The sequence below is a fragment of the Pelagibius sp. genome, assembly GCF_028289705.1.
GTDB lineage: Bacteria > Pseudomonadota > Alphaproteobacteria > Kiloniellales > Kiloniellaceae > Pelagibius.
This window is the reverse complement of record NZ_JANQOI010000074.1, coordinates 1-57,533: the sequence shown is the minus strand read 5'-3', so window position 1 is coordinate 57,533 and position 57,533 is coordinate 1. Positions and strand designations below refer to the sequence as shown.

Below are 57,533 nucleotides of genomic sequence, written 5' to 3'. Positions count from 1 at the left end.
GGGCAGGCGGCAATTGTCGAAGCTGAGAATGCAGTTGTGATAGCCGCGGTGGCTGACCGAGGCGTAGCCCGGGCGGATCTCGAAGCCCGGGGTGCCGCGGTCGACCAGGAAACAGGTGATGCGCTTCTTGGGGCCGCGGGCGGTCTCCTCCTCGCCGGTGGCGATGAAGACGATGACGAAGTCGGCGATGTCGGCGTGGCTGATGAAGTGTTTGGAGCCGTTCACCACCCAGTCGCCGCCGTCTTCGCGCGCCGCGCACTTCATGCCCCGCACGTCGGAGCCGGCATCGGGTTCGGTCATGGCCAGGGCGTCGAACTTCTCGCCGCGTGCCGCCGGCAGCAGGTAGCGCTCCCGCTGCTCGCCTTCGCAGGCCATGAGGATGCCCGACGGCCGGCCGAAGAACACGGTGAGCGCCTGGGAGCCGCGGCCGAGTTCGCGCTCCAGCAGGGTAAAGTCCAGATGGCCGAGCCCGCCGCCGCCCACCTCTTCGGGCAGGTTGGCGGCGAAGAAGCCCAGCTCCAGGCACTTGCGCTTGATTTCCTGGCCCAGTTCCGCGGGGACCTGGCCGCTCTTCTCCACCGCCGCCTCGTGGGGATAGATCTCCGTTTCGACAAAGCGGCGCACAGTGTCGACGATCATCTGCTGCGTCTCGGACAGGCCGAAGTGCATGGCGCTGCGCTGCCTCCCTCGGGTTTGATCGTGGGCCCTCGCAGCCGGCTGCGGCCGGTGCGTGAACCGCCGATAATGCCAAGACGGCCCAAGAGTGTTTGACAGAAATCGCAGGTAATTTGATTATTTCGGCAAATGACCTTGCTTCAGCCGTCCGACCGCCCGCTCGCAGTCACCTATCTGATCCTGCCCGAGTCCTCTCTGATGTCGGTGGCCTCGGCTCTCGATCCGCTGCGGGCCGCCAACCGCATGGCCAAGCGCGCGCTCTTCGGGTGGCAGATTGCCAGCTTCGACGGCGGCCCCCTGCGCACCACCTGCGGCGTGGAAGTTCCGGCCGACCTTCGGCTGTCGGCCGCCACCGGCGGAGACCTCCTCGTCGTGGTCGGCGGCTTCAACCATGACCGTCACGTCGGAAAGCCGGAGCGGCTGATGCTGCGCCGCTGTGCCCGCCGCTACGGCGCGCTGGCGGCGGTGGAAACGGGAAGCTGGGTGCTGGCCCGCGCCGGCCTGCTGGACAACAGGGCGGCGACCATCCATTGGGAAACCCTGGAGGACTTTCAGGCAGAGTTTCCCTTTGTCGAGGTGAAGCCGGATCGCTTCGTCGTCGACGGCGAGATCCTCACCGCCGGCGGAGCGTCTCCCACCTTCGATCTGATGCTGCACATCATCCGGGAGCGTTACGGCTACCCTCTGGCCCTGGAGGTGGCCAGCGCCTTCATCTACGAGGGCACCAAGACCGCGGCCGAGGCGCAGCATCTGGTCGCGCTCGGTCGCCTCAGCGGCGACGAGCCGCGGGTAGCCGAAGCGATCCGCCTGATGGAAAGCCATCTGGACGAGCCCCTGACCGTCGCCGCCATCGCGCGGCGGCTGGGGATGTCGGCGCGGACGCTGGACACCCTGTTTCAACGGGCTCTGGGCAGCACGCCGGGCCGCTTCTATCTGCGCCTCAGGCTGCAGGCGGCGCGGCGGCTGGTTCTGGATACCCGTTTGCCCATGCAGGAGATCGCCCTGCGCGCCGGCTTCGGCTCGCTGGCGGCCTTCTCCCGCAGCTTCAAGGCCAGCTTCCGGGTCAGCCCGCGGCACTATCGGCAAGCCGCTCTCGGCGAGAGCCCGGGCGCAGCAGGAACAGCGAGCAGCTAGGTCGTGGCTCCTTCGACGAACTCGAAGCCGGCGTCGGTCACTCGGGGTGTCTTCTTGCCGTTCAGGCGGTCGAGAATCCGTTTGGCGCTGAGCCGGCCCATGCGGTAGCGCGGGGAGCGCACGGTGGTGAGCGGCAGGGGCATCGACTGGCCCAGCTCCAGGCCGCTGAAACTGGCGATGGCCACCGACTGTGGGACCGCTATGCCCTTGGCCAGGCAGTACATCAGGGCGCCGCTGGCCACGGCGTCGTTTGAGGTATAGACGGCTTCGATCTGTGAGGACTGGGCCAGCAGATCGGCCATGTGCTTGCGGCCGAGGCCGACGCTGGAGGCTTCGTCGACGGTGAGCTTGGCGATCATCGCGCCGCCGCCCTGGCGGACGGTCTCGACGAAGCCCTTGAAGCGCTTGCTGGCCGCCAGGTCGGTTTCCAGATCGCAGCCCAGATAGGCGAAGCGGCGATAGCCCTTGTCCAGGAGCCGTGTTGCCGTCACCGCCCCGGCCTTGCGGTGGTTGAGACCGACGCACATGTCGATGGGATTCCGGGTCAACTCCATGACCTCGACCACCGGCGCCGGCGTGGCGGTGAGCAGGCTGACGACATCGGGGTGGTGGTAGGCGTTGGTGATGACGATGCCTGCCGGCCGCCAGGAAATCATCGCCGTCACCAGTTTGGCCTCGCGCTCCAGGTCGTATTCCGATACGCCGATCACCGCCTGATAGCCGGCGGAGTCCAGGGCGTCGGTGACTCCGGCCAGCAGTTCAGGGAAGACGATGTTGCGCAGCGAGGGAATGACCACGGCGAGCTGCATCGACTTGGCCGAAGCCAGGGCCCCGGCGAGCCGGTTGGGCACATAGCCCAGGGTCTTCACCGCGTCCAGCACGCGGGTGCGTGTCTTCTGCGAGACGTTGGTCTTGCCGCGCAGCACCCGCGAGACGGTCATCTCGCTGACACTGGCGGTCTTGGCCACCTCACTCAGCGTACCGGTGCCGCTGGAGAGCCGCTTGCCGGTCCGCGCCTCTGCCTGCCGTCTAGCCATCTTTCCCCGTGGCCTTGGCCGAAAATGTTAGCGTATGACATTTTTGCGTTGCTGTGCTACAAGAAAGCTTGTTAGCTTGAAGGAAAGGGGCCGCGGCAAGCCGGTTCCGCAACTGGGAGGAACGCTGACCATGTCCGGAGTGATGCTGCGGCAGGTGGTCAAAGCCTACGGCCCCATCGTGGTCATCCCCGAGTTGGATCTGAGCATCGCCGAGGGCGAGTTCGTGGTCATCGTCGGCCCTTCGGGCTGCGGCAAGTCGACGACCCTGCGGATGATCGCAGGGCTGGAGACCGTCTCCGGCGGCAGCATCTTCATCGCCGACAAGGACGTGACCTACGCGCCGCCCAAGGCGCGCGACATCGCCATGGTCTTCCAGTCCTACGCGCTCTATCCCCACATGAACGTGGCCGGGAACATGTCCTTCGCCTTGCGCCTGGCGGGAACGCCGAAGGCGGAGATCGAGGAGCGGGTGCGCCGCGCCGCCGACATGCTGGAGCTGACGCCCTACCTCGACCGCAAGCCGAAAGACCTCTCCGGCGGCCAGCGCCAGCGCGTCGCCATGGGGCGGTCCATCGTCCGCGACGCCTATTGCTTCCTCTTCGACGAGCCGCTGTCCAACCTGGACGCCAAGCTGCGCGCGACCATGCGCACCGAACTGGCGCTGCTGCACAAGCGCCTGGAGCGCACCATGGTCTATGTGACCCACGATCAGATCGAGGCCATGACCATGGCCGACCGCATCGTGATCATGGACAAGGGCATCATCCAGCAGGTCGGCACGCCGCGGGAGGTCTACACCGCGCCGGAGAATCTCTTCGTCGCCGGCTTCATCGGCTCGCCGTCGATGAACCTCCTGCAGGGCGAGATCGCCGATCAGGCCGGCGACCTGCGGGTGCGCGGCGCCGGTTTCGACCTGCCGATTCCTCAGCGCATGAAGACTCGCGCCACCGGTGCCCGGAGCCGCGACGTGGTGGTCGGCCTGCGCCCCGAGCACTTCTCGGCCAGCGACTCCGGCGACGGGGACCTGGCGCCGATCCGCCTGGAGGTGGACGTGGCCGAGTACATCGGCTCGAGCCAGTTCCTGGCGGCCATGGTGGGTGAGGAGCATGTCACCGCCTCGGTGGATGTCGGCCCCGATGCCGCGCCGCTGGCCTCCGGCGACTATTTCTTCGATGCCGACCGGCTTTACCTCTTCGACCGCGCCAGCGGTCAGGCCCTGTGACACAAGTGCCCGGCGGATGGCGGGCTGGAACAAGAACCTTGGATGGGAGGATGCAATGAAGACATGGATCGCTTTGGCGGCCGCACCCCTTGCCGCCGCGGCACTGGGGACCGCTCTCTTGGCTGGGCCCGCCGCGGCCAATCCCTATGAGAAGTACGAGGGCACGACCATCGTCGTTTCCTGGCCGGCCCTCAGCCACTTCCAGAAGGCCGAGACCCTGGTCGAGGAGTTCATGGAGGAGACCGGCATCGAGGTGGAGATCGACGCGCTGCAGTATCTCAAGCTGCGCGACCGACAGATCCTGGAGATGTCCAAGGAAGAGGGCGAATACGACGTCGTCTCCTGGGTCGTGATGTGGAAGGGCGAGTACGTCTCCAAGGGCCTCTTGACGCCCCTTAGCCAGATGTTCACCAACGGCGCGCTGGTCGACCCGCAGTACGACATCGACGATATTGCCGATGCCTACCTGCAGAACGGCGGCGTGGTCGGCGGCAAGAAGGGCTACATGCCCGGCAAGTCGGGCGGCCTCTACGGCATTCCCTTCGGCGCCGAGACCTCGATCCTGGCCTACCGCAAGGACCTGCTGGAGCAGGCCGGCATCGAGCCGCCGCAGACCTATGACGAACTGCGCGCGGCTCTTCCGATGATCAAGGAAAAGACCGGCGTCGGCGCCCTCACCTCCCGCGGCAAGACCGGCCATCAGGTGACCGCCGGCTGGCTGCTGCACCTGGCGCCCCTGGGCGGCAAGATCTTCGACGACGAATGGAACCCGGTGTTCAACAACGCCGCCGGCGTGGAAGCGGCGCAGATCATGCGCGAGATCGCCCAGACCGGCCCTACGGGCATCTCCTCCTACGGCTTCTCCGAAGCCTCGGCCGCCTTCCTGCAGGGCGATGCGGCGATGTACATCGACACCCTGAAAATCGCCGCCATGTCCCGCGATCCCAAGCTCTCCAAGATCGACGGCAAGGTGGGCTTCGCGCTGCACCCCGTCGGCTCGCGCTGCGGGTCTGAGACCGGCGGCTTCGCGGTGGGCATCCCGGCCAACAGCCTGAACAAGGAAGCGGCCTTCCTGTTCATCCAGTACATCACCTCCAAGGCCGGCGACAAGCGCATGGTGGAACTGGGCGGCGATCCGATCCGGCTCTCGACCATCAAGCACTTCGCCGACCAGTTTCCGGAGTATCCGGTGGTGGCCGAGCAGCTTCCCTGCGCCGATCCGGACTGGCGTCCGCTGATCCCGGAGTGGAACGAGCTGAACATCGACGTGCTGGGCCAGGCCCTCACCGAGGTGATCACCACCGACAAGCCGATCCAGCCGATCATGGACGCGGCGGCCGAGAAGGCCCGGGCGATCATGGAGCGCGAAGGCTACTACGGCTGGGCCAAGTACCGGCAGTAGAGCCGGCGCTCGGTTCGAGCGGAGGGGCCCGCCGCGGCCCCTCCGTTTCGTGACCCGGCATCGAGGAGGCCATGGCTGAGAGCACCACAGCCCGCATGCAGGAGAATCTGCCGCAGCAGGCGCAGCCGCGTTTCGACTCGCGCGCGCTGACGCCCTATTTCTTCATCCTGCCGGCGGTTCTGGTGATGATGGCGGGGCTGCTCTACCCCGTGATCGATGCCTTCTATCTTTCCTTCTACGACTGGAAGATCGGCACACCTTTCTCCAAGGCGGACAACGTTGGCCTGGACAACTATGTGCGCATGCTGGGCGACCCCGATGTCTGGGAATCCATCTGGGTCACCTTCCGCTTCGGCTTCTGGACCATCACCATCGAAATGGCGCTGGGGGTGGCGCTGGCGCTGATGCTGGAGAAACCGATCCGCGGCGCCAGCGTCTTCCGCACCATCTTCATCCTGCCGCTGATGGTCTCGCCGGTGGTGGTCGGCCTGATCTGGCGCTATCTCTTCGACGCCCGGGTCGGCTGGATCAACTTCTATCTCGTCCAGTGGTTCGGCATCGAACCGCAGGTCTGGCTGGGTGACGCGGATCTCGCCTTCTTCGCCATCGTCTTCACCGATATCTGGCAGTGGACGCCCTTCATTTTCATCATCGTCATCGCCGGTCTGCAGGCCCTGCCGTCGGAGGTGCTGGAGGCTTCGCGCATCGACGGCGCCAACTGGTGGCAGCAGATCTTCCTTGTGAAGCTGCCGATGATCCGTTCGATCCTGGTGATCGCCCTGCTGATGCGCCTGATCGACGTCTTCCGCGCGCTGGAGGTGATGTACATCATGACCGGCGGCGGGCCCGGGCGGGCGACCGAACTGTTGTCCCTGCATATCTACAACCGCGCCTTCGATGCGCAACTGCTGGGCTATGCCTCGGCGATCTCGGTGCTGCTTATCGTCATCGTCTTCCTGCTGAGCCTCGGCATTCTGGTCATCACCAATCCGATGAAGGACAAGTCAGATGTCTAACGGCCGCCTCGACAGCGCAAGCAAGGTTTGGATGCACTACGGCGGCCTGATCATCCTGGCCGCCATCTGTCTGATGCCGATCTGGGTGATGATCTCCACCTCGTTGAAGAACGAGGTGCTGATCTTCGACGGTACTCCGGTCTGGTTCTTCTTCTTTCCCACGATGGAGAACTACGAGTACATCCTGACCCGCGGCAAGTTCGACCGCTATCTGACCAACTCCATCATCGTCGCCACCCTTTCCACTTTCCTGACGCTGTTTCTCGGCGGGCTCTGCGCCTATGCCCTGGCGCGCACCGAGTTCCGGGGGCGGCGCTTCGTCGCCAACGCCACCCTGCTGGTGCGCATGGTGCCCCCGGCGGTGCTCGCGGTGCCCGCGTTCGCCATGGTCGCCACCTTCAGCCTCAACAACGACCTGGCGGTGCTGACATTTTTCTACACCGCCCTCAACCTGCCCTTCGCCATCTGGCTCTTGTTCGGCTTCTATAAGCAGATTCCGGTGGAGCTGGAGGAAGCGGCCATCGTCGACGGCGCCTCGCCGCTTCAGGTCTTCTTCCGGGTGCTGCTGCCGCTGATGAAGTCGGGCTACGCGGTGGCCGGGATCTTCGCCTTCCGAATCGCCTGGAACGAGTTCATCCTGGCGCTGCTACTGACCGGGCGAAAGACCCGCACCCTGCCGGTGGGCGCCGCCGGCTTCATCACCGACACTGGCGTGGAGTGGGGGCGCATCATGGCCATGGGCACCCTGATCGTCATCCCGCCACTGCTGTTCACCTTCTTCGCCGCACGGCAGATCATCGCCGGGATGACCGCCGGCGCGGTGAAGGGCTGAGCCTCTCGGCAGGCCGGGACCGCTTCGACGGCAGTCGAAACAAGCCTACAAGCAGGCTGTGATGCCGCCGTCGACGTAGAGGATGTGGCCGTTGACGAAGCTGGAGGCATCGGCGCTCAAGAAGATCGCAGCGCCCACCAGTTCCTCGACGTCGCCCCAGCGGCCAGCCGGGGTGCGGTTGGTGAGCCAGCCCGTGAAGGCTTCGTCGGCGACCAGCGCGGAGGTCAACTCGGTCTTGAAGTAGCCCGGCGCCAGGGCGTTGATCTGCAGGCCGTGCTTGGCCCAGTCGGTGGCCATGCCCTTGGTCAGGTTGGCGACCGCCCCCTTGGAGGCGGTGTAGGGCGCAATGGAGGGGCGCGCCAGCGCCGACTGGACCGAGCAGATGTTGACGATCTTGCCCCGGCCCCGCGCGATCATGTGACGGCCCACGGCCTGTCCGACATTGAAGACCGAGGAGATGTTGGTCTTCATCATGAACTCGAAGTCCTCGGCCTCGAAGTCCTCCAGCGGGCGCCGGTTCTGGAGCCCTGCGTTGTTGATCAGGATGTCGATGGGCCCGACGGAGGCTTCGAAACCGTCGACGGCGGCCTTGGCCGCCCCGTGGTCGGTGACGTCGAAGGGCAGTTGATGCACAGTGGCGCCCTCGGTCTCCAGCTTGTCCGCGGCCTCCGCCAGCCGGCTTTGATTGCGGCCGTTGAGGATCAGTTCGGCCCCGGCGCCGGCCAGTCCCCGGGCCAGGGCGAAGCCGATGCCCTGGCTGGACCCGGTGATGAGGCAGCGGCGGCCGGTCAGATCGAAAAGCGACGAAGCGTTCATGGGGATTGCATCCGGTATCTGCGGGGGTGGGCCTTTCACAAGGCCGGGAGGCGATTTTCAAATGAGGTTGTTGTCGATAAGATCGAGGCAGTCAATGACCAAGCGCCCGGCTCCTCGATTTGGAGACCGGAACCCGCGGTGAGGGACCGAAGTCCCCTCCGATGCGGTTGACCAGAGACAGCGGCGGAAAGGCAAAGCCATGCGCGCACTCGTGATCCATGCCCCCAAGGACCTGCGCACCGAGGACTGGCAGGACGAAGCCCCCGGCGAGGGCCAGGTGCTGATCCGCACGGAAGCCGGCGGCATCTGCGGTTCCGACCTGCACTACTACAACCACGGCGGCTTCGGCCCGGTGAAGATCAAGGAACCCATGGTGCTGGGCCATGAGGTTTCCGGCCGGGTCGCGGAGCTCGGGTCCGGCGTGGAGGGCCTGTCGGTCGGCGATCTGGTGTCGATCAATCCCTCGCGGCCCTGCGGGTCCTGCGCCTACTGCCTGGAGGGCGCCCCGAACCACTGCCTCAACATGCGCTTCTACGGCTCGGCCATGCCCTTTCCGCACATTCAGGGCGCCTTTCGCCAGGCCCTGGTGGCCGATGCGGCGCAGTGCGTGAAGGCCGACGGGCTGACGGCGGGCGAGGCGGCCATGGCCGAACCGCTGTCGGTGGCGCTCCACGCCACGCGGCGGGCCGGCGATCTGCTGGGCAAGCGGGTCCTGGTGACCGGCTGCGGGCCCATCGGCGTGCTGGCGGTGCTGAGCGCCCGGCGTGCGGGCGCGGCGGAGATCGTCGCCACAGACCTGGAGGACAAGGCGCTCTCCCACGCCGCCAAGTCCGGTGCCGACCGCACCATCAACGTGGTCTCCGAGCCCGATGGCCTCGGCGACTACGCCGGCGGCAAGGGTTACTTCGACGTGCTCTACGAGGCCTCCGGCGCGCAGCCGGCCCTGGTCTCGGCCCTGGCGGTGATGCGCCCGCGCGGCGTGGTGGTGCAGCTCGGCATGGGCGGCGACATGACCCTGCCGATGATGCAGATCACCGGCAAGGAGCTGGAGCTGCGCGGCTCCTTCCGCTTCCACGAGGAGTTCTTCCTGGCGGTGGAACTGATGTCCAAGGGCCTGATCGACGTGAAGCCGCTGATCACCCACACCCTCGGCATTGACGACGCCATCGAGGCCTTCGAACTCGCCGGCGACCGCTCCCAGGTCATGAAGGCGCAGATCGCCTTCGCGTAGTCTCTTAAGACGGAATCTCAGTTCCGTCCCAGGCGAAGACCTTGCCGCTGTCCGCGGGCGTCAGGGCGTCGAGGACGTCCAACAGGTGGCCGGCGGAGCGTTCGGGCGCGAACAGCTTGTCGTCCGCCACACCGCCCTGGAAGGGCTCGGAGAGGGCGCTGTCCACGGTTCCGGGGTGCAGGCCGACGCAGAGCGTCTGCTTGCGGTTGCGCGCCACCTCGATGGCCAAACAGCGGATCATCATGTTGAGCGCCGCCTTGGCTGCGCGGTAGCCGTACCAGCCACCGAGCCGATTGTCGCCGATGCTGCCGACCCGGGCGGAGAGGGCGGCGAAGACGGCCTTTCGGTCACGCGCCAGCAGCGGCAGGAAGTGCCGGGCGACCAGAGCCGGGCCGATGGTGTTGACCTGGAAGGCGCGGGCCAGGGGCTCGCCTGCCAGCATGCGATAGCTCTTCTCCGGCTGCAGATCGGGCCCCTCGTGGAGGAGGCCGCTGGCGACGATGACCAGATCGAGGGGACCGCCCGCGCGGGTGCTTTCGGCGGCCGCGATGATGGAGGTCTCGTCATCGTAGTCGAGGGGACCGGCGATCACCTTGTTCCCGCCGGCAAGGGGGCTGCGCGAAAAGGCGTAAACCTGGGTAACAGAGGGTTGGGCCTGCAGGTGCCCGACGAAGGCCCCGCCGATACTGCCCGAGGCACCGATGACCGCGGCTCTCAAAGGCGGGGTGAAACTCTTCAGTCTGGTCATTTCGTCGTGAGCCGGGCCGGGAGAGCGTGGGGCGGTCTTGGGAACCGCTCCAGAAGAGCTATATTGTAGGGAGCAGAAGGAAAGGGCGGCCCGCCGCCCCGGACAGCCGACCGAGGGGAGAAGCCCGATGAGCGAAGGCTACAAGAAGACCCAGGACGCCGTGGCGCGCCTGACCGAGGAGCAGTTCGCGGTCACCCAGCGCGACGCCACCGAGCGCCCTTTTCAGAACGCCTACTGGGACAACAAGGCCGCTGGTCTCTACGTGGACGTGGTCTCCGGCGAGCCGTTGTTCCTCTCCAGCGACAAGTACGACTCCGGCAGCGGCTGGCCGAGCTTCGTGCGGCCCGCCGAAGCGGACAACGTCGTAGAGAAGAGCGACACCAGCCACAGCATGATCCGCACCGAGGTGCGCTCCAGGCACGGCGACAGCCACCTGGGCCATGTCTTCCCCGACGGCCCGGCCCCGACGGGCCTGCGCTACTGCATCAACTCGGCGGCCATGCGGTTCATTCCGCTGGCCGAACTGGAGGCGGCGGGCTACGGCGCCTACAGAGACCTCATCGATCCGCCGAAGCGGGCCTCCGCCGAGGCCAGGACGGTGCTGGCCGGCGGCTGCTTCTGGGGCATGCAGGACCTCTTCCGCCAACTCCCCGGCGTGATTTCCACGCGGGTCGGCTACACCGGCGGCGATCTCGACGATCCCCAATACCGCCACGTCAAGACCGGGACCACCGGCCATGCCGAAGCCTTGGAGATCGTTTACGATTCGGGCCGGATCAGCTACCGCGACCTGCTGGAGTTCTTTTTCCAGATCCACGACCCGACCACGGCGAACCGCCAGGGCAATGACGTCGGCACACAATACCGCTCGGCCATCTTCGTGGCTTCTCAGGAGGAGGCCGACACGGCGGCCAAGGTGATCGCGGCCATCGAGGCCTCCGGCCTCTGGCCGGGCCGGATCGTGACCGAGGTGGTGCCGTCGCGGCCCTTCTATGAGGCGGAGCCGGAGCACCAGGACTATCTGGAGCGCTACCCCCAGGGCTATACCTGCCACTTCATCCGGCCCACTTGGCGTCTGCCGCGCAACGAAGTGGCGTGACGGTGGCAAGCTCACAGCAACGGTGATAGGGTCCGCCCCCCGCAGCAAACGACGGGCAGGTTTATGTCGATCGTCACCACCATCGAAGAGCTGGAACGCGTCTATGGCGTTCCCGGCGAAGCCTCCACGGTCAAGGAGGTGGACTTCATCACCCCGGAGTACCGCCGGCTGATCGAGGTCTCGCCCTTCGCGGCGCTGGCCACCGTGGGGCCGGAAGGCATCGACTGCTCGCCGCGGGGCGACCGGGCCGGTTTCGTGCGCATCCACGACGAACGCACCCTGATGCTGCCGGACCGGCGCGGCAACAACCGTGTCGATTCCCTGCGCAACGTGGTGCGCGATCCGCGGGTGGCGCTGCTGTTCCTGATCCCCGGCGCCGGCACCGCGCTGCGGGTCAACGGCCGCGCCCATGTCAGCGTCGATCCTGAGCTGCTGGGCTCCTTCGCCGTCGACGGCAAGGCGCCGCGCTCGGTGCTGGTGATGACGGTGGAGGCCATCTACTTCCAGTGCGCCCGGGCCATCGTGCGCTCCGAGCTCTGGAACCCCGCACGCCACGTCGACCGCAAGACCCTGCCGACACCGGGGCAGATCCTGGCTTCCCTCAGCGAGGACAGGGTCGGCGGCAAGGCCTACGACGACGCCTGGGAAGAGCGCGCCCAAAAGACCCTCTGGTAGCGGTTTCGACGTCCTGCTCTAGCAGGTTGATGATTGACCTCGCGCTTCGAGACACCGGCTTCGCCGGTTCCTCAGCATGAGGTCAATCAATCCAACACCTTGCCTCACCCTGAGGAGCGGTTCGTAGAACCGCGTCTCGAAGGGTGTTCTGCTTCATACAGCGACTTCTTCAACAAGCTGCTAGGCGGGCCTTGCGGCCGGCCCCGTAGATCCGCGGACCACCAGTTCTGCCGGCAGTTCGCTGTGGCGGTTCGGCGCCTCGCCGTCGCCCTGGTCGGCAGTCAGGTAGGCAGCGGCCAGGCGGCCCATGTCCAGCAGGGGCGCGTGAACGGTGGTGAGGCCCGGCGCGATCTCCCGCGCCAGGTCCAGGTCGTCGAAGCCGGTGATGGAGAGCGCGCCGGGCACGGCGAGACCCATGGCCTGGGCTTCCAGGAGCACGCCCAGCGCCAGCACGTCGTTGCCGCAGACGATGGCCGTCGGCGGCTCGGGCAGGGCGAGGAGTCTGCGCAGGGCATCGCGTCCCGCGTCGATCCCGTAAGGCTTTTCCAGAACCCGTTCGGCCGGCAGGGCGAGGGCGCGCCGCTCCAGAGCCAGGCGGGTGCCCCTGATGCGCTCCTCCGCGCGGTCGTTGCCTTCAGCGATGCCGCCGACCATGGCAAAGGCGCGGTGGCCCAGGTCGTGCAGATAGCCGACCACCCGTTCCATGGCGCCGACATTGTCGAAGCCGATGGTCGGATGGCGGGAGCGCGGGTGGTGGACGTAGGTGTTGACGTAGCGGATGCCGCGCTTCTCCAGCAGGCTGTAGATCGCCGGATCGCGCTGCTCGCCGGTCAGCATCAGGCCGTCGATCCCGCGCACGATGAGGTTTTCGATCTGGCTCTGCTCACGTTCGGGGCGGTAGTCCGAGGACGCGAGAAGCAGAGTTCGGCCCCGGGCGTCCAACTCGTCCTGCAGGGTCTGGGCCACCTTGGCGAAGATCGCGTTGTCGAGGGTCGGGATGACGGCGCCGATGGTGTTGGTGCGTTTGGAGGCCAGCGCCCGCGCGGCGCCGTGCGGGCGGTAGCCGGTCGTGCGGATGGCATCACGCACCCGCTCACGCAGCCCCGGGCGGACCTTGTCCGGCGCACTGAGACAGCGCGAGACCGTCGCGGTCGACACCCCGGCGTGGCGGGCGACATCGTCCAGAGTGGGTCGGCGAATTGACGGACTTTGCAAGCGCTTGCCCAGGTTTCGGTTGGACGTTGGCGGGCGAAACTGCCCTCGTGGTCAATCCTTACATTAGCAAACTTGAGGCTTCGAAGCGACAGTCTCAATAGCCGGGTCCCTTGACTCCGAGTCTCAATAAGCGCATGCTTCATGAAAATGTAAGCGCTTGCAAACGAGAACAACGGAGAGCAAGCATGGGGAGGATCTGGAAAGACAAGCAACTGCTGGCGGCCGCCGTGCTGTTCGCTGTCTTCATTGCCAATGTCGTCATCGGAAAGATCGCAGTGCTGGGCGGGGCGACCACCGTGCCCGGACTGGGCGATGTCGGCGAGTTCCTGGTTCTCTTCGCCGCCGTGGTGCTGTTCATCGCCGTCTGCTTGCGGCGCGAGGCGGCGGCGGAGCACGAAGCCAAAAACGAACCCAAGGAAAAGGGAGACGGGGATGTCCAGTAAATCGGAAAAGTCGGAACTGCAGTCGATGGAGCGGCGCCGGTTCTTTGAGATCTCGGCCAAGTACGGCTTTACCGCCGCGGTGGTTGCCGGTGCCAGCGGGGCCCTTCTCAGCAGCGAAGCGGCGGCCCAGACCGCCAAGGAGGAGAAGGAACGGCAAAGAGCGGCCGAGCACGCTATGACGGTCGCGACCGCCTACATCCTCGGCGCGTCTCGCAGCTACCCGATCATGCAGCTGGACTTCAAGGAAAACGTCCAGAATGCGACCGGTGGCAAGATCTATGTGAAACTGGCACCGGGCGGTCAGCTCGGCGCCGGCGGTGCGCTGGCTCAGAAGGTGCAGAACGGCACGATTCAGGCGGCCCAGCATTCCCTGTCCAACTTCGCGCCCTTCGCGCCGGTCGTCGACCTGATCAACCTGCCCTACTTCTGCGGCGCCAATCAGAAGTTTGTCAACCTGGTCAATTCGTCAGCCTGGAAGTCGGAAGTCGACCCCCTGGTCGAGGCCAAAGGCTTCAAAGCGCTGTGGTATGTCGTCATCGACCCGCGGGTGGTGGCCATGCGCAAGGGCGGCAAGGGCCCGATCAAGACGCCGGGCGACCTTTCCGGCGTCAAGTTCCGGGTGCCGGGATCGAAGATGCTGCAGCAGTACTACCGCATGATCGGCGCCAATCCGACGCCGGTGGCCTGGGGCGAGACGCCTTCGGCCATCAAGCAGGGCGTGGCCGATGCCCTAGACCCCGCCGTCGGCGCCCTCCATGTCTTCGGCTTCAAGGACATCCTCTCCTGGGTCACCTTCTCCCAGGCGGTGCCGGACAGCCAGGTCTATTCCTGCAATCTCGAATGGTTCAACAGCCTGCCGGGCGATGTGAAGGAGGGCGTGCTCTTCGCCTCCGAGATCACCGCGCAGCAGAACCTCGCCAAGGTTCCCGCCGCCCGCAACTACGCCATGGCGGAGATGGGCAAGGCGGGTGTTCAGTTCTATTCGCCGAGCAGCAGCGAGCTCGACGAATGGGCGGCCGCCGGCGGCTACCAGCGCAGCGAGTGGGACGGCTTCAAGAAGGAACTCGCCGGGTCCCTTGCGACCTTCGGCAAGCTGGAGGAAGCGGCCAACGACCAAGGCCGCCTCTACGTCCACGACGCCTGAGGCCGGATCGTTGTAGGCCCTGCCGGGAGGGTAACGGGCCCTCCCGGCAGTCCACAGAACTGCTCAAAGAACCGGGCGCCGCCAGGCTTCGGCCTTGGCTGCGTCAACCGGAAGAGGCGTGCCCATGAGCGAGAACACGGGTTTCTGGAAAAAGCTGGACGATAACGCCGAGCGCTGGCTGCTGCTGGTGTTCTATGCGCTCATCGTCGCCACCATCGTGGTCGAAGTGGTGCGCCGTTTCGCGCTTTCCTATTCCTCGATCTGGGGCGAGGAGATCGCCCGCTACGCCTTCATCTATCTGGCCTGGGTGGGCGCCTCCGCGGCGGTGAAGGACCGGGCCCACATCCGCATTGATGTGATCATCCACATGCTCTCCCAGCGCGCCCGGGCGGCGGTCTATCTCTTCGGCGATGTCTGCATGCTCGCGGTTGCTGTCTTGGCCGTCTACACCGCGCTGGAGTCGATCGAGATCTCCTATCGCTTCGGCTCGGTCACCCACGGCCTGCGGATCTCTCTGGTCTGGTTCCTGGCCGCGGTTCCCCTCGGATTCAGCCTTATGATCTACCGCCTGCTGCAGTCGATGCGGCGCGACCTCATGGACCTGCGCGCCGGGCGCGGGGTTCACGAGGGCTCGAAGCTGTTCGACGACTGAGGGGCAAGACCATGCTTTGGCAACAACTGCAGGAACAGACGGTCGATCTGGGCTGGGAGTTCTACGGTCCGGTCCTCCTCATGGTCGGTCTGATCGCCTTGGCGGTGCCGGTCTGGGCGGCGCTGGGCATCGGCGCCGTGGCCATGCTGCTAATCACCGATGCCCTGCCGATCTCCCTGATGGGCGAGTCGCTGTTCGACGGCATCGATCACTTCGCGCTGATCGCTGTCCCGCTGTTCGTTCTGACCGGCGACGTGCTGGTGCGCACCGGGCTGTCGAACCGTCTTCTGGACGTCGCCGATGCGACGACCGGCGGCTTCCGGGCCGGCCTCGGCACAGCCACCGTGCTCGGCTGCGGGTTCTTCGCATGCATCTCCGGCTCCGATGCCGCAGGGGCGGCGGCGGTCGGCCGCATGACCATCCACAAGCTGGTGGACAAGGGTTACCCGCGGCCCTACGCCTGTGCGCTGGTGGCCTCCGGCGCCTGTACCGGCATCCTCATCCCGCCGTCCATCGCCTACATCATTGTCGGCCTGATCCTCGGCGTCTCCGCTTCCACGCTGTTCCTTGCCGCCGCCATTCCCGGCGTGCTGATCATGCTGTCGATCATGATCACCAACATGATCCTGAACCAGATCCACGGCTATGAGGGAGACACGCAGGGCTTCTCCCTAGCGCGCTGGCGCCGGGCGGTCTGGGACGGGCGCTACGCGCTGCTGGTGCCCTTCATCATCCTCGGCGGGATCTATTCCGGCATCTTCACGCCCACCGAGGCGGCGGCCGTTGCGGTGGCCACGACGATCATTATCGGCATGCTGCAGGGTAGCCTGACCTTGGCCGACTTCCCGAAGATGCTGGTCAGTTCGGCCAAGGTGAATGGTGTCATCCTGCCGATCATCGCCCTTTCCCTGCCGCTGGCCCAAACCCTGGCCGCCTTGCAGGTGCCCCAGGGTTTCGTCTTCGCGATGACCTCCCTGACCGACGAGCCGGCAATCATCATCCTGCTGATGATCGGCATCTTGATCGCCGCCGGCTGTGTCATGGAGACGACGCCGAACATCGTGATCCTGGCGCCCATTCTGCTGCCCCTGGCGCAGGAGATCGGCATGAACGACATCCAGTTCTGCGTCATGATGGTGACCGCCCTGGGTGTCGGCTTCATCACCCCGCCGCTGGGCCTCAATCTCTTCGTCATCTCCGGCATTACCGGGGAATCGGTTTTGAAGATCGCCTGGCGCGCCATTCCCTATGTCTTCGGCATGCTGGTGGTGGTGCTGCTGATCGCCTACGTGCCGGTCATCTCCACCGTCTTCCTCCCCGACATCTACTGATCCCCCGAAAGCTATGAGCCATGGCCATTGAATATCTGAAGAGAGCCCAGAAGACCGCCGCCACCGGCGAGCAGGACGTCCGCGCCACCGTGCAGGCGATCCTCGACGAGATCGAAGCCGGGGGCGAAGACAAGGCGCGCGACTATGCTCGCAAGTTCGATTCCTGGGACGGCGAGATCCTGGTGTCGCCCGAGGTGCGGGCGGCGGCGGAAGCCCGGGTGCCGCAGAAGCTGAAGGACGACATCCGCTTTGCCCACGATCAGGTGCGCCGCTTCGCCGAAGCGCAGCGCGGGGCGCTGCAGGACGCCGAGGTGGAGCTGAGCCCCGGTCTGGTGGCCGGGCATCGCAACATCCCCATGTCGGCGGCCGGCTGCTACGTGCCCGGCGGCCGTTATGCCCATGTGGCCTCCGCCATCATGTCGGTCACCACGGCGAAGACCGCCGGGGTCGAGCACGTCATCGCCTGTTCGCCGCCGAAGCCCGGCGAGGGGGTCAATCCGGCGATCCTCTACACCCTCGATCTCTGCGGCGCCGATTCCGTGCTGGCCCTCGGCGGGGTGCAGGGCGTGGCGGCCATGGCCTTCGGCCTCTTCACCGGCCATGCCGCCGACATTCTGGTGGGGCCGGGCAACCAGTTCGTCGCCGAAGCCAAGCGCATTCTCTACGGGCGGGTCGGCATCGACATGTTCGCCGGGCCTTCGGAGGTCATGGTCATCGCCGATGCCACGGCGGACCCGGAGATCGTCGCCTGGGACCTGGTGGGCCAGGCGGAGCACGGCTACAACTCGCCGGCCTGGCTGATCGCCCTGGACCGGGGCATGGCGGAGCGGGTCGCCGATCTGGTCCCGCAGCTCATCGCCCAACTGCCGGAGGTGAACCGCACCAATGCGGAGGCGGCATGGCGCGACTACGGCGAGATCGCCCTCGCCGATTCCCCTGAGGCCGCTGCTGTGCTCTCCGACGACTATGCCTCCGAACACCTGGAGGTCCACTGCGCCGATCTGGACTGGTGGCTGCAGCGCCTGCGCAACTACGGCTCGCTCTTCCTGGGGGAGGAGACCACGGTGGCCTTCGGCGACAAGACCTCCGGCCCCAACCACATCCTCCCCACCAAGGGCGCGGCCCGCTACACCGGCGGGCTCTCGGTGGGCAAGTTCATGAAGACCGTGACCTGGCAGCGCATGAGCCGCGAGGCGACGAAGGAGATCGGCCAGGTGACGGCGCGGATCTCGCGCCTGGAGGGGATGGAGGCCCATGCCCGGACGGCCGACGTGCGCCTGGAGAAATGGTTTCCGGACGAGGACTTCGATCTGGCCGCGGCGGAATGAGCGGCGGCCGCTTCGATCTTTCCGGACGGATTGCCTGCGTCACCGGGGCCAGTGCCGGGATCGGCAGGGCCATCGCCACGGCCTTCGCCGAGACCGGCGCCACCGTCGTCGGTGTCGCGCGGCGCGAGGCGCAACTCGACGACTGGCGCGGCGCGGTGGAGGCCAGGGACGGCCGGGCCCATGCCTGCGTGGCAGATCTGGCCGACCTGACGACGGTGCCCGAGGCTGCAGAGCGGATCACCGCGGCAGCCGGTGCGCCGGATATTCTGGTGAACGCCGCCGGCCTCAACCCGCGTCAGCAGGCCGACGTAGTGACGGCAGAGGCCTGGCAGAAGACGCTGGATCTCAACCTCTCGGCGCCCTTCTTCCTGGCTCAGGCGCTGGTCCCGGGGATGCGCGCCAAGGGCTGGGGGCGGGTGATCAACATCGCCTCACTGCAGTCCGAGCGCGCCTTTCCCAACGGCATCGCCTATGGCGCCTCCAAGGGCGGCGTGACGCAGTTGACCCGAGCCATGGCGGAGGCCTGGTCGCGCGACGGCATCACCTGCAACGCTCTGGCGCCGGGGTTCTTTCCCACCGAGTTGACATCTGCCGTGTTCGCGGACGAAGAGCGGTCGGCGCGCAATGCCGCCCAGACCTGTATCGGCCGCAACGGCCGCCTGGACGACCTGGTCGGCCCGGCGATCTTTCTCGCATCGCCTGCTTCCGACTATGTTACGGGCCAGATCCTTTTCGTCGACGGCGGCTTCACCGCGAAATAGGGCAGGGACACATGAGGACGTCATGAAAGCGCTCGTCTACACCGCGACCCAGGAGACCGAGTACCGCGACGAACCGGAGCCCGAGCGCGGCCCCGGCGAGGCCCTCGTCGGCATCGAGGCCGTCGGCATCTGCGGCTCCGACATGCATGCCTGGCATGGCCACGACCCCCGGCGCGTGCCGCCGCTGATCCTGGGCCACGAAGCCTGCGGCACCGTACTGGAAGGCGACAACCCCGGGGCGCGGGTGGTGCTCAATCCCCTGGTGAGCTGCGAGACCTGCCGCTTCTGCACCGAGGGGCGCACCAACCTCTGTCCGAACCGCGACCTCATCGGCATGCGCCGGCCCGGCGCCTTCGGTGAACGGATTGCCATTCCCGAACGCAACCTGATTCCGGTGCCGGCGGGCATGGACCCCGCGGCGGCGGCCCTCACCGAACCCTGCGCCACGGCCTGGCATGCCCTGGCGCTGGCGGCGCGGGCCGCCTGGCGGCCGGTGGCGGAGAGCCACGCCCTGGTCATCGGCGGCGGCTCGGTGGGCCTGCTGGGCGGCCTGATCCTGAAAGCCTGGGGCGCCGCGCGGGTGCGTCTGGCGGAGACCAATGCCCTGCGGCGCCAGACGGCGGCGGCCGCGGGTCTCGATGTCTTCGATCCGCTGGCCGAGCCCGCCGAGGCCGCCGGCTTCGACCTGGTCCTCGACGCCGTCGGCATGACGGCGACGCGGCGCGCGGCGGTGGCGGCCGTCGCTCCCGGCGGGGTCATCGCCCATGTCGGCCTGCAGGAGGCCGCCGGCGATTTCGATGCCCGCACCCTGACCCTCTCGGAGATCACCCTGATCGGCGTCTACACCTATACGGAGGTGGACCTGCGCGCCTCCCTGGCCGCCCTCCACGACGGGCGGCTGGGTGCGCTCGAGTGGATCGAACAGCGGCCCCTGGCCGAGGGCGGCCGCGCCTTCGAAGACCTCAATGCCGGACGCAGCGCCGCCGCCAAGGTGATCCTGAGGCCCTGACCCCAACGGCGTCCGTCAAGACTCCGGGGGTGCGCCGCCTTCGCTTGTCCGCCGCGTGACGAAGTCCCGCATCGCTTCCAGCCGCGCCGGGTCCATGGGCGGCGGTTCGAAGTCGCGGAGGATGGACTTCCAGAGCTGGTTGGCCCGCTGGGTCGCGGTCTTGGCGCCGTCTTCGCTCCACTGGCCGAAGTTGCGCCAGTCCGAGACCAGGGGCTCGTAGAAAGCCGACTGATAGCGCTGCATGGTATGCTGGGCGGCGAAGAAGTGACCGCCGGGCGCCACCTCGGCGATGGCATCGAAGCCGATCTCCTCGTCCGAGGCATTCAAGGGGTCCAGCGCCTCGGCCAGGATCTGCAGCATTTCCACATCCAGGATGAACTTCTCCATGGAGGCGGTGAGGCCGCCCTCCAGCCATCCGGCGGAATGGAGCATGAGGTTCACGCCGCCGAGCAGCGAGCCCCAGGCCGACATGAGGAACTCGTAGACCGCCTGCTCGTCCGGAGCGTTGGAGGCGGTGGCTGCGGAGCCGCGCCAGGGCAGGCCGATGTGCCGGGCCAGTTGGCCGGCGCCGAAGGCACCCTTCACGAACTCCGGCGTGCCGAAGGCCGGCGCCCCGGACTTCATGTCCACGTTGGAGGTGAAGGAGCCATAGACCACCGGCGCGCCGGGCCGCACGATCTGGCTGAGGGCGATGCCGGCCAGGGCCTCCGCGTGCTGCAGGGTGAGGGCGCCGGCGATGGTCACCGGCGCCATGGCACCCGACAGGGTGAAGGGCGTGATGACCGCAAGCTGGCCCGCCGCCGCGAAGTCGATGATTCCCTGGCACATGGGAATGTCGAGCTGGCGCGGCGAGTTGGTGTTGATCACGGTGTAGCAGTAGGGCGCCTGGGCAAAGCGCTCCGCGTCGAGGCCGCGTGCCAGGCGCACCAGGTGGAAGCAGTCGCGCACTTGGGGGGTGCCTCTGGAAAAGATGAAGATCGGCTTGTCGCTGAGGCTGAGTTGGCTTTCGCTCACCCGCAGATGGCGCAGGTGAGTGGGCAGGTCCTGGGCCTCCACGTTGACCTGCTGCATGTGGATGACGTCGAAGTGCTGCGACAACTTGATCAGGTTGCGGTGATCTTCGAGGCTGCCGTTGCGCTTGCCGCGGTCGATGTCGGTGATGTGCGGCGGTCCGCCCACGGCGGTAAAGGCGAGGTGCTTGCCGCCGAGGAGCACCCGGCGGTCCGGGGTCGCGCCCTGCAGTTCCACAAGGCCCGGGGCGCTCTCCAGGGCCTGGGCGATCAGCCCGCGGTCGAGGCGGACCATGAGGCTGCTTTCATCGACGGCGGCGCCCGCCTTCCTGAAGTGCTCCCGCGCGCCGGCGTGCAGGACCTTGATCCCCAGTTCCTCCAGGACCCGCAGAGCGGTCTCGTGGATGGCCGCAACGCGGTCGTCTGAGAACGCCGGCTGGTGCAAGAGCGGATTGACCAGTTGGCGGTAGTGCCGGGTTCGCGGGCTGTGGCCGAGGGTGCCTGCCTTATCGCGCCGCTGCCGGGCCGAGCCCCTGCGCCGTCCGCGTGTCGCCCTGTTTTGTGCCTGCGTTCTGTCGGTTGCCGTCATCCCGAGCCTTGTCCGTTGACAAGGAATAAGGCTAGGGCTGGGACTCGGTGACGTCTATGCCATGACCGACAGGGCGGTCGTCTCTGGGCCAGATCACAGGCCGGCGAGAGTGAGGATCTCGGTCTCCTGGCTGGGTGCCAGGGGGTCGGCCGTGGGGGGCTGCCAGGGGCTGCCGCCGCCCGCCCCACCAGCGTCGGCGACAACCGTCATCTCACCGGTGATCAGGACGTCATCGATGATGAGATCGGCGGACTCGTTGAAGAAGGTCTTCTGGTTGATGAGGCCGCCGAGGGCGATGCTGTGGGTTCCCGCCGCCAGGGAGCCCAGGTCCACTAGGTAGTTCTGCGGGCCGGTGGTGTCCGCCGCGCCGCCATTGCCGTTGCCGGTGACCTGGTCGACCAGCACGTCCGGGCCGCCGTCGAGGTTGTAGAGCACCTGACCAAACTCATCGGACTCAAAGTTCGGGCTCAGAATCAGCTCATAGCTGAACGACAGGGTGACATCCATCTCGGTCGCGAGCACGAAGCTGCTTTCCCAGGCACCGGAGATGTCGAGGACGTCGCTGCCGTCGATGCCGCCGAGTGCGATGGTCAGCGCCTGGTCCTGCCAGCTTCCCTCCGCATAGGCCTGCGGATTGGCGCCGCCGAAGGTGCCGTCGGCATAGACGAAGCCGCCGCTGTCGCCATTGGCATTGAAGTCCGCATCGATCAGCACAATCGGTCCCACCGGGGCGCTGTCGTCGTTCAGGATGGTGCCACCCGCCGAGGCGGTGACGATATCGCTGCCCGGCGAGGGGTTGGACAGCGTCACCAGGAACGTCTCGTCGCCTTCGAAGTCGGTGTCGCCGGCGACCTCGACGATGAGGGTGCGGCTGCTCTCGCCGGCGCCGAAGCTGAGGCTGCCGCCCGGCAAGAGGCCGCCGGCAAAGTCCGCGGCATCGGCGGCACTGGCGCCGCTGCCCGCGACCGCGAAGTCCACGCTCGCGCCCGCCGTGAGGTCCCCGCTGCGGGTCACGGTGAAGCTCAGCGCCGTCGGGCCGCTGTCGCCTTCCGCTTTCTCGGCATCCAGCGGCGCGATTGCGAAGCTGCTTTCGATGGGCGCCGGCGGCGCGGTCGGCGTGGCGACGAGGGAGACGTCGTCGATGGTCAGCTCCGTCGCCTCGTTGTTCCAGGTCTTCTTGTTGTTGAAACCGCCGATGGTCAGGCTGTGACTGCCCGCTGCCAGCACGCCGAGCATGGCGCTGTAGGTCTGGGGGCCGGTCGTCAGGGGCCCGCCGCCGTTGCCGTCGCCGGTCAAGGAATTGACCAGGATCGGCGGTCCGCCGTCGATGCTCACCAGAAGCTGGCTGACCTCGTCGGACTCGTAGCCGTTGGACTGAGCGAGTTCATAGAGGAAGGACAGCGTGATCTCGGATTCGGCATCGAGAGTGAAGTCCCGGGTCCAGCCGCCGGACATGTCGGTGACGTTGGAGTTGTCGATTCCACCCATGTCGATGCGCAAGGCGCCATCGGCCCAGGCGCCGTCGGCGTAGCTTTGCGGATCGGCGCCGCCGAAGCTGCCGTCCTGGTACGAGAAGCCGCCGGTGTCGCCGGTGCCGTCGAAGCTTTCGTCGATCAGCGTGATGGCGCCACCGGGTGGATCGGAATCGTCATTCAGGATGGTGCCGCCGGCCGATGCCGTGGTTATGGCGGAGCCGGCCGAGGGGTTGGAGAGGGTGACCGTGAAGGCCTCGTCGCCCTCGATCTGAGTATCGCCGGCGACCTGAACAGTCAGGGTCTTGCTGATTTCTCCCGCGGCGAAGCTGACGCTGCCGCTGGGCAGAACACCTCCGACAAAGTCGCCGCCTTCGGCCGCGGCACTGGTGACGGCATAGTCGATGGTGCCGGCCTGCGAGCTATCTCCCGACCGCGTGACGGTGAAGGTAAAGGCCGTCGAACCGGCATCGCCTTCGGCCTTTACCGCGTCGTCGGCGGCAATGGCGAAGAAGGTCGCCGGCGGGGCCGGATCGTCGTTCAGGATGGTGCCCGCTGCGCTGGCGGTGGTGATCTCCGAGCCGGCGGAGGGATTCGAAAGTGTGACGGTAAAGGCTTCATCGCTCTCGAAGTCGGTGTCGCCGGTAACGTCGAGAGTAATGGTCTTGCTGGTCTCGCCGGCCGCAAAGCTCACCGTGCCGCTGGGCAGGGTCCCGCCCTGGAAATCGCCGCCATCGGCCTGGCTGCTGGTGACGGCATAGTCCACGTTGCCGGCCTGCGTGGTGTCCCCTGACCGCGTGACGGTGAAGGTAAATGCGGTGGTGCCCACGTCACCTTCGGCCTTTACTGCATCGCCAGGTGAGATGGCGAGGAACGTCGCCGGTGGGGCCGGATCGTCGTTCTGGATGGTGCCCACTGCGCTGGCGGTGGTGATCTCCAAGCCCGCGGAGGGATTGGACAGGGTGACTGTGAAGGCTTCGTCGCTCTCGAAGTCGGTGTCGCCGGCAACGTCGAGAGTAATGGTCTTGCTGGTCTCGCCGGCCGCAAAGCTCACCGTGCCGCTGGGCAGAATCCCGCCCAGGAAATCGCCGCCATCGGCCTGGCTGCTGGTGACGGCATAGTCCACGCTGCCGGCCTGCGCGGTGTCCCCTGACCGCGTGACGGTGAAGGTGAAGGCGGTGGTGCCCGCGTCACCCTCGGCCTTCACCGCGTCGCTGGCGGCAATGGAGAGGAAGGTCGCCGGCGGGGCGGGCAGAGTCCCGGTGACCAGCACGTCATCGATTCCGATGGTGCTGTACTCATCGGCGCCGTCCTTCTTGTTCAGGAGCCCGCCAATCACCAGCGTATGCGTGCCGGGACCGAGCAGGCCGAGGTTTGCCTGGTAGGTCGTGGGTGGAACGATGTAGTCGTCGCTGCTGCCTGCGCCGCCGCTGATCTGATCGACGAACTGCGCCGGCCCGCCGTCGATGCTGAACAGGACTTGCGTGTATTCGTCGGCCTCGAGGTTCCGCCCGTGGATGATGTCGTAGAGGAAGGAGAGAGAGACCTCCGTTTCCTGGTCGAGCGTGAAGCTGCGTTCCCAGCCGCCGGTCATGTTGAAGACCGGGGTGCTGTCGCTGCCGCCGCCGAGAACCACAGTGATATCAGCCGCGGTCCAGTTGCCACGGGTGAGAGTCGGATCGGTTGTGCCGCCGAACACGCCCTCGACGTAGGTGAAGCCCTCGGTCCCCGCGAAGCTACCGTTGAAGTCGGCATCGATGATCTCGAAAGGCCCGCCCGGCGGGAAATCGTCGTTCTCGATCGTCGCTTCGTCGGAGGGTTTTTGGATCTGGCCGTTCGGCGGCGGATTGCTGATGGTGAGCGTGAAGTTCTCGTCCGGTTCGATCTGGCTGTCACCGGCAACCTGAATGGTGACGATCTGACTGGTCGCGCCGACTGCGAAAGTGATGACGCCGCTGGGCAGGACGCCGCCGGCAAAGTCGTCTGCGGAAGCCGGATTGGCGCCGCTTCCGGTGACCGTGAAATCGATCGTGTCGACCGCGGTCTTATCGCCGCTGCGGGTGACGAGGAAGGTAAAGGCGGTGGTGCCGCCGTCGCCCTCGGTCTTTATCGCATCGTAGCGCGAGGCGAAGAAATAGGTGGTCCCTCGGTTTGAGTCGTCATTGACGATTGTGCCCGCTGCTGTCGGCGTCGTGATATCGCTGCCGGCGGAGGGGTTGCTGAGGGTGACGGTAAAGCCCTCGTCGGATTCGACGAGCGTGTCGCCCTGCACATCGATGGTCAGCGTCTTGCTGGTTTCACCAGGGTTGAATGAGAGTGTGCCGTTGGGCAGGCTGCCGCCCGCGAAGTCGCTGGCCGTGGCGCCGTTTCCGCTCACGGCATAGTCCACCGATCCGGCAGCACTGCTGTCGCCCGTGCGCGTCACGGTGAAGGTGAAGGCCGTGGTCCCGGCGTCGCCCTCGGCCTTCGCTGCATCGTCGGCCGCGATCGCAAACGACGACGACGGCGGTGTGTCGTCGTTGAGAATGGTTCCGCCGGCACTGCCGATGTCGATGTCGGCGCTCGTCGATGGGGTCGTGATGGTCACGAAGAAGGTTTCGTCGTCTTCGATCCCGGTATCGCCGGCAACGGGGATCGTAATGGTTCGACTCGCTTCGCCGGCGAGGAAGGTCAAGCCGCCGGTCGGCAGATTGCCGGTGGAGAAGTCGGCGCCATCGACGTCAGCGCCAGTGACCTGATAGTTCACCACCTGATCGGCGCGCGACAGATCGCCGCTGCGCGAGATGACGAAGGAGAAGTCCGTGGTGCCGGCATCGCCCTCTTGCTTCACCGCATCGACGGGGACGATCGAGAAGAACGAAACCGGAGGCTCGGCATCGTCGTTCAGAATGATTGCGTCGGCGCTGGCCGTTGTGATCGACGCGTTGAAAGACGGATTACTGAGCGTAACGGTGAAATTCTCGTCGTTTTCGACCAGCGAATCGCCTTGCACATCGATGGTCAGAACCTTGCTGGTCTCACCGGGCGCGAAGTCGAGTCGGCCGGTGGGCCAGAAGCCACCGACGAAATCGCTGCCGAGCGCACCGTCGTTGGCCACCGAGTGGGTCATCGAGTAGCTGACGGATGCACCGGTCGAGGTATCGCCGGAACGCGTGACCAGGAAGGTAAAGGGCGTTGCTCCAGTGTTGCCTTCGGCCTTCTGCGCATCGTCGGCGATGATCGCGAAGGCGGAAATCCCCGGAACCGGATCGTCATTCTGAATCGTGCCGACAGCCTGCGCGTTTATGAAGTGGGCGTCTGCCGAGCCATTGAAGATCCCGACCGTGAAATCCTCGAAGAGCTCGAAATCGGTATCGCCGGCGACTTCGATGGTGATGGTCTTGCTGGTCTCGCCATCGGTGAAACTCAGACTTCCCTCCGGCCAAAGGTCTCCGGCGAAATCGTCAATGTCGATGTCACCCGCAACGACCCGATAGTCGAGAGTGGTGACACCCGAGGCCTCGCCACCCCGGGTCACGGCAAAGGTAAAGCTCGTGGTTCCCGCGTCACCCTCGGCCTTCACCGCGTCCACGGCGGCGATCGACAGGGAGTTCAAACCGGACAAGTTGTCGTCGCTGGTGATCCGCCCGACAGCATTATTGACTGAGACGACGGAATTCGGGGAGGTGTCGGTAAGCGAAACAGCGAATTGCTCGCTGGGCTCAAACTCCCGATCGCCCTGGATGTAGAGCGTCAGGATCTGGCTCTCCTCCCCCGCTGCAAATTCGATGCGCCCGCTCGGTAGAAAACCACCGATGAAATCGGTTGCTTGTGCTGGGTTATCGCCATACCCAAAGACGGCATAGTCGGCCCATCCGGCCTCGCTCAAATCGCCGCTGCGGGTGATCCTAAAGCTGTGCTCTCCGATGCCCTCGTGGCCCTCGTGGGAGACGCTCCTATATGACTCAATCGAGAGGAACGTCGTGGCGGAAGTCTGATCATCGTTGCGGATCGTGGCGCCACCAGAGGGGTTGACTACGTGTGAACCGGGCGATGTCGACGCAAAGTCCACGCGGAAGTATTCGTTGGCCTCAAAGACCGTATCGCCAGCGATCTCGATTGGGAGGATCGCGGTTGTCTGGCCGGCAGCGAATGACACCGATCCACTTGGGAATTCACCGCCGACAAAGTCGCTGCCATCGGCATCGAAACTACTGACGACATAATTCACCGTCTCGGCAGCGCCTAGCTCGCCACTGCGGGTGAAAGTGAATTCGTAAGCCGTAGTGCCGTCATCGCCCTCAAGCACCTCGGAACCCGAGCCAGATACCCCGATAAAGGTGGTTGCAAGGAAGGGCTCATCCTTGAGGATTGTTCCGACAGCGTTGGCGTTGGTGAGTTCCGATCCGTCCGAAGGGTTGAAGAGCGTAACTGTGAAGGACTCATCGAATTCTCTGCTGCCGTCGCCATTGACTTCGATTGTGATATCTTTGCTGACCTCGCCACTGGCGAAAGTCATTGTTCCCGCGGGGAGAGTGCCGCCAACGAAGTCGCTACCGTCAACCTGCCCGCCGGTCACCGCATAGTCGACCGACCCGCCGATCGAAGTATCGCCACTGCGCGTCACCGTGAATATGAAGGGGGTCGACCCCACGTCTCCCTCGATCTTCTCGGCATCTTTGGCTGTGACGGCAAGGAAGGTGGTTGGCGCCAGGTTGTCGTCGTCGAGAATCGTGCCGTTGGCCGCGGCGACGGTGACGGCGATGCCGGGCGAGGGGTTGGAGAGTTCGACCGTGAAGTCCTCATTGCCCTCCTGGGTCAGATTGCCCGAGACGTTTACCGTGATCGTCTTGCTCGTTTCGCCGGCGGCGAAGGCCAGAGTTCCGCTGGGGATAACGCCTCCGGCGAAATCGCCGCGGTCGACCTCAGTTCCGGTCACCGCGTAGTCGACGGTCCCGGCGAAAGAGGTGTCGCCGCTGCGTGTCACAAGGAAGGTGAAAGCTGTCGTTCCAGCATCGCCTTCCGCCTTGACGGCATCGACCGGCGCAATCGCGAAATGGGCCATCGCATCGTCGTCGGCGATGACGGTACTTGCAGTTCCCTTGGCGATCCCGGCTCCGGCAGATGGATTGACCAACGTGACCGTGAAGGTTTCTTGACCCTCGATGGCGGTGTCGTCCGCCACATCGATGGCGAGTGTTTTTGTTACCTCTCCGGGCACAAAGGTAAGCGTGCCGCCGGGCAGGGCGGCGCCGATGAAATCGTCAGCGTCGGCTTCGCTGCTGCTCACCTGGTAGTCGATCGACGCTTGGGCGGTAAGGTCCCCGGTGCGCCAAACGGTAAAGGTGAAGGCGGTCCCGCCGTCGTCGCCTTCCGCGCTCGCCTGTGCGTCCGCGGTGATCTTGAAGGAAACCGTCGGCGAGTCCGTATCGTCGTCGAAGATGATTCCCGTTGCTGCGTTGCCAATTACCTGAGCGCCACCCGTAGGATTGCTGAGCGATACAGAGAAGCTCTCATCTCCCTCCACCGTCGTGTCGCCTGCGACCTCCATTGTGATCGTCTTGGTCGTTTCGCCGGCAGCAAATGTAACGGTGCCACTCGGCAACTGGCTGCCAGCGAAGTCGTAGAGATCCGCGACGCCGCCGGTAACCGCATAGTCCACCGAGTTGACGCCGGAGGTGTCTCCAGAGCGATTGACGGAGAAACTGAAGGTGGTCGTGCCGCTATCGCCTTCGGGCTGGCGGGAGTCGATGGTTGCAAGGATTGAGATGACTGTCGTCGGCGGTGCCGGGTCGTCGTTCAGGATCGTGCCGTCGGCGCTGGCGGTCACGATTTCGGAGCCGCCGGAGGGATTGGAAAGGGCGACGGTGAAGCTTTCGTCCGCCTCGAAGGCGGTATCGCCCGTCACGCTGATAGTGAGTGTCTTGCTGGTCTCCCCGGCCACGAAGTCGAGGGTTCCGCTTGGCAATGCACCGATCAGGAAATCGTCCAGACCAGCGCTTTGACTGTTCACGGCATAGTCGACCGTCCCGGCGGCCGAGGTATCGCCGCTGCGCGCCACGGTGAAGGTGAAGTCGGTGATGCCGGCGTCGCCCTCCGCTTTCACCGCGTCCAGGGCGGTGATGTTGTAGAAGGTCGCCGCCGTTGCGGGGTCGTCGTTGAGGATGATGCCCATCGCGCCGGCGGTGGTGATCCCGGCCCCGGCCGAGGGGTTGGAGAGGACGACGCCGAAGCCCTCGTCGACCTCGATTTCGCCATCGCCGGCAACGTCGATGGTCAGGATCTTGCTGGTTTCATTGGCCGCGAAAGAAAGGGTTCCGCTGGGGAGGACCCCGCCGGCGAAATCGTTGCCGTCGACGCCGCTGCCGGTCACTGCGTAGTCGACCGACCCCGGCGCGGTGGTGTCGCCGCTGCGCGTGACCGTAAAGCTGTAGGCGGTGGTGCTCAGATGGCCTTCCGGCTTCACCGCATCCTCGGCGGCGATGGCAAAGAAAGTATCAATCGTCGGCGGTGGCGGCGGCGACCCCGTCGGCACGCCGGTGACCAGCACGTCATCGATGGTCAGTTGGCTTTGCTCGTTGCTCCAGGTCTTTTTGTTGTTGTAGGCGCCGATGGCCAGGCTGTAGCTGCCCGCCGCCAGACTTCCCAACGCCAGGGTGAAGGTCTGTAGGCCGGTGGTCTGGTCGCTGCCGCCGTTGCCGTCGCCGGTGAGCTGGTCGACCAGGACCGGCGGCCCGCCGTCGATGCTGACCAGAACCTGGGTGAACTCGCTGGACTCGTAGTCGGAATCAATGGTCAGGACATAGGCGAAGGAGAGGGTGACCTCGGACTCCGTCGCCACGGTGAAGCTGGTCTGCCAGCCGCCGGACATATCGAAGATGTCGCTCCGGTCCTGGCCGCCCAGCGTGACGCCTAGAGCCTGGTCGGACCAGCTGCCGTCGGCATAGGCCTGTGGATTGGCGCCGCCGAAGAGGCCGTCGACATAGACGAAGCCCTCGGTATCGCCGTTCTGATCGAAGTCGGCCTGCAGCAGAACGACGGGCTCCGGCGTCAGGGTGTCGTCGTTTGCAATCGTCGCCTCGTCGCCGGGCACGACGATCTGACCGTTGGCCGGAACGTTGGCGATGCTCAGGGTGAAGCTTTCGTCGGCTTCCAGTTCCGAGTCGCCGGTCACCTGTACGGTGACGATCTTGCTGGTCTCACCGACGCCGAAGGTGATGCTGCCGCTGGGGAAGCTGCCGCCGAGGAAATCGCTGGCATTGGCCGGGGTGCCACCGCTGCTGGCCACGCTGTAGTCGATGGTATCCGCTGCGGTGGTATCGCCGCTGCGGATCACCTCGAAGGAGAAGGAGGTGGTTCCGGCATCCCCTTCCGGCTTCGTCTTGTCGATGGCGGCGACCTGGAAGTAGGTCTCGCCGCGCGGCTCCTGCGGGGCCAGCGCCAGGATCGCCTCGGCCAGCGCCAGCACGTTGACCCGCTGGTAGGCGATGTTGGTGTTGGCGACGTTGTCGTTCTCGTCGTCGCCGTCGAAGATGCTGTCGCCGCTGCTGGCCAGCAGGTCGGTGAACTCCGTCACCGTCAGCTTGCGGCCCAGTTCCTGTTCGGCGAGCTGCTGCGCCAGGGCGGCGATGCCCGCGATATGGGGGGAGGCCTGGCTGGTGCCATGCATGGTGACCAGCCCAGCCCCGGCTCCCGCACCGGTGATCGGGGCACCGGGCGCGAAAATGTCCGAGAGTTCGTGGTCGCGCTGGCTGAAGGGGGTGATCTGGTCGGCGGTGGTCGAATGGGCGACCGCTCCGCCCAAGTAGCTGACGGTGCCAATGGCTGCGTCATAGACGGCACCGACGGAGAGCGAGTTGGGGTCGGCGGAGGGATAGGCGACGCCCTGGATGGAATTGACCTCGTAGAAGTCGTTCCCCGAGGCGGAAACCACGATCACGTTCATGGCGGCGAGCGCCGAGAGCTCGTCGGCGATGCCATAGAGCCCGATGGCCGTGCTGTAGTTGCCGCTGTCGCTCAGCGACATGTTGACACTGGCGATGTTGTAGGCTTCGGCGTTGTTGATCACCCACTGAAGGGCCTGTTCAACATAGCCGAAGTTGCCCGTGCCCGCGTTGGTGAAGACCTTCAGGGAGATGATGTCGGCGCCCGGCGCCATGCCGGTGTAGGTGCCGTCGGAGGAGGCGGCGATGCTGGTGACGTTGGAGCCGTGGCCGTCGACATCGCTGGCGTCCGCATCGCCGTCGGCGAAGTCGTAGTGGTAGACGATGCGGTCGGAAACGCCGTCACCGTTGCTGTCCGGGCCGAAGAAGGGGTCATCCAGGTCGATGCCGGTGTCGAGCACCACCACCGAATAGCCGCTGCCGTCGACACCGGCGAAGCGGGCGTCGGCCCGGAAGTCGTCGACGTCGATCAGCGGGCCGGAGGTGTTGCTGGCCGGGCTCGCCCCGCCGCCGCCCTCGAATGGCACGATCTCGCCGATGGTCGTGATGGCGATGTCGGAGTTGGTGGTGGTGTAAAGGGCGACGGGGCCCTCCGTCCCATCCGTCTCGGGGGCACCGATGCCCTTATGCTCGCTGTCCTGGCGCTCCGCTGGTTGCGTGGGCCGGAAGCTGACCTTGCTCGGCGGGATGGAGATCCAGGAAAAGACATCATAGGCAAAGGATTCGGCGAAGGACTCCCGCAGATCGAACAGCAAACGTCCTTCGCTGCCTGCTGTCTGCTCCCGCTCGTCCTGAGATCTGAATGCGCGCATGGCTACCTGATTGTCTTTATGGTCCGACGGTTCCCGGGCTCCTCACGCCGCCGGCGTTGTCTTTCGCAGACGCTATCCGGCGCCGGGCGACTCGATGGTCGCCCGCCTGATCGTTTCCGGGGGTGTGTATGGGCGGTGGTGATGAGGAAGGATCAAGGAAAGGGCAGAGGAGGGCCGTACAAAAGTCACCGCTGAAGTCCGGCAGCAGCGGACCGCCCAGAGCCCGAATGACCGTCATCGGTACGCTGCCCCCCACCCGATCTGCCGCACTCCCTCGTTGTGCCTCGTTAAGACTAACGAAAGCTTAACTTGCAACTATGTGGTAGATCAATGGCGGTTGTATGACATTCAGGGTAGAATTTGGGTCTCCCGGAAAAATGGCGGGATTTTCGACCGCAGCCGGACCGCTCCGCGGCGCGGCCCTGGCGAAAATCTGCTCCCGCCACGACGGCGAAATGAATGTCGACAGGCCCTACGCAGCGCCGACCAGTTTGACCCCCGCGCTCTCGCTCACCATGGTCTTGTTGAGCAGCATGACGCAGGCATAGACCGCCTCGATGGCCGGGGCCGGCGTGTCGGTGAGCCGCCCCATCTCCAGGATCGAGCCGATCAAGGCCTCGGTCTCCAGCGAGCGGCCGGCCTCCACGTCCTGCAGCATCGAGGTCTTGTGGGCGCCGACCGACTCCGCCCCGGCGATGCGCTTTTCGATGGTGTGGCGAAAGGTCACACCCAGCTTCTCGCCGATGGCCTGGGCCTCGGCCATCATGGCGGCGGCCAGGGCGCGGGTCTGGGGGAAGCGGCAGATGTCCTCCAGGGTCGCGTGGCTCAGGGCGGAGATGGGATTGAAGGAGAGGTTGCCCCAGGCCTTCAGCCAGATCTCCGAGCGGATGTCGTCGAGGATGCGTGAGCGGAAGCCGGCCGCGACCAGCAGGTCGTGGAGCCGCTGAACCCGGTCGCTGGTCGTGCCGTCCAGTTCGCCCACCGGGAAGCGGTCGCCTTCGACGTGTTTGATGACCCCGGGCGCGGCCACCGCGCCGGCGGGATAGACGACACAGCCGACGATGCGTTCTGCCGGTATGTAGCGGTCCAGAATGCCGGAGGGATCGAGGGTCTCCAGGCGGCGCCCGTCCAAATCGCCGCCGAAGTTGTGGAAGTACCACCAGGGCATGCCGTTCTGGACGGTGACGATCATAGTGTCCTGGTCCAGCAGGGCATCCACGTCGCGGGCCACCTGCTCCAGGAAGTGCGCCTTGACCGCCAGGATCACCAGATCCCGCGGGCCGGCCTCTGTGGCGCTGCCCACCGCCGTCACCGATGCCGAGAGTTCCTCTCCGTCCTCCCAGATCAGTTTCAGGCCGTTCTTGCGGATGGCGGCGAGATGGGCGCCCTGGTCGATCACGGTCACCGCATTACCCGCCGCGGCAAGCTTGACCGCCATCAGGCCGCCGATGGCACCGGCCCCCACCACACAGATTCTCATGCTGGTCTTCCTTTCTTATGCACGCTGCCCGCCAGGATCGCCCACTCGGACCGCCCACCCGCAGGTTTTTCTGGGCTGGAACTATGGAGCAGCCCGAAAGGGCCCGTAAAGGCAGCCAGAAGGATTTTCCGTATCGTGGAAACACGGCGCGGGCGGGCGATGCCATAATCTCGACACAAGCATCAGTAGAATCGGCCGGCGCCGCAATCGAGCGGACCGAACGACAACGAGACCTCTATGCTCCGCACCGCAATCTGCCTTATGAGCCTTGCTACTTTGGCGGCCTGTGCCACGCCGCCGCCTGAGAGGGTCCATAGCCTCTTTGGAGGCCAGCTGGAGTTCGTCTTGCCGCAGGGCTATGAGCTGCAAGAGGCGGAGCAGGACCCAAAAAGGGCGACGTTCATCCTTCCCGGCGGGCAAGAGACCCTGGCCGCGAAGTTCCCGGATCATCCTTACGAAAGAGGTGATCTGATGGGAACCTTGGAAGGAGATCGGCAAGCTGTCTTCCTGGTCATGCTTGTGCCGCTGACGCCGACTGACGACGCCTCCTTGTGGTGGACCGGGGATCGCGGCCTCTTCGTCCCACCGGACGTTACCGACAGTGCGATCCACGAGCGGTTTTGCGAAAACGTCCTCGCTCCGTTTCGCAAGAGAAACCGCATCTCCTTCTTCGACTCCGGATCGCAAGCTGGACGATGCGCGGCAAGGATCACCGACGAGCTCGCCGTGACGTTCGTGCGCCGCCTTGACGGCCATCTATTGATTGTGGGTGGTGTCGACCTCGTCGAGCTTCTCATCCTCAACAAGAAGCTCTCCCGCGAGGCGTTCCTGAAGATGACCGACGCCGAGAAATGGAAAGCGCTCAGCGCGGCGGCCAATGCGGAGGTGGCGGAACGGGCCTTACTGAGCGCGCGCCTGCCGTAAGACTGGCCGGCGCTTTCAATCCTCGTCTTTCAGCGCCCGCTCGATGAGCTCTGCAGACATCCCCGTGTAGTTTGCCGGATCTTTCAGCGCGCTCCAATCGACCGGGGCGTCGCTGGCTTCCGCGAGGACGTCCATGAGATGGCGCCCGCCGGCCGCGACCTCTTTGCAGGCCTGTTTCACCAGGGCCTGGGCCTCTTCGCGGGGCATGTGGCGGGAAAGCGCGAAGCTGGCGGCCTCGGCGAGGACCAGGCCGTTGGCGGCCTCCAGGTTGGCGCGCATGCGCGCGGCGTCCACCTGCAGGTCTTCGATCACGGCGTTCGTGTGGGTCAGCGCCGCGCCGCAGGCCAGCAGCATCTGCGGCAGCAGCAGCCATTCCTGCTGCCAGGCCGCGCCGTCGCGCTCCTGATCGTGCAGGACGGTGAGGTGCATCTGTCCGGCGAGGCCGGCGTTGAGGCGGGCCAGCGCCAGCACCGCCTCGGAGCGCACCGGGTTCGCTTTCTGCGGCATGGTGGAGGAGCCGCCGCCGCTGCCCTCCCGCAACTCGCCGATCTCGTTGTGGCTCAGCAGCCGCACATCGCCGGCGATCTTGCCCAGACTGCCGGTCACCAGCGCCAGCCAGCCGGCCAGCTCGGCAAGACCGTCGCGCTGGCTGTGCCAGGGCAGCGGCGGAACCGCCAGGTCCAGCCGCGCGGCCAGCGCCGCCTCGACGGCCAGCGCCTTGTCGCCGAGCGCGGCCAGGGTGCCGGAGGCGCCGCCGAAGGAGAGCCGCTCCAGACGCGGCCGTAAGTCCTTGAGGCGTTGCCGGTGCCGCTGCAGGGGCGCCCGCCAGCCGGCCATCTTCAGGCCCAGGGTGGTGGGGGTTGCCTGCTGGCCGCGGGTGCGCGCCGCCATCACCGTGTCGCGCTCCGCCCCGGCCCGCTCGGCGAGCCGGCCGCAGAGCCGGTCCAGGCGCCCGTCGAGAATGTCCAGGATGGCGCGCAGGCGCAGCACCAGCCCCGTGTCCATGACATCCTGGGTGGTGGCGCCCCAGTGGACGAAGCTGGCGGCCTCCCCGCCCACGGCCCGGCGCAGGGCCGCCACAAGCCCCGACACCGGGATGCCGTCCCGGGCCGTGGCCTCGGCCAGGTCGTCCGGATCGACGGTCAACGCCTGTGCCACCTGGGCGATGGTCCGGGCGGCGGGTTGCGGGATCACGCCGCAGGCGCCCTCCGCCTCCGCCAGAGCGGCTTCCACCTCCAGCATGGCGCGCAGTTGCGCGGCGTCGTCCAGCAGGGAGGCAATCTCCGCGTCGGACAGAAGCGCGCCGTAGAGCCGGCTGTCGAAGGGGGTCGCGCTCATGCTCGGGTCCGCGGGTGCAGCCTCAGACGGCGGCCGGGAGCTTCAGGATCTCCCGGGCCTCGGCGACGCTGGCGGGGTGGCGTCCGTAGCCGGCGCAGAGCGCGGCGACGCGGGCCACCAGTTCGGCGTTGCTTTTGGCGAGGCGTTCTTTGTCGAAGCGGATGTTGTCCTCCAGGCCAGTGCGGCAGTGCCCGCCCATCTCCAGCGCCCAGTGATTGATCTCCAGCTGGCTGCGGCCGATGCCGGCGGCGGTCCAGGTGGCGTCCGGCAGCAGGGCCTGCAGTTGCGCCACCTCAAATTCCAGGATCTCGCGGCGCGGCGGCAGGGCGTTCTTCAGGCCGCAGACGAACTGTACGTGCAAGGGGCTCTTCAGGCTTCCGCTCTCCGCCATGGCCGCGGCGGCATAGAGCATGGCCAGGTCGAAGACCTCCACCTCCGGCTTCACGCCATAGCGCTGCATGGCGGCGGCGAGGCTGTCGATCAGCTCCGGCGGGTTTTCGTAGATCATGTTCGGGAAGTTCACCGAGCCGGTGGCCAGCGAAGCCATGTCCGGCTTGTGATGCAACATGGCGCCCCGTTCTTCCGGCGCCCGCCCGCGCCCGCCGGTGGAGAATTGCACGATCATGCCCGGGCAGTGCCGGTGCACGCCCTCCTGGAAGGCGGCGAAGCGCTCGGGGTCGGAGGAGGGCTTCTGCGCTTCGTCGCGGACATGGACGTGGACGATGGTGGCGCCGGCCTCGAAGGCTTCCTGGGTCGACTCCACCTGCTCCGCCACGGTGATCGGCACCGCCGGATTGTCCTCCTTGCGCGGCACCGAGCCGGTGATGGCGACGGTGATGATGCAGGGACTAGACATCGAAAAACACAGTCTCCCGCTCCCCTTGCATGTGAATGTCGAAGCGATAGGCGGACGGTCCCGACGGTTCCGCGATCAGGGTCTCCCGCCGCGCCGGCTCCAGCGAGGTCAGCAGCGGATCGCGGGCGTTGGCCTCCGTCTCGTCGGCGAAGTAGAGCCGCGTGTAGACATGGCTGAGCAGCCCGCGCATGAACACCACCAACGAGATGTGGGGCGCCTGCCGGTCGTCGACCGCGCCCGGCTTGTAGGTCTTGAAGTAAAAGCGGCCTTCCTCGGCGCTGCCGGTGCCGCAGCGCCCGAAGCCGGTGAAGCCGCGGTTGCCGCGATCTCGCGGCGCCGCGTAGCGGCCCTCGGGGTCGGCCTGCCAGATCTCGATCATGGCATCGGGGATGGGCGCGCCGGCCCCGTCGAGCACCTGTCCTTCGATGACGATTTCCCGGCCCGTGACGGCCGGGTCGCGCAGGTCCGCACCCGCCAGGCTGCGGAAGGCGTAGCCGTATTGCTCCGGCGTCAGCCCGTAGGCGAAAAACGGCCCGACGGTCTGGGAGGGTGTCTGGCCGCGGGTCATCGGCTGGAGTCCATCGGCGTCTCCAGGCGTCCGCGCAGCACGATGTCGAAGCGGTAGCCGAGGGCGAAGCCCGCCTCGGTGGTGTCAAGGTCGAAGGCGGAGACCAGGCGCCCGCGCGCGCCCTCCGGCGTCGCCTGGAAGATCGGGTCGAGGGCCAGCAGCGGATCGCCGGGAAAGTACATCTGGGTCACCAGCCGCGTCGCCAGCGACGGTCCGAAGAGCGAGAGATGGATGTGGGGCGGGCGCCAGGCGTTGTCGTGGTTGCCCCAGGGATAGGCGCCGGGCTTGATGGTGGTGAAACGGTAGCGGCCTTGCGCATCGGTCACACAGCGCCCGCCGCCGAAGAAGTTCGGGTCGAGGGGGGCGTCGTGCTGATCGGCCTTGTGGACGTAGCGGCCGGCGGCGTTGGCCTGCCAGATCTCGATCAGCAGGTCTCTCTGCGGGCGTTCGTCCTCGTCCAGCACGCGGCCGGTGACGATGATCCGCTCACCCAGCGGTTCGCCGTCCTTGCGACCGTTCTTGGTCAGATCGGCATCCTCCGGCCCCAGCGCCTCGGCACCGAAGACGGGTCCGTTGGTCTCGGAGAGGGATTGGGGCAGCGGCACCAGCGGCCTGGTCGGGCCGCGCAGCGCCGTCGACTTGTAATCCGCGTAGATCAGCGGTGGATGGCTGTGCCAGTCCCGCCGCCTGAACCTCACAGGGCGTTCCCCCCGGCAAGACCAGCCCCCCGGGTGAAATCCAGGATCAGCTCGGCGACCACCCCGGGCTGTTCGATGCAGGGCAGGTGGCCAGCCCCGGCGATCACCTCGCAGCGGGCGCCTGGAATGAGGGCGGCCAGTTCCTGGACCAGCGCCGGCGGTGTGGCACCGTCCTCTTCCCCCACGAGGCAGAGGGTGGGCACGGTGATTGCTGCCGCCGCGGCGGTGAAGTCCGTGTCGCGGATTGCCGCGGAGGTGCCGGCATAGCCGGCGGCGGGCGTGCGGGTCAGCATGTTGCGCCAGCCGGCGAGGGCGACGGGGTCGCCGCTGCGCAGGGCCAGGGTGAACCAGCGTTCCAGGATACCCTCGGCGATGGCGGCGATCCCCTGTGCTTCGACGGCGGCGATGCGGTCGTTCCACAGGTCGTCGTTGCCGATCTTGTGGGCGGTGTCGCAGAGCACCAGGCCGCGCACCAGATCCGGCCGGCTGGCATAGAGCCCCTGGGCGATGAGCCCGCCGACGGAGAGGCCGCAGATGACCGCCCGCTCGATGGCCAGGGCATCCAGGAGCGCCGCCAGATCGCCGACGTGGTCGTCCATGACGTAAGGGGGTGTGCCGAGATCGGAAAGCCCGTGGCCGCGCTTGTCGTAGCAGACGAGGCGAAAGTGCCCCTGCAGGCGCTCGGCGACCTCATCCCAGATGCGGAAGTCCGTGCCCAGGGAGTTGGAGAAAACCAGAACCGGCTTGTCCGAAGGCCCGCTGTCGCTGACATGCAGGGTGACCCCGTTGACCGCCATGAAGTGCATTGCCGTTCCCCCGCGCTCCTCTGCCGTTTGCCGGCTGGTTTCCTTGGTCCCGTCTTTATTCCACATCTCGCGCATCGTTGAAATGGCGAGGCCGGAATAGGGCAAGGGCCCCGGCCTTGACCCATCTGGGGCGCTGGGGCCTAGTGGCGTCTGAGAGATGGACGACGACGAAGAGTGCGATGCATGAAACCTGAAGACCGCTCCGTGGTGCGGCGCGCCACACTGCCCCTCTCCGAGACCCGCCCGCTGGTCACCCCGCTGATGCCCTCCACCGTCTACTGCGCGGAGGATGCCGACCGGCTGGACGCCGTCTACGAAGGCCGCGCGCCGGGCTACAGCTACGCGCGGGAGGGGCATCCCAACGCGGCGCTGCTGGCGGACAAGATCTCCTGGATGGAGGGGGCGGCCGGCGGCGTCATGACCTCCTCCGGCATGTCGGCAATCTCGGCAGTGTTCCTGGCCCTGCTGGAGAAGGGCGACCACATCGTTGCCGGCAACCAGCTCTATGGCCGCTGCCTGCGCCTGCTCACGCAGGACCTGCCGCGCCTGGGGTTCGAGGCGAGCCTGGTGGATGCCTCCGACGCCGCGGCGGTGGCGGCGGCGCTGCGCCCGGAGACCAAGCTGTTGCTGGTGGAAGTCGTGGCCAACCCGACCCTGCGGGTCGCCGATATCAAGGGTCTGACGCGTCTGGCGAAGGAGCGCGGTCTGATCTTCGTGGTCGACAACACCTTCGCCACCCCGCGGGCCTTCCGCCCCTTCGACCAGGGCGCCGATATCGTGCTGCACTCGGTCACCAAGCTGCTGGCCGGCCACAGCGACGTGACCCTGGGCTACGTGGGCGCCCAGGAGGCGGCCCACAATGAAGCGCTCTACGATGCCGTCACCACCTGGGGCCTCAACGCCAGCCCCTTCGACTGCTGGCTCGCCGAACGCGGCCTCAACACCTTCGAGCTGCGCTACGACCGTTCCCAGGAGAACGCCAAGGCCCTGGCCGATCATTTGCGCGGGCTTCCCGGTGTCTTGCAGGTGCTCTACCCCGGCGAGGACGACCACCCCGACGCGGCGTTGGCGCGCGACCTGCTGCAGGGCAACTACAGCCATATGGTCAGCTTCGAACTGGATGCCAGGCGCAGCGGCGTGAACGCCTTCCTGAAGGCCGCGCGCAACATCGCCTTCGCCCCGACCCTGGGCGACGTGGGAACCACCATCAGCCATCCGCCGAGTTCCTCCCACCGCGCCCTTACAGTCGACGAGCGGGCGGCGCTGGGGATCAGCGAAGGCTTCATAAGGGTCTCCGTGGGTGTCGAGGACATCGCGCTTCTGAAGCGCGAGTTCAGCGCCGCTGTGGCCGCCGCACGGCAGGACGGAACCTGACGGAAAGGTCCGGCGAGGAGCGACATCGAGGGATAGAACCATGGCGACCATCACCTATCTGACGCGGATCGAGTTCGACTTCGGGCTCGCCGCCAGGCTGCCGGCCTACTGCCAGGAACTGGGCATCCGCCGCCCGCTGCTGGTGACCGATCCGGGCTTGACGAAACTCGGCCTGATCGACGCGATCGCCCAGCGCTTCGCGGAGGCCCCGCCGATTTTCGATGCGACCCCGCCCAATCCGACGGAAGCAGCGGTCATGGCGGCGCTGGCACTCTATCGCGCCGAGGGCTGCGACGGCGTGCTGGCAGTCGGTGGCGGATCGTCCATGGACCTGGGCAAGGGCGTGCGCCTGCTGGCGGTCCACGAACCGCCGCTCGCGCGGTATGCCGCGGTCGAAGGCGGTGTCGCCCGCATCAAGGGGCCGCTGCCGCCGATGATCGCCGTACCCACCACGGCGGGGACCGGCTCGGAGGTCGGCCGTGGCGCCGTCATCATCCTGGAGGACGGCCGCAAGGTCGGGATCCTCTCCCCGGTGATGCTGCCCAGTCTGGCGGTCTGCGACCCCGAATTGACTCTCGGCCTGCCGCCCCAGCTGACCGCGGCCACCGGCATGGACGCTTTGGCCCACTGCCTGGAGAGCTTCATGTCGGCGGCGGTCAATCCGCCGGCCGATGCCATCGCGCTGGAGGGACTGACCCGCGGCTACGGGGCACTGCGCACCGCCGTGCGCGACGGCGGCGACCGTAGCGCGCGCTGGGACATGATGATGGCCTCCACCGAGGGTGCGCTTTCCTTCCAGAAGGGTCTGGGCGCGGTCCACTCGCTCTCCCATCCCCTGGGCGCGCTGCCGGGCCTGAGACTGCATCACGGCACCCTGAATGCCGTCCTGCTACCGGCGGTGCTGCGCTTCAACCGGCCGGCCATCGGCGATAAGTGGAAGCGCCTGGAGGCGATCCTCGGCGGTCCGCCGGACCGCCAGATCGCCACCTTGAACACCGACATCGGCATTCCCGAGGGTCTCTCGGCCATGGGCGTCACGCGTGACCTCTTGCCGGGCATTGCACAGGCGGCGCTCGGCGATCACTGCCACGCCACCAACCCGCGCGAAGCCAGCCAGGCGGATTACGAAGCGATCTTGGAAGAGTCGTTTTAGGGAAAGACGATACCGGGTGTCGTCCGTTTACCGTCTTCTCCCCCCTCGCGGGGGAGAAAGCAGAATCATGGTGTTGGTCCCCTCGGGGCCAACGCCTTGATTGTGCAAGAGGGGGGGAACCAACCGCACCCCCCTCCTGAGAAATCTAACGCTTTGCCGCGCTGACACGCGGCCAAGCGCAAGATTTCTCTTCCTCCCCCGCAAGGAGGGAGGAAAATCGAGTTAGCTGCTCTCGCCGAGGCAGTCGCGCAAGCTTTCGGCGTTGCGCCGCATCAATTCGAAGTAGAGGTCAGGACCGTCTTTCAGATCGGCGCCCAGGGGGTCCAAGATGCCGGTTTTGGCCGCCGTGCCTTCGACCACGGTGCGGACCAGGCGCGGCTCGAACTGCGGTTCGGCGAAAACGCAGCGCGCGTTCAGTTCACCGATCTTCTCGTGGATTTCGCGAAGCCGTGCGGCGCCCGGCTGGCGCTCCGGACTCACGGTGATGGAGCCGACGGTGTTCAGGTCGAAGCGCTGCTCCATGTATTGATAGGCGTCGTGAAAGACGACAAAGGGTGCGTCTTTCACCGTGGCCAGCTCGGCGGTGATCTCCGCGCCCAAGGCCTCAAGGCGCTGGTCCAGGGCTGCCTTGTTGGCACGGTAGAGATCGCCGTTGGCGGGGTCGGCCTCGATCAGAGCCTTTGCGGCTGCGGCGGCCATGATCTTGGCGTTCTCCGGATCCAGCCAGATGTGCATATCGAACTCGCCGTGTGCGTGCTCGTCGTGGCCATGCTCGGCGTGTTCTTCGTGCGCATGCCCTTCATGGCCATGCTCGTCGTGAGCGTGCTCTTCATGCTTCTCGTGCGCATGTTCGGCGTGCTCGTCGTGAGCGTGCTCCTCATGCTTCTCGTGCGCATGTTCGGCGTGCTCTTCATGGGCGTGCTCTTCATGCTTCTCATGCGCGTGTTCGGCGTGCTCATGATGCTCGTGCTCTGCATGCTCCTCGTGGGCATGCTCGCCGTGATCTTCATGCTCGGCCCAGGGTCCGCCCTCGCGGAAGGGCAGAAGACTGACTCCCTCCGCGTCCGCCAGCGCGACGACCCTGGCATCGCTGGCGATGGTTTCGATGGTCTCCTCCAGGAAGACCTCCAACTCCTCACCGACCCAGAACACCACTTTGGCTCTCTGCAGGGCCGCGGCGTCGGACGGCTTCAGGCTGTAGCTGTGGGGCGAGCCGCCGCCCTTGACGATCAGATGCGGCGCGCCGGCGCCCTTCATGAGACTGGCGACCAGCGAATGCACGGGCTTGATGCTGGTGACGACGGTCGGGACCTCGGCGGCCTCTGCGGCAAGCCCGGGCGTCAGCAGAGTGGCGGCGAAGGCGAGGGAAAGGGCGGTCTTCCGCGTCATGGCGATGGGTCCTACCTGTCGGGCCGCGTGGGCCTTATTGTTTGAGAATTAAGGACGTAATGATATAACGTTCGTGAATTTTGGCGCAAGGGGAGTCTTTTCTAGGAGGTATGGCCGAGGACGGCATGGCGACAGCACCGCAGATCGTTGACCCGGAGGGGAACTCGGCGGGGGGCGACGCGCCCCTCATCGAAGCGCAGGGCATCGGGGTGCGTCAGGGTGCGCGCTGGCTGGTGCGCGGCGTCGACCTCAGCATCGGCCCCGGCGAAATCGTCACCCTGATCGGTCCCAACGGCAGTGGCAAGAGCACCACCGTGAAGGCCTTGCTGGGCATTATCGAGACCGCCGAGGGCCGCCTGCAAAGCCGCGCTGATCTGCGCATCGGCTATGTGCCCCAGAGCCTAGCCATCGACCGCACCATGCCGCTGACGGTGCGCCGGCTGATGACCCTCACCGGCCGCCATGACCCGGCCGAGATCGAAAGAGCGCTCGACGATGTGGGGATCGCCGATCTGGCCGAGCGGCCGGTGCAGCAGCTTTCCGGCGGCGAGTTCCAGCGCGCGCTCCTTGCCCGGGCATTGGTACGCCGGCCGCAACTGCTGGTGCTGGACGAGCCGGTGCGCGGCGTCGACTTCGCCGGCGAGATCGCTCTCTACGAGTTGATTCACGACATCCGCGAGCGCCTGGGCTGCGCCATCCTGATGATCTCCCACGACCTCCACATCGTCATGCGCCAGACCGACCGCGTGGTCTGCCTGAACGGCCATGTCTGCTGTTCCGGCACACCCAAGGCGGTCGCCGCCAGCCCCGAATACCGCGCCCTCTTCGGCGCGCGCGCGGCCGCGGCCCTGGCGATCTATCGCCACGACCACGACCATGTGCATCTCACCGACGGCCGCGTCGTGGCGCAGGACTGTGACCACGATCACGAACCAGACCAGGCAACTTCCATGCCGCGGAGTGACCGCGATGCTGGATGACTTTTTCACGCGCGCATTGATCGGCGGGATCGGCGTCGCCCTTGTGGCGGGACCGCTCGGCTGTTTCATCGTCTGGCGGCGCATGGCCTACTTCGGCGACACCATGGCCCACTCGGCCCTGCTGGGCGTGGCCCTGGCCCTGCTGCTGGAAGTCAACGTCATCCTCGGCGTCTTCGCCATCGCCACGGCGGTCGCCCTGGCCCTGGTCCTGTTGCAGCGCCAAGCCCAGCTACCCACCGATGCGTTGCTGGGCATCCTCGCCCACTCGACCCTGGCGCTGGGGCTGGTCCTGGTCTCCTTCATGGCCTGGCTGAGGATCGACCTGCTGAGCTATCTCTTCGGCGATCTGCTGGCGGTCTCTGTCACCGACATCGCGCTGATCTACGGCGGCGGTCTCGTGGTGCTGGGTCTGCTGGCGGCGATCTGGCGACCGCTCCTCGCCGGCACGGTCAGCGCCGAACTGGCCGCCGCCGAGGCGCTGAACCCGGAGCGGGCGCGCCTCGTCTTCATGATCCTCATGGCCGCGGTCATCGCCATCGCCATGAAGATCGTCGGCATCCTGCTCATCACTTCCCTGCTGATCATCCCCGCCGCAACGGCGCGACGCTTCGCCCGCGGGCCGGAAGTCATGGCGTTGATGGCCTCCGGCCTCGGTGCCTTGGCCGTCGCCCTCGGGCTCTTCGGCTCCCTGCAGTTCGACACGCCCTCCGGCCCATCGGTGGTGGTGGCGGCCTTGCTGCTCTTCGCAATCTCTCTTCTGTCTCTGGTCTTTCGGCGGGGCGAGCGGGTGCTGGAGCGAAGCCTATGACTGCGCGCAAGCTGACCCGCAACCAGCAACTGGTGCTGGACCGCCTCGCCGACAGCAGCGCCGCACTCACCGCCTACGATCTGTTGGACCGCCTGCGCGATGAGGGCCTCAGGGCACCGGTGCAGGTCTACCGGGCGCTGGAGGCCCTGGGCCAGCAGGGCTTGGTGCACCGCATCGAAAGCCTCAACGCCTTCGTTGCCTGCTGCGGCCACGATCCCCATGCCGCTGCCGGCTTCGCCATCTGCGACAATTGCGGCGAGGTGACCGAGTTCGCCTTCCCCGCCAGCGAGGAAGGCCTCAAGTCCCTCGCCGGCGCCAAGGGCTTCGAAACCCGGCGCATGACCGTCGAACTCCACGGCCGCTGCGCCACCTGCGCGGAGCGGTAGGGCAACGCCCGGGATATCTGTGGGTCGCTGAATTCGGAGTTCTGCGCCCAGACTCCGCCACAATGCGGTCGTAGCCTGATCTTGAGGGAGGCCTGGGCGGTTGGTTGCCGTACGGGTCGGGCCCTTTGGTGATCCTGTGATCAGGGACTCGCACTATGAAGCGCCGCCACTTCGTGCAAGGGACGCTGTTCAGCGCCGCTGTCATCGGCCTTCCGGTCTACTGGTTCAATAGGTGGGACTATCTCACCATCCACCACAGCGCCGGCGCGTCCGGCGATCTGGATCTGCTGCGGCGGGTGCACCGCCGGCGCCAGGCGCGGGATCCGGTGGACGAGGTGCCCTATCACTTCCTCGTCGGCAACGGCAAGGGCATCGCCGCGGGCGCGGTGGTGCCCAGCGAGCGCTGGCGGCTGCAGATCTGGGGGGCCCATGTCTCGGCCCGGAACCGCGACCGCAACTTCCGCAGCATCGGCATCTGCCTGATCGGCAACTTCCAAAACGCAAGACCCGGCGCCGTTCAGTACGACGCGACCGTCGCCCTCTGCCGCGACCTCATGCGCCGCTTCAACATCGCGTCCGACAGGGTAACGCTGCACGGCGAGACGCCGGGGGAGGCCACCCTCTGCCCCGGAAAGAACTTCCCACGGGACAGATTCTTTGAGGACATTCGCCAGGCGTGATTTGTGCTCAGTCGGTGATGGAAGTCAGACGACCGTCACCCGCGACTTAGAGCGCACGACTGGTTCGCCAAGATAAGGAAAATTGGCCGGCCAGGGCTCTACGATCGACTGGCGCGGAAGGGCGGAGGTAGACGATGGCGCCCCTTTCTATGGGTCCTCAGGAGGCTGCAGCTCTCAACGCATCCAGGCGTGAATGTTCTCAACGCCTCCGTCGACCAAGGACCTGGCCTGATTTCCCAGTTCCTCTATATATCCCTTCATTGGGGGCACATTGTGAGGCGGGGGCACATTTTGAGACGCCAAGGTGTCTAGGGCCCGATAGTGCGCGACCGCTACCGCCTGCCACATGATGGCGCAGGAATGGATGGACAGCAGTCCGTCCTGCAAGAGCATGCGTCTCGATGACGCTCTCGTGCTTCGGCTAATGACGACCAACGACATGGAAACGGCGAATGCAGAAAACAAAATTGCGCTGACTATATCTTTGTGTTTTTCGATAAACGCGTACTGAAAAGCTGACAAAAACATCAGAAAGACCGATAAGCCTGCGAGGAAGAAAAGGAATCCGATGATCGTCTTTAGGTAGTTACCAGAATGATATGCCGCATCATGGTTTTTGAGTAAATCATGCACCATGAACCAGGTATACCTGTCTTCCAATTTCTTCTTTTTCCTCAACTGAATAACGCCCCAATTACTCTTGCTCCACTGACTCTTGTTGCTATTTTTGTCCTTGTCCTTGTCCTTGTCCTTGTCCTTGTCCTTGTCCTTGTCCTTGTCCTTGTCCTTGTCCTTGTCCTTGTCCTTGTCCTTGTCCTTGTCCTTGTGCTTTCGATCATAAAAGAGGGTAAGTAGCCGATACAGCCGACCATCCTTCTCTAGCCGAAATCCTTCTGGGACTCGGCGATTGAATCCGTCAATGAACGTGTCAGCAAATGGCGCTTCTTCGTACAAATGCTCGAAGACGGTCGCTTGGACCACCCGCCAAGCCTTGAGGCTCTCCTCCCACCCCAAGTTCGTCATGTGCCTCTGCCATCCATTTCCTTCTGAATCTGCGATGTATCTTGTTCTATATAGGTGAAGCTCGTAGCCGAATATCCGGTTCGCAGTTCCGTATTTGTAGATCCCGATGCGCGCGACGATTGTGGCCAGAGCGATGACGAACACCCCGGCCAGGCTTATTGCCGGCTCTTCGAACACATAGCGGAATATCAGGCCAAGGGCCCCAGTGCTAATTGCTATTGTCTGAAATGAATAGCGCGTGAAACAGTCCTTTACTTCGTTCGCTTCCTTTCGCAAGCGGTCCAATGTCTGCGCATTTTCGGCTGTGATTTGGTTCGCAACCACGACGTGCCCTCTCCAAGTTCACCTGGGCCGTGATCCGATCGACGCTTCGGTCCGTCAGTTTAGATTGTTCTGATAGAGGAAATCTTGGCATTGCCCGCGGATTTTGGACAACAACGGATCAGACAAATAAGTGGTATGCGAACGACCAATGAACTCGCTCAAAGCGGAGTGCTAGAGGTACCGACGCGGTTGCATTGACCCGGCGACCCGCTTGTTTGCGCCCGGTTCCGCTGACGGCTTCAAATCGGTTGTCGGGCCGCGCTGGGATGAAGCCGCCGCCGTTCAGTACGACGCGACCGTCACCCTCTGCCGCGACCTCATGCGCCGCTTCCGCATCGCCGCCGACCGGGTGACGCTGCACGGGGAGACGCCGGGCGAGGCCACCCTTTGCCCCGGAAAGAACTTCCCGCGGGACAGCTTCTTCAAGGACATGCGCAGAGCGTGATTGGCATCAGTCTTTGAAGGGCCAGGGTACCCTTCAGCCTTGACGGCGCGCGCCTCGCCAACTCACCTTCCTCACAGAGGAATCCGATCGCTGCTCACCGTCAGGCCGTTGGGCCGCTTTTCGGTCGGCAGGACAACTCGGAACAGGGGGACCGACGGATCGCTACAAAAGAACTCCGGTACAGATACCCGATAGTGGAACTTGGCATCGTCGTGGCGGCGCCGCTGTTCCTGATCGACACCTCCAGTCAGTTCCTGCGGTTTGCGGCGCTTCTTCTCTTGGCGGCTTATTGCTTCTGGCGACTGTCGACGGCCGGGGCACGAGACGGCTATCTGCGGCTCAACTGGCGCGGCTGTCGCTCGGCACTACCCGGGATTCTCTTGCGCTCAGCCCTGGCCTGGCTTGCCGTCTTCGCAGCCGTCGCCTTGCTTTACCCGAGCCAGCTCCTTTACCTCCCGCAGCATGCTCCAGGGCTGACAGTCGCGATCGTCTGCGGCTACGCGCTTGTCTCTGTTCTCCCTCAGGAAGTGGCTTTTCGGGGCTACGCCAGTTGGCGCCTGGAGAGTCTAAATGTTCCCTTCGTGCCGGCCGCCGTTGTTTCCGGGGCGGTCTTCGGTTGGGTACACATTCTTTACGGGTCGTGGTTGTCGGTCTTGCTCAGCTTCCTTGCCGGGACCGTGTTCTACCGCACCTATCGCAACAGCCGGTCCCTGGCCGCCGTCTGGTTGGAGCACAGTTTGTTTGGTTCGGCTGTCTTCGTTCTGGGGCTCGGTCACCTGTTCTATCGGGGCCCGGGCATCGACTAAGCCATGCCCCCTTGGGTCAGTCCCCAGGACTGCCTCGCCCTACCGCTCTGCCAACTCTCCGTCCTCGCCGAGGTAGCCGGCCCAGGCGAACCAGTAGGCGATGTGGCCGGGCAGGCGGGCGAGGCGTTCGCCGCCGGGGCCGACCAGGGCTTCCTCGGTGACCTGCCAGGTGCCGTCTTCGGCCTTCAGTTCAGCGACGCTGGCGCCGCGTTCGAAGGTGCGGCCGTCGCGGCGATAGGCGCGCACGGTGCGGGTCGCGGCATCGCCCACCAGCACCAGGTCGAGAATCCCCGCCTGGTCGTTGATCACCTTGCCGCCGTCGAAGCGGGTGAGCGGCCAGGCTTTGTCGGTGCCGCTGGAGCGCAGGGCGAAGACATAGTCCTTGGCCTGCAGCGCCTCTTGCCGGACCAGGGCCGGGAACATCAGCTCGGGGCTGGCGAAGTAGCTGCCGTAGGGGGCGCCGGGGCTGTAGTCGCGCCGGTGCCCGGTCTCCAGCGACAGCACCTTGGTCTCGGGGTTGGCTTCCCGCCAGGCCTGCCAGGAGGTGATGGCCACCGGGCGGGTCTTCAGTTCGATGCCGGAGCCGGTAAGCGGCCCCACCACCGGGCGCCCGGTGAACTGGTTCCACAGGGAGTGGGTTTCCTGGTCGTACATCAGCTTGTTGGAGCGGTAGAGAAAGCCCGAGGAGCCGAAGACGAAGGGCGTGTCGCGGCCCGCCACCGTGGTCTCGAAGAGGATGCCGGAGCCGCAGAGGGTGCAGTAGGCGAGGCTGACCGGCACGCCGCCGATGACGTCGTTGAACATCTCGTGCCAGTCCATGATGCGCAGGGGATAGGCCCGGGCATCGCCGTTGATGGTGACGCCGAAGACCAGCTCGTCCTCGGTCAGGTAATCGGCCTCCGAGGCCTCCAGCAGGGCCGGGTTGGTGAGCGCCGGAATGCCGTCCTTGACCACGCCGCCCCAGACGATTTCCTCCAGGCGGATCTCGTGGGTCACGCCGGGCTGCAGGAAGAGGCCGAAGTTGGGGTCGATGCGCTGAAAGACGGCGGATTTGAAGATGTCGAAGCCCTCATAGGGCACGACCTCCGGGTGGGCCTCCTGCCAGAGCATCCACTCGTGCCAGGAATCGCGCTCGCTGTCCCCGGTCAGCTCCCGCAGCACCGCGTCCACCTCATGCAGGCCCTGGAGGTAGCGGCGCGCCTGGATCAAGGCCGGGATGGCGTCCTTGCGCCCGCTCTGTCGGATCGCCTCAAGCGCGGCCAGACGAACCTCGGCATTGGCGGCGAGCAGTTCCAGGCTGTAGCGCAGCATGGTTTCATCGGGCTCGGCCTTGCCTGGCCGGACGAAGAGCGCGGCGGCAAGAGCGAGACCGGACAGGAGGACGAGGGCGGCGAGAGAACGGCGGCGCAACGGCATGACGGGATCTTTCCTGGGCAAAAGTCACATCCAGAGACTTGCTGTCTCTGCCCCTTTCGGTCGACTCACGCTTCAACACAGTATGTTGATCGACCGTAATCCTTTGAAATGGTTTAGATAAATCGGGTTACGGGTTCGGGCTTAAGAGAAATTGGAGGTAGACTTCAATTTCTGTGGCAAAAGGCACACCGTTTTCCGCCCCCCGTCCCTATATATCTCTCAACGGAACATGACATGCATTGGACGAGAGCCATGTCGGGACAAATGAACGAATCGACCACCAAGATTTCAGTGGACCATTTTTTGGCGGGCCTCGCCTTTTGGGGCGTGCTGATGGTCGGGATCGCGGTTCTCTGATCTTTCCAAGACGCTAAGGCACAGACAGAACAGAGAAACCTCTAAAGCTAGCTGTTATCCAACCCAGTGACCGGCCGCTTTTCCGGTCCGCCGTAGCGCCAGAGGCGCTCCCGGGGAAGCGGCCCCTTGTTACGCAGGCCGGACTGCGATTCCTCCCAGGCATGGGCGAGAATGCCCACCGAGCGTGACAGGCAGAAAAGGCCCCGGGCCAGGGGCGCCGGAAATCCCAACTCTCCGTAGATGACTGCCGTCGCCCCGTCGATGTTGAGGGGGATGCGCTTGCCTTTCTGCGCTTCCAGCATGGTTTCCAAAGCCCGGGCAATGGCCGCGAAACGGCCTGTGACGGCGCCCTTCGCGGCGGAGCGGTCGACCATCTCCAGGAGCCGCGGCGCGCGAGGGTCAACGGGGTGGAAGCGATGTCCGAAGCCGGGCAGAAAGCGCCCGCCGGTGGCGAAGAATCCCTCCAATTCCGCGTTGCAGGCCGTCTCCAGGGTCTCTCCGCCATCCATGCCCGCGGCAATCGCCTGATAGAGCCCCAGGGCCTGTTCGCCGGCCCCGCCGTGGACGTCCCCCAGGACGTTCACCGCCGAGGCCATGGCGTTGTTGAGGCCGACCCCGCAGGTCATGGCCATGCGCGCGATGGCGATGGAGGGGGCCTGGGGCCCGTGGTCGACGGCAGCCATGAGTGCAATGTCCAAGAGCTCGGCCTGGTCGCGGCTCGGCAGCTCCCCGCGCAGCAGCAGCCAGATCATCTGGGCGAAGGAGGCCCGGCCGATCAGCTCCTCGATGGGATAGCCGCGGTAGCGGATCACCCCGGGGCTCATCTCGATGATGTCGGTGGACCACCAGTCCGCTTCGGCGGCCGCTCTGTCCTCGGTCGTCATAGTGCTTTCTCCTCCGCCAGCGCGTCGATCTCCATGTCGCTCAGCCCCAATTCGGCAAGGATCTCCCGGCTGTGCTCGCCCAGTTGCGGCGGCGGGCTCTCGACTGCCGGGGGCGCGCCGTTCACCTTGATGCCGGTGCGGACCAGCCGGATGTCGCGCTCCACGCCGGGCACCGCCTCGAAGGCGGCGATCATGCCGCGGTCGCGCACCTGTGGGTGGTCGAGGGCCTCCGGCACGGTCAGCACCCGCCCGGCCGGAACGCCGGCGGCGTTCAAGTCTTCCTGCCAGTCGGCGGCGCTGCGGGCCGCCAGGGCCTCCTCCAGGATGGCTTTCAGCTCGGTGCGTCGGGCGAGGCGGTCCTGACGCGCGGCAAAGCGCGGGTCCGCTGCCAGCTCCGGGCGGCCGAGCACCCGGCAGACCGCCTCGAATTGCTCCTGCTTGTTGGCGGCGATGTTCAAGAGGCCCTCGCCGGTGCGGAAGGCGCCGGAGGGGCTGGCGGTGAAATTCTCGTTGCCCAGGGGCTGGGGCGCGCGCCCGGCGATGAGGAGGTTGGAGACCACCCAGCCCATGGTCGCCAGGGTCGCCTCCAGCATGGAGACGTCGATCAAGCAGGGTTCTTTGGCGGCTTTGCCGCGTCGCGCCAGGGCGGCGGCGACCGCAAAGGCGGCGGTCATGCCGCCGATGGTATCGGCGATGGGATAGCCGACCCGGTAGGGTGCTGTTTCGGCATCGCCGGTGATGGACATCACCCCGCACATGCCCTGAATGATCTGGTCGTAGGCCGGCAGATTGCGCAAGGGGCCCTCCTGGCCGAAGCCGGAGATGGCGCAGTAGATGAGGTCCGGCCGATCCTTGGTCAGGGTCTCGAAGCCTAGCCCGAGCCGTTCCATGACCCCGGGGCGGAAGTTCTCCACCACCACATCGGCGGTCGCGACGAGACGGCGGAAGATCGCCTTGCCCTTAGCACTCTTCAGGTTGAGGGTGAGGGAGCGTTTGCCGGCGTTCTGCGCCAGAAACGAAACCCCCATGTGCTTGGCGTTGAGTTCGGCATCGGCGCCCAGTTGGCGGGCGAGATCGCCGCTGCCCGGCACCTCCACCTTGATGACGTCGGCGCCCATATGGGCCAGTTGATGGCAGCAGAAAGGCCCGGCGAGGACATTGGTGAGGTCCAGGACCCGGACTCCGTCGAGGCAGGCGATCATCGCGGCATGCTTTCGAATTGGTTTTGCGCTTCGGCCACTGGAGGCCTAGAGTTCTGTTCAACGCAATCGAATTTGACGAGTCGGGCAGTTATGTTCTGTCAAACAGAACAGTAATGGAGAAATCGCCGTGGCGGAGACGCGGGTTGAGGCCGTCGAGCGGGCGCTCACCATTCTGGAGGCCTTCGGCGACGGGGCGCCGTCGCTGAGCCTGGCGGAGCTGGCGGCGCGCAGCGGCTACTACAAGAGCACCATTCTGCGCCTCGCCGCTTCGTTGGAGCGCTTCGGCTATCTGGTCCGCGGCGGTGATGGCCGCTTTCGCCTGGGCGCCAGCCTCGCCCGTCTGGGCGTTCTCTATCGCGACGAGAGCGATCTGGAGGCGGTCTTGCGCCCGGTGCTGCGCCGCCTGCGCGATGCCAGCGGCGAGACGGCGTCCTTCTATGTCCGCAGCGGCCTCACCCGGACCTGTCTCTACCGGGAGAACGCGGCGCGGGAACTGCGCCACCACCTGGAGGAAGGCGCGCGCCTGCCGCTTTCGCTGGGCGCGGCGGGCAAGGTGCTGCTGGCCTGGGCGGGCGAAAACGATCCGGCGCTGCGCAGCATCAGGGCGCAGGGCTATGCCCTCTCTTTGGGAGAGCGCGATCCCTATCTCGCCGCCGTCGCCGTGCCGCTGCGGGACACGGCGGACCGCTTGCAGGGCGCGCTCTGCCTCTCCGGCCTGGCGGCACGCTTCACCCCGGCACATCAGAACAGTTGTCGCGAGCTGTTGTTCGATGCGCTTGGCGATTTGCGCAGCGGTTTGCTCTAAGCCGCCAGGGCCGGCTCCAGCAGCCTTTGCGCGCCCGCATAGTCGATCTTGCCGCTGCCCAGAATCGGGATGGCTTCGACGCAGCGGATCTCCCGCGGCAGCATGATCTCCGGCAGTCCCTTGTCCTTGGCCCGGGCCGTCAGGTCCTCCGGGGCGCAGTCCGTCCCTTCGACCAGCAGGACGATCTGCTCGCCCTTGCGTGGGTGCGGTGTGGCGAGGGCGACGCTGCGCAGCTCGGGCCAGACCTCGCCCGCCAGGGCCTCCACCGCCGCCAGGGAGACCATCTCGCCGCCGACCTTGGCGAAGCGCTTGGCGCGCCCGGCGATGGTGAGGAAACCCTCCTCGCAGAGCGAGACGATGTCGCCGGTGTCGTGCCAACCGTTTTCCGGCGGTTCGAGAACGTCCGGCCGTTCCGGGCGCAGGTAGCCCAGCATGACGTTGGGGCCGCGGACGTGCAGGCGCCCGCCTTCGGCGATGCCGGGTACCGGTTCGAGGCGCGAAGCCATGCCCGGCAGCAGGCGGCCGACGGTGCCGGGGCGGTTCTTCATGGGCGTGTTGATGGCCAGCACCGGTGCGGTTTCGGTGACGCCGTAACCCTCCAGAATGCGGACGCCGAAACGCTCGGCCCAGAGGCTGCGGGTTTCCGGGCGCAGGCGCTCCGCGCCGGCGAAGACCAGGCGCAGGCTGTAGAAGTCGTAGGCATGGGCCATGCGGGCATAGCCGCTCAAGAAGGTGTCGGTGCCGAAGAGGATGGTCGCGTTGCTGTCGTAGGCTACCTCCGGAACGATGCGGTAGTGCAGCGGTGAGGGATAGAGAAAGGTCTTCACACCGGACAGCAGAGGCAGCAGGGTGCCGGCGGTGAGGCCAAAGGAATGGAACATCGGCAGGGCGTTCAGCACCTTGTCTTCATAGCTGAAATCCACCAGGGCCGAGACCTGATAGCGGTTGGCCTGGATGTTGGCGTGGCTGAGCACCACGCCCTTGGGCAGCCCTTCCGACCCGGAGGTGAAGAGCACCGCGGCCTCGTCCTGCGGGTTCGCTTTGTGCAGTCCCTGAAGGCGCAGGGCGAGCCCGGGAAAGAGCGTCTTGGCGAAGGCGCGCAGGCGGGCGAAGACGCCGATGGCCTCCCGCAGGTCCTCCAGGTAGACGACCGTCGCGCGCTTGCCGATCTCCTCCACCAGAGCCTCCAGCTTGCCCAGGCGCACGAAACGCCGCGAGGTGACCACGGTGCGGATCTGGGCCGCGGTGAGGGCGGCGCGGACCCCGGCGGCACCGGCGGTGAAGTTCAGCATGGCCGGCGTCTTGCCGCCGGCGTGGCAGGCGAAGAAGCTGATCACGGCGGCGCCCGCATTGGGCAGCAGCAGGCCGAGGCGCTTCTCGCCGAGCGCGGTCGCTTTGAGCTTCGCGCCGAGGGCAAAGGCCCCCAGCAGGATGCGGCGATAGCCCAGGGGCTTGCGCTCGATGTCTTCGAGGACCGGCCGGGTGCCGTGCAGCCGGTAGGCGTCGATGAGACCCTGGAGAAGGGTGGTCTCCCGCGGGCTGGTCTCGAACACCATTTCGGCCATGATGTCGTGCAGCCTGGCCCCGGCATGCGCCCGGCGGGCGCGGCCATGCAGCGCTTCGGGCACCTCGATGACGCGCGGCGGCAGCACTGTGAGGGCGATTCTCGGCAGCAGCCGGCGGCGGACCTTGCCCTTGAGGCGCGAAAACAGGCTGTGCTGGGCGCCGTCGATGCGCAGCGGGATGATCGGTGCGCCGGCGCGGGCGGCGATCATCGCCGGACCGTCGTAGACTTTCATCAGCGCACCGGTCACCGTCAGGCGGCCTTCGGGGAAGATCACCAGGCGGCGCTTCTGCTCCCTCACCAGCTTCACCATGCTGCGCACGCTCAAGGGGCTGGCGGGATCGACCGGGATCAGGTCGGCGAAGAGGAAGGCGGGCCGCGCCCACCAGCGCTTGGCGACGAAAGCGTTGATGGCGAAGGCCGGTTTGCCGGGCAGCAGGCAGGCCAGCAGGATGGCATCGAGGTAGGAGCTGTGGTTGGCCACCACGACCGCGGGGCTGCGCCCGTCGCCGTAGTGCTCCAGCCCGGAGATGCGGGCGCCGAACAGCCAGCGCAGGAGGGTCGCGCCGGCGGCCTTGGCGATCTCGCCGGGGATCAACCGCACGACATAGACGGTGACGCAGAGATTTGCGATCCCCAGGCAGAGCAGGAGGGTCTGCACCTTGACGCCAAGGGCCAGCAACACTGTCGTGGCACCCAGGAGCGCGACCATGACGAGGCCGTTCAGGATGTTGTTGCCGGCGATGGCCGAGGAACGGCTGCGCCGGCGCGCGCGGGCCTGCAGCAGGGTATAGAGCGGCACCGTGAACATCCCGCCGAAGGCGGCCAGTCCCACCATGTCGCCAGCGATGCGCAGCCCGGCCCAGGACCCGAAGAAGGCGGCCACGCCGACCTCTGTTGCCTGCGCTGTCGACTGTCCGTAGGCGTCGACGGCAAACGACAGGTCGATCAGGCAGAGCGCCATGCCGAGGGCGCCGAGGGGCACGTGGCGTGCCGAGATCTTGTCCTTCAGCAACTTGGTGACCGTCGCCGTCCCCGCGGCGATGCCGAGGACGAAGCTGCCGATCAGGGTGTTGGCGACATGGGCGGAGACGTTGAGGTCCCGCTTGGCGACGTCTGGAAAGATCGAGATGACGATGAGCCCGACCGCCCAGAACCAGGAGATGCCGACGGCGGAGCGAAACAGCGTCACCTTGGTCCGCACGGTGGCGAGCGCCTTGCGGGCGTTGCGCAGCGGCGCGAAACGGTAGACGGCCGCATCCTTTGCGGGCTCTGCCGGGGGGATGAGGCGCGACAGGCCGTAGCCGGCGACGGCGAGCGTCAGAAGACCGCCGGCCACCACCTCGATGAGCCCCTGGGCCGCCAGGAAGCCGCCGCAGAGGGTGCCGGTGAGGATCGCCACGAAGGTCGAGGTCTCGACGAGGGCGTTGGCCCTGACCAGCCGCTCCTCCGGCAGGTGCTGGGGCAGGATGGCGTACTTCGCGGGACTGAAGAACGCGGACTGGGTGGCGTAGGCGAACATCGCCGCCAGAATGAGCCAGCTCTGCTCCGTGAAGAGGGCGAGGGCGGCGAGTCCCGCCAGGGGAATCTCGATCAGCCGGGTGATGCGCACGATCTGCGCCTTGTCGCAGGCATCGGCCAGGGCCCCTGCCGTTCCGGAGAACAGCAAGAGGGGCACCACATAGGCTGCGGTTCCGATCATCAGTGAGATGCCGGGCGCGGTGCCGAACAGCGACAGGCCCTGAAAGGCGACCAGGAAGGCAAAGGCGCTCTTCAACAGGTTGTCAGTGAAGGCGCCGAAGGCCTGTACGCCGAACAGCGGCAGAAAGCGGCGGCTGCTGAGGATGGACAAAGGCATGATTGCTCCCCTGTTCGCGGGTCCGGTTCCTTGCCAAGAAAGCCGCTGCCCTCCCGTTCCCTCCGAGGTGGAGGCCCTCTGGTCGCAAATGAACGGCGTTCAGTTATCTGGGAACTAATTGAACGATGTTCAATAATAAATCTGCTCGACCGGTGAAGAGCTTGGCGCCGGTGGAGCCGGGCGCGGTCACGCGGGCTCCAGCGCAGGCACAAGCGCCATTCATTTTGTGTACGTAGTAATTATGTGCTGTGCGAAACTACCTTTGATTTTCGCGAGTTACTCAGGCTTCCTTGACAGTGAAATTTTATGTTGCATACTAAAGAAAAAGAATGGGACAGAGAGATCGGGAGCGTTCGGACGGTGGGGGGCTATCTTCGCCCTGAGCGGTTGGAGGAGGCGGTCGGCGCCCTTGCCGACGGCGCCTATACGATTCTGGCCGGCGGCACCGACTTCTACCCGGCGCGGGTCGGCCGGGCAGTTGATGACAGCGTTCTGGACATCACCGCCCTCAGCGACCTGCGCGGCATCGCCGATCTCGGAGACCACTACCGCATCGGCGCCCTGACCACCTGGACCGACGTTATCCGCGCGTCCCTGCCGCCGCAGTTCGACGGGCTGAAGCTGGCGGCGCGGGAGGTGGGCGGGGTGCAGATTCAGAACGCCGGCACGCTCTGCGGCAACCTCTGCAATGCCTCCCCCGCCGCCGACGGCGTGCCGCCTCTCCTGACCCTGAATGCCGAGGTCGAGTTGCGCTCGCAGGACGGCAGCCGGCGCCTGGCCCTCGACGACTTCATTCTCGGCAACCGCCAGACCGCCCGACGGCCCGACGAACTGGTGACGGCGCTCTACCTGCCGAAACCCGCCGGCACGGTGCGCAGCGACTTCGTCAAGCTGGGCGCTCGCAAGTATCTGGTGATCTCCATCGTCATGGTGGCAGGGCTGCTTGAGACAGACGAGTCCGGAACCATCACAGTTGCGCGCTTTGCCGTCGGCTCCTGCGCGGCCCAGGCGCGGCGGCTGCCGGCGCTGGAGGAGGCGCTGGTCGGTGCGGCTTTGGATTCGGATCTCGGTGAGCGCGTGGAGCCTTCGCATCTCGCGCCGCTGTCGCCCATCGATGATGTGCGCGGCACCGCCGCGTACCGCACGGACGCGGCCCTGCAACTCGTCCGGCGCAGCCTGGAGCGGCTCGCCGCGGCGCCGGGAGGCGCGCGATGAGGGACGGCGAGATGACGCCGGCCACGCTGGCCTTCACCCTCAACGGGCGGCCGGTCAGCCTGGAGATCGATCCGCGCGAGCGGCTCAGCACGGCCCTGCGCTACAGCCTGGGCCTCACCGGCACCAAGGTCGGCTGCAATGCCGGCGACTGCGGCGCCTGCACCGTGCTGGTGGACGGCGAACAGCTCTGCGCCTGTCTGATGTCCTGCGGACAACTCGCCGGCAAGGCGATCACCACGGTGGAGGGGCTGTCGGACCTGCCGGGCATGGCGGCGCTGCAGCAGGCCTTTCTGGACCATGGGGCCGCGCAGTGCGGCATCTGCACGCCGGGCATGCTGATGGCGGCGGCGGACCTTTTGCAGCGCGACCCCCGGCCCGACCAGCCGGCGGTGCAGGATGCCCTGGGCGGCGTGCTCTGCCGCTGCACCGGCTACCAGAAGATCGTCGAGGCGGTCTGTTCGGTGGCCGACGGCGGGTCCATGGAGGCGCCGGAGATCGGCGAAGCGGTAGGCGCGCGCATGGTCAAGACCGACGGGGCGCCCAAGGTCAGCGGCGGCGAACTCTATGGCGCCGACACGGCGCCGGAGGGCGCGCTCTGGCTCCGCGTGATCCGCTCGCC

At 66.2% G+C, this 57,533-nt stretch carries 46 protein-coding genes (1 of these 46 running past the window's edge); 27 read left to right on the top strand and 19 right to left on the bottom strand.

Going from position 1 to position 57,533, the window contains the following annotated elements; all coding sequences use genetic code 11:
- A protein-coding gene (locus Q0996_RS09205; RefSeq protein ID WP_299617985.1) for an acyl-CoA dehydrogenase family protein crosses the window boundary here: on the bottom strand, positions 1-669 show its 5' portion. 492 nt of this gene lie to the left of the window's left edge; 669 of the gene's 1,161 nt are visible here — the first part of the coding sequence; it begins with the start codon at positions 667-669; its stop codon lies beyond the left edge, outside the window.
- A gap of 135 nt (positions 670-804) precedes the next feature.
- Between Q0996_RS09205 and Q0996_RS09200 the strand changes: the two genes are divergently transcribed.
- The gene (locus Q0996_RS09200; protein ID WP_299617982.1) at positions 805-1,809 is read left to right on the top strand and encodes a GlxA family transcriptional regulator; all 1,005 of its coding nucleotides are present in this window, start codon (positions 805-807) and stop codon (positions 1,807-1,809) included.
- Here the strand turns inward: Q0996_RS09200 and Q0996_RS09195 are convergent.
- Complete coding sequence (locus tag Q0996_RS09195; protein ID WP_299617979.1) at positions 1,806-2,846, bottom strand: LacI family DNA-binding transcriptional regulator; 1,041 nt, start codon at positions 2,844-2,846, stop codon at positions 1,806-1,808. The genes Q0996_RS09200 and Q0996_RS09195 overlap by 4 nt on opposite strands.
- Positions 2,847-2,976: 130 nt before the next feature.
- Here Q0996_RS09195 and Q0996_RS09190 point away from each other — a divergent pair, with 130 nt between their 5' ends.
- The 4 genes from Q0996_RS09190 (at position 2,977) to Q0996_RS09175 (ending at position 7,318) form a co-directional block, all read left to right on the top strand.
- The gene (locus Q0996_RS09190; protein WP_299617976.1) at positions 2,977-4,068 is read left to right on the top strand and encodes an ABC transporter ATP-binding protein; all 1,092 of its coding nucleotides are present in this window, start codon (positions 2,977-2,979) and stop codon (positions 4,066-4,068) included.
- 55 nt (positions 4,069-4,123) lie between these two features.
- Positions 4,124-5,470, top strand: coding sequence for an extracellular solute-binding protein (locus tag Q0996_RS09185; RefSeq protein ID WP_299617972.1), 1,347 nt, complete (start codon positions 4,124-4,126; stop codon positions 5,468-5,470).
- A gap of 71 nt (positions 5,471-5,541) precedes the next feature.
- Positions 5,542-6,486 (top strand): carbohydrate ABC transporter permease, encoded by a 945-nt coding sequence (locus Q0996_RS09180; RefSeq protein WP_299617969.1) that lies wholly within the window; start codon positions 5,542-5,544, stop codon positions 6,484-6,486.
- Positions 6,479-7,318, top strand: a complete 840-nt coding sequence (locus tag Q0996_RS09175; protein WP_299617966.1) for a carbohydrate ABC transporter permease — start codon at positions 6,479-6,481, stop codon at positions 7,316-7,318. The genes Q0996_RS09180 and Q0996_RS09175 overlap by 8 nt, the downstream gene beginning before the upstream one ends.
- Before the next feature lie 45 nt (positions 7,319-7,363).
- Here Q0996_RS09175 and Q0996_RS09170 read toward each other — a convergent pair whose 3' ends face one another.
- On the bottom strand, positions 7,364-8,134 hold the full coding sequence (locus Q0996_RS09170) for an SDR family oxidoreductase (protein ID WP_299617963.1): 771 nt from the start codon (positions 8,132-8,134) through the stop codon (positions 7,364-7,366).
- Between the two features lie 199 nt (positions 8,135-8,333).
- Between Q0996_RS09170 and Q0996_RS09165 the strand changes: the two genes are divergently transcribed.
- The gene (locus Q0996_RS09165) at positions 8,334-9,365 is read left to right on the top strand and encodes an L-idonate 5-dehydrogenase (protein WP_299617960.1); all 1,032 of its coding nucleotides are present in this window, start codon (positions 8,334-8,336) and stop codon (positions 9,363-9,365) included.
- A gap of 4 nt (positions 9,366-9,369) precedes the next feature.
- Here the strand turns inward: Q0996_RS09165 and Q0996_RS09160 are convergent, their stop codons facing one another.
- Entirely contained in the window at positions 9,370-10,113 is a 744-nt protein-coding gene (locus tag Q0996_RS09160) for an SDR family NAD(P)-dependent oxidoreductase (protein ID WP_299617957.1), read from the bottom strand.
- Positions 10,114-10,240: 127 nt separating this feature from the next.
- On the opposite strand from Q0996_RS09160, the gene Q0996_RS09155 reads away from it, so the two are divergent.
- Both Q0996_RS09155 and Q0996_RS09150 read left to right on the top strand, forming a co-directional pair.
- Positions 10,241-11,212, top strand: a complete 972-nt coding sequence (locus tag Q0996_RS09155; RefSeq protein WP_299617954.1) for a bifunctional methionine sulfoxide reductase B/A protein — start codon at positions 10,241-10,243, stop codon at positions 11,210-11,212.
- Positions 11,213-11,275: 63 nt separating this feature from the next.
- Positions 11,276-11,887 carry a pyridoxamine 5'-phosphate oxidase family protein gene (locus tag Q0996_RS09150; RefSeq protein ID WP_299617951.1) on the top strand — a complete coding sequence of 204 codons (612 nt, stop codon included), beginning with the start codon at positions 11,276-11,278 and terminating at the stop codon, positions 11,885-11,887.
- A gap of 180 nt (positions 11,888-12,067) precedes the next feature.
- On the opposite strand, the gene Q0996_RS09145 is transcribed toward Q0996_RS09150, so the two are convergent.
- Entirely contained in the window at positions 12,068-13,102 is a 1,035-nt protein-coding gene (locus Q0996_RS09145) for a LacI family DNA-binding transcriptional regulator (RefSeq protein WP_299617948.1), read from the bottom strand.
- A 185-nt stretch (positions 13,103-13,287) separates the two neighbouring features.
- On the opposite strand from Q0996_RS09145, the gene Q0996_RS09140 reads away from it, so the two are divergent.
- The 7 genes from Q0996_RS09140 to Q0996_RS09110 all read left to right on the top strand — a co-directional run bounded on the left by Q0996_RS09140 (position 13,288) and on the right by Q0996_RS09110 (position 19,770).
- Positions 13,288-13,545 carry a hypothetical protein gene (locus tag Q0996_RS09140; protein WP_299617946.1) on the top strand — a complete coding sequence of 86 codons (258 nt, stop codon included), beginning with the start codon at positions 13,288-13,290 and terminating at the stop codon, positions 13,543-13,545.
- Complete coding sequence (locus Q0996_RS09135) at positions 13,535-14,689, top strand: TRAP transporter substrate-binding protein (RefSeq protein WP_299617943.1); 1,155 nt, start codon at positions 13,535-13,537, stop codon at positions 14,687-14,689. The genes Q0996_RS09140 and Q0996_RS09135 overlap by 11 nt, the downstream gene beginning before the upstream one ends.
- Before the next feature lie 124 nt (positions 14,690-14,813).
- Positions 14,814-15,341, top strand: coding sequence for a TRAP transporter small permease (locus tag Q0996_RS09130; protein WP_299617939.1), 528 nt, complete (start codon positions 14,814-14,816; stop codon positions 15,339-15,341).
- Between the two features lie 11 nt (positions 15,342-15,352).
- Positions 15,353-16,672, top strand: a complete 1,320-nt coding sequence (locus Q0996_RS09125) for a TRAP transporter large permease (RefSeq protein WP_299617936.1) — start codon at positions 15,353-15,355, stop codon at positions 16,670-16,672.
- Between the two features lie 20 nt (positions 16,673-16,692).
- Positions 16,693-18,000, top strand: coding sequence for a histidinol dehydrogenase (gene hisD, locus Q0996_RS09120; protein WP_299617933.1), 1,308 nt, complete (start codon positions 16,693-16,695; stop codon positions 17,998-18,000).
- Positions 17,997-18,761: an SDR family NAD(P)-dependent oxidoreductase gene (locus Q0996_RS09115; protein ID WP_299617930.1), complete on the top strand. Its 765-nt coding sequence runs from the start codon at positions 17,997-17,999 to the stop codon at positions 18,759-18,761. The genes hisD and Q0996_RS09115 overlap by 4 nt, the downstream gene beginning before the upstream one ends.
- 22 nt (positions 18,762-18,783) lie before the next feature.
- Positions 18,784-19,770 carry an alcohol dehydrogenase catalytic domain-containing protein gene (locus Q0996_RS09110; RefSeq protein ID WP_299617928.1) on the top strand — a complete coding sequence of 329 codons (987 nt, stop codon included), beginning with the start codon at positions 18,784-18,786 and terminating at the stop codon, positions 19,768-19,770.
- Positions 19,771-19,785: 15 nt separating this feature from the next.
- On the opposite strand, the gene Q0996_RS09105 is transcribed toward Q0996_RS09110, so the two are convergent.
- The 3 genes from Q0996_RS09105 to Q0996_RS09095 all read right to left on the bottom strand — a co-directional run bounded on the left by Q0996_RS09105 (position 19,786) and on the right by Q0996_RS09095 (position 33,055).
- A complete protein-coding gene (locus Q0996_RS09105) occupies positions 19,786-21,369 on the bottom strand; it encodes a trimethylamine methyltransferase family protein (protein ID WP_299617925.1) in 1,584 nt (527 codons plus the stop codon).
- A 93-nt stretch (positions 21,370-21,462) separates the two neighbouring features.
- Positions 21,463-31,575 carry a Calx-beta domain-containing protein gene (locus tag Q0996_RS09100; RefSeq protein ID WP_299617922.1) on the bottom strand — a complete coding sequence of 3,371 codons (10,113 nt, stop codon included), beginning with the start codon at positions 31,573-31,575 and terminating at the stop codon, positions 21,463-21,465.
- Between the two features lie 472 nt (positions 31,576-32,047).
- Positions 32,048-33,055, bottom strand: coding sequence for a ketopantoate reductase family protein (locus tag Q0996_RS09095; RefSeq protein ID WP_299617919.1), 1,008 nt, complete (start codon positions 33,053-33,055; stop codon positions 32,048-32,050).
- A 345-nt stretch (positions 33,056-33,400) separates the two neighbouring features.
- Here Q0996_RS09095 and Q0996_RS09090 point away from each other — a divergent pair, with 345 nt between their 5' ends.
- Positions 33,401-33,979: a hypothetical protein gene (locus Q0996_RS09090; protein ID WP_299617916.1), complete on the top strand. Its 579-nt coding sequence runs from the start codon at positions 33,401-33,403 to the stop codon at positions 33,977-33,979.
- Between the two features lie 15 nt (positions 33,980-33,994).
- On the opposite strand, the gene pcaB is transcribed toward Q0996_RS09090, so the two are convergent.
- The 5 genes from pcaB to pcaD are packed head-to-tail and all read right to left on the bottom strand — an operon-like array spanning position 33,995 to position 38,311.
- Positions 33,995-35,317: a 3-carboxy-cis,cis-muconate cycloisomerase gene (gene pcaB / locus Q0996_RS09085; RefSeq protein ID WP_299617913.1), complete on the bottom strand. Its 1,323-nt coding sequence runs from the start codon at positions 35,315-35,317 to the stop codon at positions 33,995-33,997.
- A 22-nt stretch (positions 35,318-35,339) separates the two neighbouring features.
- On the bottom strand, positions 35,340-36,173 hold the full coding sequence (locus tag Q0996_RS09080; RefSeq protein ID WP_299617910.1) for a 3-keto-5-aminohexanoate cleavage protein: 834 nt from the start codon (positions 36,171-36,173) through the stop codon (positions 35,340-35,342).
- A complete protein-coding gene (gene pcaG, locus Q0996_RS09075; RefSeq protein ID WP_299617907.1) occupies positions 36,166-36,741 on the bottom strand; it encodes a protocatechuate 3,4-dioxygenase subunit alpha in 576 nt (191 codons plus the stop codon). The genes Q0996_RS09080 and pcaG overlap by 8 nt, the downstream gene beginning before the upstream one ends.
- Positions 36,738-37,439, bottom strand: a complete 702-nt coding sequence (gene pcaH / locus Q0996_RS09070) for a protocatechuate 3,4-dioxygenase subunit beta (protein ID WP_299617904.1) — start codon at positions 37,437-37,439, stop codon at positions 36,738-36,740. Before pcaH ends, pcaG begins: the two co-directional genes overlap by 4 nt.
- Entirely contained in the window at positions 37,436-38,311 is an 876-nt protein-coding gene (gene pcaD, locus Q0996_RS09065) for a 3-oxoadipate enol-lactonase (RefSeq protein ID WP_322096671.1), read from the bottom strand. Before pcaD ends, pcaH begins: the two co-directional genes overlap by 4 nt.
- A gap of 117 nt (positions 38,312-38,428) precedes the next feature.
- Between pcaD and Q0996_RS09060 the strand changes: the two genes are divergently transcribed.
- Entirely contained in the window at positions 38,429-39,619 is a 1,191-nt protein-coding gene (locus Q0996_RS09060; protein WP_299617901.1) for a PLP-dependent aspartate aminotransferase family protein, read from the top strand.
- 40 nt (positions 39,620-39,659) lie between these two features.
- Entirely contained in the window at positions 39,660-40,772 is a 1,113-nt protein-coding gene (locus tag Q0996_RS09055; protein ID WP_299617898.1) for an iron-containing alcohol dehydrogenase, read from the top strand.
- A gap of 222 nt (positions 40,773-40,994) precedes the next feature.
- On the opposite strand, the gene Q0996_RS09050 is transcribed toward Q0996_RS09055, so the two are convergent.
- Positions 40,995-42,161, bottom strand: a complete 1,167-nt coding sequence (locus tag Q0996_RS09050; protein WP_299617895.1) for a zinc ABC transporter substrate-binding protein — start codon at positions 42,159-42,161, stop codon at positions 40,995-40,997.
- A 110-nt stretch (positions 42,162-42,271) separates the two neighbouring features.
- Between Q0996_RS09050 and Q0996_RS09045 the strand changes: the two genes are divergently transcribed.
- The 4 genes from Q0996_RS09045 to Q0996_RS09030 all read left to right on the top strand — a co-directional run bounded on the left by Q0996_RS09045 (position 42,272) and on the right by Q0996_RS09030 (position 45,015).
- Positions 42,272-43,141 carry a metal ABC transporter ATP-binding protein gene (locus tag Q0996_RS09045; protein WP_322096670.1) on the top strand — a complete coding sequence of 290 codons (870 nt, stop codon included), beginning with the start codon at positions 42,272-42,274 and terminating at the stop codon, positions 43,139-43,141.
- Positions 43,131-43,949 carry a metal ABC transporter permease gene (locus Q0996_RS09040; RefSeq protein ID WP_299617892.1) on the top strand — a complete coding sequence of 273 codons (819 nt, stop codon included), beginning with the start codon at positions 43,131-43,133 and terminating at the stop codon, positions 43,947-43,949. Before Q0996_RS09045 ends, Q0996_RS09040 begins: the two co-directional genes overlap by 11 nt.
- Positions 43,946-44,335 carry a Fur family transcriptional regulator gene (locus Q0996_RS09035; RefSeq protein WP_299617889.1) on the top strand — a complete coding sequence of 130 codons (390 nt, stop codon included), beginning with the start codon at positions 43,946-43,948 and terminating at the stop codon, positions 44,333-44,335. The genes Q0996_RS09040 and Q0996_RS09035 overlap by 4 nt, the downstream gene beginning before the upstream one ends.
- Before the next feature lie 155 nt (positions 44,336-44,490).
- Positions 44,491-45,015: a peptidoglycan recognition family protein gene (locus tag Q0996_RS09030; RefSeq protein ID WP_299617886.1), complete on the top strand. Its 525-nt coding sequence runs from the start codon at positions 44,491-44,493 to the stop codon at positions 45,013-45,015.
- A 174-nt stretch (positions 45,016-45,189) separates the two neighbouring features.
- Here Q0996_RS09030 and Q0996_RS09025 read toward each other — a convergent pair whose 3' ends face one another.
- Complete coding sequence (locus tag Q0996_RS09025) at positions 45,190-46,362, bottom strand: hypothetical protein (protein WP_299617883.1); 1,173 nt, start codon at positions 46,360-46,362, stop codon at positions 45,190-45,192.
- Positions 46,363-46,573: 211 nt separating this feature from the next.
- On the opposite strand from Q0996_RS09025, the gene Q0996_RS09020 reads away from it, so the two are divergent.
- Together Q0996_RS09020 and Q0996_RS09015 are read left to right on the top strand one after the other, a co-directional pair.
- Complete coding sequence (locus Q0996_RS09020) at positions 46,574-46,807, top strand: N-acetylmuramoyl-L-alanine amidase (protein ID WP_299617881.1); 234 nt, start codon at positions 46,574-46,576, stop codon at positions 46,805-46,807.
- Between the two features lie 194 nt (positions 46,808-47,001).
- Entirely contained in the window at positions 47,002-47,613 is a 612-nt protein-coding gene (locus Q0996_RS09015) for a CPBP family intramembrane glutamic endopeptidase (protein ID WP_299617878.1), read from the top strand.
- Between the two features lie 39 nt (positions 47,614-47,652).
- Here Q0996_RS09015 and Q0996_RS09010 read toward each other — a convergent pair whose 3' ends face one another.
- The 3 genes from Q0996_RS09010 to Q0996_RS09000 all read right to left on the bottom strand — a co-directional run bounded on the left by Q0996_RS09010 (position 47,653) and on the right by Q0996_RS09000 (position 51,472).
- A complete protein-coding gene (locus tag Q0996_RS09010; RefSeq protein ID WP_299617876.1) occupies positions 47,653-49,029 on the bottom strand; it encodes a DUF3179 domain-containing (seleno)protein in 1,377 nt (458 codons plus the stop codon).
- Between the two features lie 404 nt (positions 49,030-49,433).
- Positions 49,434-50,270: a citryl-CoA lyase gene (locus tag Q0996_RS09005; RefSeq protein WP_299617873.1), complete on the bottom strand. Its 837-nt coding sequence runs from the start codon at positions 50,268-50,270 to the stop codon at positions 49,434-49,436.
- Entirely contained in the window at positions 50,267-51,472 is a 1,206-nt protein-coding gene (locus Q0996_RS09000) for a CaiB/BaiF CoA-transferase family protein (protein ID WP_299617871.1), read from the bottom strand. Before Q0996_RS09000 ends, Q0996_RS09005 begins: the two co-directional genes overlap by 4 nt.
- Positions 51,473-51,599: 127 nt before the next feature.
- On the opposite strand from Q0996_RS09000, the gene Q0996_RS08995 reads away from it, so the two are divergent.
- Complete coding sequence (locus tag Q0996_RS08995; RefSeq protein ID WP_299617868.1) at positions 51,600-52,277, top strand: IclR family transcriptional regulator; 678 nt, start codon at positions 51,600-51,602, stop codon at positions 52,275-52,277.
- Here the strand turns inward: Q0996_RS08995 and Q0996_RS08990 are convergent.
- The gene (locus Q0996_RS08990; protein WP_299617865.1) at positions 52,274-55,699 is read right to left on the bottom strand and encodes an acyl-[ACP]--phospholipid O-acyltransferase; all 3,426 of its coding nucleotides are present in this window, start codon (positions 55,697-55,699) and stop codon (positions 52,274-52,276) included. The genes Q0996_RS08995 and Q0996_RS08990 overlap by 4 nt on opposite strands.
- Before the next feature lie 360 nt (positions 55,700-56,059).
- Between Q0996_RS08990 and Q0996_RS08985 the strand changes: the two genes are divergently transcribed.
- Both Q0996_RS08985 and Q0996_RS08980 read left to right on the top strand, forming a co-directional pair.
- Entirely contained in the window at positions 56,060-56,914 is an 855-nt protein-coding gene (locus Q0996_RS08985) for a xanthine dehydrogenase family protein subunit M (protein WP_299617862.1), read from the top strand.
- The coding region (locus Q0996_RS08980; RefSeq protein ID WP_299617860.1) for a (2Fe-2S)-binding protein at positions 56,911-57,533 on the top strand (623 nt) is incomplete at its 3' end. The genes Q0996_RS08985 and Q0996_RS08980, both read left to right, overlap by 4 nt.

Coding starts and splice junctions, on each gene's coding strand:
- Q0996_RS09125 (WP_299617936.1), top strand. CDS start 15,353: ATGCTTTGGCAACAACTGCAGGAACAGACGGTCGATCTGGGCTGGGAG.
- Q0996_RS09185 (WP_299617972.1), top strand. CDS start 4,124: ATGAAGACATGGATCGCTTTGGCGGCCGCACCCCTTGCCGCCGCGGCA.
- Q0996_RS09060 (WP_299617901.1), top strand. CDS start 38,429: ATGAAACCTGAAGACCGCTCCGTGGTGCGGCGCGCCACACTGCCCCTC.
- Q0996_RS09200 (WP_299617982.1), top strand. CDS start 805: ATGACCTTGCTTCAGCCGTCCGACCGCCCGCTCGCAGTCACCTATCTG.
- Q0996_RS09035 (WP_299617889.1), top strand. CDS start 43,946: ATGACTGCGCGCAAGCTGACCCGCAACCAGCAACTGGTGCTGGACCGC.
- Q0996_RS09040 (WP_299617892.1), top strand. CDS start 43,131: ATGCTGGATGACTTTTTCACGCGCGCATTGATCGGCGGGATCGGCGTC.
- Q0996_RS09115 (WP_299617930.1), top strand. CDS start 17,997: ATGAGCGGCGGCCGCTTCGATCTTTCCGGACGGATTGCCTGCGTCACC.
- Q0996_RS09055 (WP_299617898.1), top strand. CDS start 39,660: ATGGCGACCATCACCTATCTGACGCGGATCGAGTTCGACTTCGGGCTC.
- pcaD (WP_322096671.1), bottom strand. CDS start 38,311: ATGTGGAATAAAGACGGGACCAAGGAAACCAGCCGGCAAACGGCAGAG.
- Q0996_RS09190 (WP_299617976.1), top strand. CDS start 2,977: ATGTCCGGAGTGATGCTGCGGCAGGTGGTCAAAGCCTACGGCCCCATC.
- Q0996_RS09175 (WP_299617966.1), top strand. CDS start 6,479: ATGTCTAACGGCCGCCTCGACAGCGCAAGCAAGGTTTGGATGCACTAC.
- Q0996_RS09140 (WP_299617946.1), top strand. CDS start 13,288: ATGGGGAGGATCTGGAAAGACAAGCAACTGCTGGCGGCCGCCGTGCTG.
- pcaB (WP_299617913.1), bottom strand. CDS start 35,317: ATGAGCGCGACCCCCTTCGACAGCCGGCTCTACGGCGCGCTTCTGTCC.
- Q0996_RS09180 (WP_299617969.1), top strand. CDS start 5,542: ATGGCTGAGAGCACCACAGCCCGCATGCAGGAGAATCTGCCGCAGCAG.
- Q0996_RS09195 (WP_299617979.1), bottom strand. CDS start 2,846: ATGGCTAGACGGCAGGCAGAGGCGCGGACCGGCAAGCGGCTCTCCAGC.
- Q0996_RS09030 (WP_299617886.1), top strand. CDS start 44,491: ATGAAGCGCCGCCACTTCGTGCAAGGGACGCTGTTCAGCGCCGCTGTC.
- Q0996_RS09100 (WP_299617922.1), bottom strand. CDS start 31,575: ATGCGCGCATTCAGATCTCAGGACGAGCGGGAGCAGACAGCAGGCAGC.
- Q0996_RS09110 (WP_299617928.1), top strand. CDS start 18,784: ATGAAAGCGCTCGTCTACACCGCGACCCAGGAGACCGAGTACCGCGAC.
- Q0996_RS09135 (WP_299617943.1), top strand. CDS start 13,535: ATGTCCAGTAAATCGGAAAAGTCGGAACTGCAGTCGATGGAGCGGCGC.
- Q0996_RS09155 (WP_299617954.1), top strand. CDS start 10,241: ATGAGCGAAGGCTACAAGAAGACCCAGGACGCCGTGGCGCGCCTGACC.
- Q0996_RS09165 (WP_299617960.1), top strand. CDS start 8,334: ATGCGCGCACTCGTGATCCATGCCCCCAAGGACCTGCGCACCGAGGAC.
- Q0996_RS09005 (WP_299617873.1), bottom strand. CDS start 50,270: ATGACGACCGAGGACAGAGCGGCCGCCGAAGCGGACTGGTGGTCCACC.
- Q0996_RS09170 (WP_299617963.1), bottom strand. CDS start 8,134: ATGAACGCTTCGTCGCTTTTCGATCTGACCGGCCGCCGCTGCCTCATC.
- Q0996_RS09045 (WP_322096670.1), top strand. CDS start 42,272: ATGGCCGAGGACGGCATGGCGACAGCACCGCAGATCGTTGACCCGGAG.
- Q0996_RS09130 (WP_299617939.1), top strand. CDS start 14,814: ATGAGCGAGAACACGGGTTTCTGGAAAAAGCTGGACGATAACGCCGAG.
- Q0996_RS09150 (WP_299617951.1), top strand. CDS start 11,276: ATGTCGATCGTCACCACCATCGAAGAGCTGGAACGCGTCTATGGCGTT.
- Q0996_RS09010 (WP_299617876.1), bottom strand. CDS start 49,029: ATGCCGTTGCGCCGCCGTTCTCTCGCCGCCCTCGTCCTCCTGTCCGGT.
- Q0996_RS09080 (WP_299617910.1), bottom strand. CDS start 36,173: ATGTCTAGTCCCTGCATCATCACCGTCGCCATCACCGGCTCGGTGCCG.
- Q0996_RS09105 (WP_299617925.1), bottom strand. CDS start 21,369: ATGACGGCAACCGACAGAACGCAGGCACAAAACAGGGCGACACGCGGA.
- pcaG (WP_299617907.1), bottom strand. CDS start 36,741: ATGACCCGCGGCCAGACACCCTCCCAGACCGTCGGGCCGTTTTTCGCC.
- Q0996_RS09050 (WP_299617895.1), bottom strand. CDS start 42,161: ATGACGCGGAAGACCGCCCTTTCCCTCGCCTTCGCCGCCACTCTGCTG.
- hisD (WP_299617933.1), top strand. CDS start 16,693: ATGGCCATTGAATATCTGAAGAGAGCCCAGAAGACCGCCGCCACCGGC.
- Q0996_RS09160 (WP_299617957.1), bottom strand. CDS start 10,113: ATGACCAGACTGAAGAGTTTCACCCCGCCTTTGAGAGCCGCGGTCATC.
- Q0996_RS09095 (WP_299617919.1), bottom strand. CDS start 33,055: ATGAGAATCTGTGTGGTGGGGGCCGGTGCCATCGGCGGCCTGATGGCG.
- Q0996_RS08990 (WP_299617865.1), bottom strand. CDS start 55,699: ATGCCTTTGTCCATCCTCAGCAGCCGCCGCTTTCTGCCGCTGTTCGGC.
- Q0996_RS09000 (WP_299617871.1), bottom strand. CDS start 51,472: ATGATCGCCTGCCTCGACGGAGTCCGGGTCCTGGACCTCACCAATGTC.